Annotated in this window: 47 protein-coding genes and 1 pseudogene (1 of these 48 only partly in view); 24 read left to right on the plus strand and 24 right to left on the minus strand. The window is 69.0% G+C overall.

Features of this window, described 5'->3' with window-relative positions; genetic code table 11:
• The 5 genes and pseudogenes from AC07OQ_RS18770 to AC07OQ_RS18790 form a co-directional block, all read left to right on the plus strand.
• Window positions 1-239 (plus strand): annotated as a pseudogene (locus AC07OQ_RS18770) (transcriptional regulator); the annotation flags it as partial.
• Complete coding sequence (locus tag AC07OQ_RS18775; RefSeq protein WP_495054663.1) at window positions 236-1,045, plus strand: DUF72 domain-containing protein; 810 nt, start codon at window positions 236-238, stop codon at window positions 1,043-1,045. The pseudogene AC07OQ_RS18770 and the gene AC07OQ_RS18775, both read left to right, overlap by 4 nt.
• A 198-nt stretch (window positions 1,046-1,243) precedes the next feature.
• A complete protein-coding gene (locus tag AC07OQ_RS18780; RefSeq protein ID WP_495054664.1) occupies window positions 1,244-2,455 on the plus strand; it encodes a GGDEF domain-containing protein in 1,212 nt (403 codons plus the stop codon).
• A gap of 33 nt (window positions 2,456-2,488) precedes the next feature.
• Window positions 2,489-4,096 carry a hypothetical protein gene (locus AC07OQ_RS18785; protein WP_495054665.1) on the plus strand — a complete coding sequence of 536 codons (1,608 nt, stop codon included), beginning with the start codon at window positions 2,489-2,491 and terminating at the stop codon, window positions 4,094-4,096.
• Between the two features lie 88 nt (window positions 4,097-4,184).
• Entirely contained in the window at window positions 4,185-5,879 is a 1,695-nt protein-coding gene (locus AC07OQ_RS18790; RefSeq protein WP_495054666.1) for a PAS domain-containing hybrid sensor histidine kinase/response regulator, read from the plus strand.
• A gap of 10 nt (window positions 5,880-5,889) precedes the next feature.
• Here the strand turns inward: AC07OQ_RS18790 and AC07OQ_RS18795 are convergent, their stop codons facing one another.
• From AC07OQ_RS18795 to AC07OQ_RS18820, 6 genes are all read right to left on the minus strand, one after another.
• Complete coding sequence (locus AC07OQ_RS18795; protein WP_495054667.1) at window positions 5,890-6,243, minus strand: hypothetical protein; 354 nt, start codon at window positions 6,241-6,243, stop codon at window positions 5,890-5,892.
• A gap of 132 nt (window positions 6,244-6,375) precedes the next feature.
• Window positions 6,376-6,969, minus strand: a complete 594-nt coding sequence (locus tag AC07OQ_RS18800) for a YdeI/OmpD-associated family protein (protein WP_495054668.1) — start codon at window positions 6,967-6,969, stop codon at window positions 6,376-6,378.
• Window positions 6,970-6,978: 9 nt separating this feature from the next.
• Window positions 6,979-7,743, minus strand: coding sequence for an SDR family oxidoreductase (locus AC07OQ_RS18805; RefSeq protein ID WP_495054669.1), 765 nt, complete (start codon window positions 7,741-7,743; stop codon window positions 6,979-6,981).
• 62 nt (window positions 7,744-7,805) lie between these two features.
• Window positions 7,806-8,441, minus strand: coding sequence for a class I SAM-dependent methyltransferase (locus AC07OQ_RS18810; protein ID WP_495054670.1), 636 nt, complete (start codon window positions 8,439-8,441; stop codon window positions 7,806-7,808).
• The gene (locus tag AC07OQ_RS18815; RefSeq protein WP_495054671.1) at window positions 8,438-8,788 is read right to left on the minus strand and encodes a rhodanese-like domain-containing protein; all 351 of its coding nucleotides are present in this window, start codon (window positions 8,786-8,788) and stop codon (window positions 8,438-8,440) included. The genes AC07OQ_RS18810 and AC07OQ_RS18815 overlap by 4 nt, the downstream gene beginning before the upstream one ends.
• 104 nt (window positions 8,789-8,892) lie before the next feature.
• Window positions 8,893-10,434: a methyl-accepting chemotaxis protein gene (locus AC07OQ_RS18820; RefSeq protein ID WP_495054672.1), complete on the minus strand. Its 1,542-nt coding sequence runs from the start codon at window positions 10,432-10,434 to the stop codon at window positions 8,893-8,895.
• 115 nt (window positions 10,435-10,549) lie between these two features.
• Here AC07OQ_RS18820 and AC07OQ_RS18825 point away from each other — a divergent pair, with 115 nt between their 5' ends.
• Window positions 10,550-11,035 carry a hypothetical protein gene (locus AC07OQ_RS18825; RefSeq protein WP_495054673.1) on the plus strand — a complete coding sequence of 162 codons (486 nt, stop codon included), beginning with the start codon at window positions 10,550-10,552 and terminating at the stop codon, window positions 11,033-11,035.
• Here the strand turns inward: AC07OQ_RS18825 and AC07OQ_RS18830 are convergent.
• Together AC07OQ_RS18830 and pdxR are read right to left on the minus strand one after the other, a co-directional pair.
• Window positions 11,032-11,754 (minus strand): glutathione S-transferase family protein, encoded by a 723-nt coding sequence (locus AC07OQ_RS18830; RefSeq protein WP_495054674.1) that lies wholly within the window; start codon window positions 11,752-11,754, stop codon window positions 11,032-11,034. The two genes, AC07OQ_RS18825 and AC07OQ_RS18830, sit on opposite strands and share 4 nt — an antisense overlap.
• Window positions 11,751-13,211: a MocR-like pyridoxine biosynthesis transcription factor PdxR gene (gene pdxR, locus AC07OQ_RS18835; protein WP_495054675.1), complete on the minus strand. Its 1,461-nt coding sequence runs from the start codon at window positions 13,209-13,211 to the stop codon at window positions 11,751-11,753. Before pdxR ends, AC07OQ_RS18830 begins: the two co-directional genes overlap by 4 nt.
• A gap of 98 nt (window positions 13,212-13,309) precedes the next feature.
• On the opposite strand from pdxR, the gene AC07OQ_RS18840 reads away from it, so the two are divergent.
• Both AC07OQ_RS18840 and AC07OQ_RS18845 read left to right on the plus strand, forming a co-directional pair.
• Window positions 13,310-13,786 carry a rhodanese-like domain-containing protein gene (locus tag AC07OQ_RS18840; protein ID WP_495054676.1) on the plus strand — a complete coding sequence of 159 codons (477 nt, stop codon included), beginning with the start codon at window positions 13,310-13,312 and terminating at the stop codon, window positions 13,784-13,786.
• A 22-nt stretch (window positions 13,787-13,808) separates the two neighbouring features.
• Window positions 13,809-14,264 carry a GNAT family N-acetyltransferase gene (locus tag AC07OQ_RS18845; RefSeq protein ID WP_495054677.1) on the plus strand — a complete coding sequence of 152 codons (456 nt, stop codon included), beginning with the start codon at window positions 13,809-13,811 and terminating at the stop codon, window positions 14,262-14,264.
• Here the strand turns inward: AC07OQ_RS18845 and AC07OQ_RS18850 are convergent.
• Window positions 14,253-14,543 (minus strand): hypothetical protein, encoded by a 291-nt coding sequence (locus tag AC07OQ_RS18850; RefSeq protein ID WP_495054678.1) that lies wholly within the window; start codon window positions 14,541-14,543, stop codon window positions 14,253-14,255. The genes AC07OQ_RS18845 and AC07OQ_RS18850 overlap by 12 nt on opposite strands.
• A 240-nt stretch (window positions 14,544-14,783) precedes the next feature.
• On the opposite strand from AC07OQ_RS18850, the gene AC07OQ_RS18855 reads away from it, so the two are divergent.
• Window positions 14,784-18,611, plus strand: a complete 3,828-nt coding sequence (locus AC07OQ_RS18855) for an N-6 DNA methylase (protein ID WP_495054679.1) — start codon at window positions 14,784-14,786, stop codon at window positions 18,609-18,611.
• A gap of 198 nt (window positions 18,612-18,809) precedes the next feature.
• Here AC07OQ_RS18855 and icmF read toward each other — a convergent pair whose 3' ends face one another.
• The gene (gene icmF, locus AC07OQ_RS18860) at window positions 18,810-22,160 is read right to left on the minus strand and encodes a fused isobutyryl-CoA mutase/GTPase IcmF (protein WP_495054680.1); all 3,351 of its coding nucleotides are present in this window, start codon (window positions 22,158-22,160) and stop codon (window positions 18,810-18,812) included.
• Window positions 22,161-22,322: 162 nt separating this feature from the next.
• On the opposite strand from icmF, the gene AC07OQ_RS18865 reads away from it, so the two are divergent.
• The 4 genes from AC07OQ_RS18865 to AC07OQ_RS18880 all read left to right on the plus strand — a co-directional run bounded on the left by AC07OQ_RS18865 (window position 22,323) and on the right by AC07OQ_RS18880 (window position 26,174).
• Entirely contained in the window at window positions 22,323-22,943 is a 621-nt protein-coding gene (locus AC07OQ_RS18865) for an ANTAR domain-containing response regulator (protein WP_495054681.1), read from the plus strand.
• 265 nt (window positions 22,944-23,208) lie between these two features.
• Complete coding sequence (locus tag AC07OQ_RS18870; protein WP_495054682.1) at window positions 23,209-24,429, plus strand: CmpA/NrtA family ABC transporter substrate-binding protein; 1,221 nt, start codon at window positions 23,209-23,211, stop codon at window positions 24,427-24,429.
• A 16-nt stretch (window positions 24,430-24,445) separates the two neighbouring features.
• The gene (gene ntrB / locus AC07OQ_RS18875; protein WP_495054683.1) at window positions 24,446-25,360 is read left to right on the plus strand and encodes a nitrate ABC transporter permease; all 915 of its coding nucleotides are present in this window, start codon (window positions 24,446-24,448) and stop codon (window positions 25,358-25,360) included.
• Window positions 25,361-25,364: 4 nt separating this feature from the next.
• Window positions 25,365-26,174 (plus strand): ABC transporter ATP-binding protein, encoded by an 810-nt coding sequence (locus AC07OQ_RS18880; protein ID WP_495054684.1) that lies wholly within the window; start codon window positions 25,365-25,367, stop codon window positions 26,172-26,174.
• A gap of 12 nt (window positions 26,175-26,186) precedes the next feature.
• Here the strand turns inward: AC07OQ_RS18880 and AC07OQ_RS18885 are convergent, their stop codons facing one another.
• Window positions 26,187-27,431 carry a type IV pili methyl-accepting chemotaxis transducer N-terminal domain-containing protein gene (locus AC07OQ_RS18885; protein ID WP_495054685.1) on the minus strand — a complete coding sequence of 415 codons (1,245 nt, stop codon included), beginning with the start codon at window positions 27,429-27,431 and terminating at the stop codon, window positions 26,187-26,189.
• Window positions 27,432-27,684: 253 nt separating this feature from the next.
• Here AC07OQ_RS18885 and AC07OQ_RS18890 point away from each other — a divergent pair, with 253 nt between their 5' ends.
• A complete protein-coding gene (locus AC07OQ_RS18890; protein ID WP_495054686.1) occupies window positions 27,685-28,956 on the plus strand; it encodes an MFS transporter in 1,272 nt (423 codons plus the stop codon).
• 22 nt (window positions 28,957-28,978) lie between these two features.
• Here the strand turns inward: AC07OQ_RS18890 and AC07OQ_RS18895 are convergent, their stop codons facing one another.
• On the minus strand, window positions 28,979-30,673 hold the full coding sequence (locus AC07OQ_RS18895; protein ID WP_495054687.1) for a bifunctional protein-serine/threonine kinase/phosphatase: 1,695 nt from the start codon (window positions 30,671-30,673) through the stop codon (window positions 28,979-28,981).
• 53 nt (window positions 30,674-30,726) lie between these two features.
• Here AC07OQ_RS18895 and nirB point away from each other — a divergent pair, with 53 nt between their 5' ends.
• From nirB to AC07OQ_RS18920, 5 genes are all read left to right on the plus strand, one after another.
• Entirely contained in the window at window positions 30,727-33,174 is a 2,448-nt protein-coding gene (gene nirB, locus AC07OQ_RS18900; RefSeq protein WP_495054688.1) for a nitrite reductase large subunit NirB, read from the plus strand.
• A gap of 15 nt (window positions 33,175-33,189) precedes the next feature.
• A complete protein-coding gene (gene nirD / locus AC07OQ_RS18905; protein ID WP_495054689.1) occupies window positions 33,190-33,573 on the plus strand; it encodes a nitrite reductase small subunit NirD in 384 nt (127 codons plus the stop codon).
• Between the two features lie 8 nt (window positions 33,574-33,581).
• On the plus strand, window positions 33,582-36,356 hold the full coding sequence (locus tag AC07OQ_RS18910; RefSeq protein ID WP_495054690.1) for a nitrate reductase: 2,775 nt from the start codon (window positions 33,582-33,584) through the stop codon (window positions 36,354-36,356).
• On the plus strand, window positions 36,353-37,234 hold the full coding sequence (gene cobA / locus AC07OQ_RS18915) for a uroporphyrinogen-III C-methyltransferase (protein WP_495054691.1): 882 nt from the start codon (window positions 36,353-36,355) through the stop codon (window positions 37,232-37,234). Before AC07OQ_RS18910 ends, cobA begins: the two co-directional genes overlap by 4 nt.
• A gap of 177 nt (window positions 37,235-37,411) precedes the next feature.
• The gene (locus AC07OQ_RS18920) at window positions 37,412-38,479 is read left to right on the plus strand and encodes a CHASE3 domain-containing protein (RefSeq protein ID WP_495054692.1); all 1,068 of its coding nucleotides are present in this window, start codon (window positions 37,412-37,414) and stop codon (window positions 38,477-38,479) included.
• A gap of 73 nt (window positions 38,480-38,552) precedes the next feature.
• On the opposite strand, the gene AC07OQ_RS18925 is transcribed toward AC07OQ_RS18920, so the two are convergent.
• Window positions 38,553-39,212, minus strand: a complete 660-nt coding sequence (locus tag AC07OQ_RS18925) for an excalibur calcium-binding domain-containing protein (RefSeq protein WP_495054693.1) — start codon at window positions 39,210-39,212, stop codon at window positions 38,553-38,555.
• Window positions 39,213-39,408: 196 nt separating this feature from the next.
• On the opposite strand from AC07OQ_RS18925, the gene AC07OQ_RS18930 reads away from it, so the two are divergent.
• Window positions 39,409-39,810, plus strand: a complete 402-nt coding sequence (locus AC07OQ_RS18930; protein ID WP_495054694.1) for a nuclear transport factor 2 family protein — start codon at window positions 39,409-39,411, stop codon at window positions 39,808-39,810.
• A gap of 62 nt (window positions 39,811-39,872) precedes the next feature.
• On the opposite strand, the gene AC07OQ_RS18935 is transcribed toward AC07OQ_RS18930, so the two are convergent.
• The 3 genes from AC07OQ_RS18935 to AC07OQ_RS18945 form a co-directional block, all read right to left on the minus strand.
• Complete coding sequence (locus AC07OQ_RS18935; protein WP_495054695.1) at window positions 39,873-41,093, minus strand: vanadium-dependent haloperoxidase; 1,221 nt, start codon at window positions 41,091-41,093, stop codon at window positions 39,873-39,875.
• A 116-nt stretch (window positions 41,094-41,209) separates the two neighbouring features.
• Complete coding sequence (locus AC07OQ_RS18940) at window positions 41,210-42,760, minus strand: methyl-accepting chemotaxis protein (RefSeq protein ID WP_495054696.1); 1,551 nt, start codon at window positions 42,758-42,760, stop codon at window positions 41,210-41,212.
• 154 nt (window positions 42,761-42,914) lie between these two features.
• Window positions 42,915-44,453 (minus strand): methyl-accepting chemotaxis protein, encoded by a 1,539-nt coding sequence (locus AC07OQ_RS18945; protein ID WP_495054697.1) that lies wholly within the window; start codon window positions 44,451-44,453, stop codon window positions 42,915-42,917.
• Between the two features lie 131 nt (window positions 44,454-44,584).
• On the opposite strand from AC07OQ_RS18945, the gene AC07OQ_RS18950 reads away from it, so the two are divergent.
• Complete coding sequence (locus AC07OQ_RS18950) at window positions 44,585-45,355, plus strand: type III pantothenate kinase (RefSeq protein WP_495054698.1); 771 nt, start codon at window positions 44,585-44,587, stop codon at window positions 45,353-45,355.
• A 47-nt stretch (window positions 45,356-45,402) separates the two neighbouring features.
• Here AC07OQ_RS18950 and AC07OQ_RS18955 read toward each other — a convergent pair whose 3' ends face one another.
• Window positions 45,403-45,879 carry a hypothetical protein gene (locus AC07OQ_RS18955; RefSeq protein WP_495054699.1) on the minus strand — a complete coding sequence of 159 codons (477 nt, stop codon included), beginning with the start codon at window positions 45,877-45,879 and terminating at the stop codon, window positions 45,403-45,405.
• Between the two features lie 106 nt (window positions 45,880-45,985).
• On the minus strand, window positions 45,986-46,276 hold the full coding sequence (locus AC07OQ_RS18960) for a hypothetical protein (protein ID WP_495054700.1): 291 nt from the start codon (window positions 46,274-46,276) through the stop codon (window positions 45,986-45,988).
• 395 nt (window positions 46,277-46,671) lie between these two features.
• On the opposite strand from AC07OQ_RS18960, the gene AC07OQ_RS18965 reads away from it, so the two are divergent.
• The gene (locus tag AC07OQ_RS18965; protein ID WP_495054701.1) at window positions 46,672-47,274 is read left to right on the plus strand and encodes a helix-turn-helix transcriptional regulator; all 603 of its coding nucleotides are present in this window, start codon (window positions 46,672-46,674) and stop codon (window positions 47,272-47,274) included.
• Between the two features lie 51 nt (window positions 47,275-47,325).
• Here AC07OQ_RS18965 and AC07OQ_RS18970 read toward each other — a convergent pair whose 3' ends face one another.
• The 6 genes from AC07OQ_RS18970 to AC07OQ_RS18995 all read right to left on the minus strand — a co-directional run bounded on the left by AC07OQ_RS18970 (window position 47,326) and on the right by AC07OQ_RS18995 (window position 53,583).
• Window positions 47,326-47,784, minus strand: a complete 459-nt coding sequence (locus AC07OQ_RS18970; protein WP_495054702.1) for a hypothetical protein — start codon at window positions 47,782-47,784, stop codon at window positions 47,326-47,328.
• 138 nt (window positions 47,785-47,922) lie between these two features.
• Entirely contained in the window at window positions 47,923-49,236 is a 1,314-nt protein-coding gene (gene hslU / locus AC07OQ_RS18975; RefSeq protein WP_495054703.1) for an ATP-dependent protease ATPase subunit HslU, read from the minus strand.
• Entirely contained in the window at window positions 49,233-49,796 is a 564-nt protein-coding gene (gene hslV, locus AC07OQ_RS18980; protein ID WP_495054704.1) for an ATP-dependent protease subunit HslV, read from the minus strand. Before hslV ends, hslU begins: the two co-directional genes overlap by 4 nt.
• A gap of 58 nt (window positions 49,797-49,854) precedes the next feature.
• Window positions 49,855-51,642, minus strand: coding sequence for a hypothetical protein (locus AC07OQ_RS18985; protein WP_495054705.1), 1,788 nt, complete (start codon window positions 51,640-51,642; stop codon window positions 49,855-49,857).
• A gap of 40 nt (window positions 51,643-51,682) precedes the next feature.
• A complete protein-coding gene (gene dksA, locus AC07OQ_RS18990; protein WP_495054706.1) occupies window positions 51,683-52,378 on the minus strand; it encodes an RNA polymerase-binding protein DksA in 696 nt (231 codons plus the stop codon).
• A 149-nt stretch (window positions 52,379-52,527) separates the two neighbouring features.
• Complete coding sequence (locus tag AC07OQ_RS18995; protein WP_495054707.1) at window positions 52,528-53,583, minus strand: CobW family GTP-binding protein; 1,056 nt, start codon at window positions 53,581-53,583, stop codon at window positions 52,528-52,530.
• Window positions 53,584-53,719: 136 nt separating this feature from the next.
• On the opposite strand from AC07OQ_RS18995, the gene AC07OQ_RS19000 reads away from it, so the two are divergent.
• On the plus strand, window positions 53,720-54,610 hold the full coding sequence (locus AC07OQ_RS19000) for a CorC family transporter (protein ID WP_495054708.1): 891 nt from the start codon (window positions 53,720-53,722) through the stop codon (window positions 54,608-54,610).
• On the plus strand, window positions 54,610-55,875 hold the 5' portion of the coding sequence (gene lnt / locus AC07OQ_RS19005; protein ID WP_495054709.1) for an apolipoprotein N-acyltransferase. The gene runs 231 nt beyond the window's last position; 1,266 of the gene's 1,497 nt are visible here — the first part of the coding sequence; the start codon lies at window positions 54,610-54,612; the stop codon falls past the right edge of the window. The genes AC07OQ_RS19000 and lnt overlap by 1 nt, the downstream gene beginning before the upstream one ends.

Here is a 55,875-nt window from a genome sequence, read left to right on the forward strand (position 1 = left end):
GCCTGGGCGTCGACGTGGGCGCGGCGCGGGCCGCGCGCCGCCGGCGCCTGGCCTGCGCCTGCATGGACTGGAGCGAGCGCCGCCCGCATCTGGGCGGCGCCATCGGCGCGGCCTGGCTGCAGGCCCTGCTGGCCCAGGATTGGCTCAGGCCCGAACTGGACAGCCGCGCGCTGCGCCCGACCCGGCGCGGCGTGCAGGGCCTGGAAAAACTGTTGGACGCCGAGGAACCCAAGGCATGAGCAGCAGCGCAGAACCCCGCATCTTCGTCGGCATCGGCGGCTGGAATTTCGAGCCCTGGCGCCAGACCTTCTATCCCCAGGGCTGGCCGGCCAGCCGCGAGCTGGAATACGCCAGCCGCAGGCTGACGGCGATCGAGATCAACAGCACCTACTACAGCTCGCAGAAGCCCGCCACCTTCGCGAAATGGCGCGACGCCACGCCCGAGGGCTTCATGTTCTCGCTGAAGGCCAACCGCTTCGCCACCAACCGGCGCGTGCTGGCCGAGGCCGGCGAATCGGTGCAGCGCTTCATCGACAGCGGCATCGCCGAGCTGGGCGCGAAGCTGGGGCCCATCGTCTGGCAGTTCGCCCCGACCAAGCGTTTCGATCCGGCCGACTTCGAGGCCTTCCTGCGCCTGCTGCCCAAGAGCGTCGCGGGGCTCGCGCTGCGCCATGCGCTGGACGTGCGGCATGCCAGCTTCCGGACGCCCGAGTACCTGGCGCTGGCACGGCGCTACGGCGCGGCCACCGTGTTCACCGAGTCGGGCGACTACCCGGCCATCGCCGACGCCACCGGCGACTTCATCTACACCCGCATCATGCGCACCCATGGCGAATTGCCGCAGGGCTGCGCGCCCGAGGTGCTGGACGGCCTGGCCGCCAGCGCGCAGGCCTGGCGCGAGGGCGGCACGCCGCTGGACCTGCCGCTGGTGGAGCCCGAGCTGCGCGAGGGCAGCGCGCCGCGCGATGTGTTCATGTACTTCATCAGCGGCGCCAAGGAGCGCGCGCCGGCCGCGGCCATGGCGGTGATCGGGCGCCTGGCCTGACCGTCATCTTGGCGGCAGCCATGCCGGCCGCCATGCTGGCCGCGCCTACGCGGTGCTCTCCATCGTCGAGACCCTGGAGATCGATGCGGTGATCGATCCCGCCGACACGCGCGCCCGGCTGGCGCAGGCGCTGCGGGCGGGCTGAAACCCTGGCTACACTCGGTCTGGCGTCGCCGGCGCGGCGCCGGGGAGCGCTGCTTGCAGATCCATATCCCGACCCTGCTGTTGGCCCTGCTGATGGGCTTTCTGCTGCTGACCCTGCAGTTGGCGGTGGCGCAGCGGCGCGATCTGCAGCAGCCGGCGCTGCGCACCTGGGCCCGGGGCTCCTGGGCCATGCTGCTGGGCCTGCTGCTGCTGGCCATGCGTCAGCTGATCCCCTACTGGCTGTCGGTGCTGCTGGGCAATGCCCTGATCGCGCTGGGCCTGGTGCTCTACCACCGCGCGCTGTGCCAGCACCTGCAGCTGCGCCGCCCGCCGGCCTGGGTCTGGGCCGCGCTCGCGCTGAGCTGCGGCTGGCTGGGGCTGAGCCTGCTGCTGGCGTGGACACCGGCGGCACGCACCAGCGTCATGTCGCTGCTGCTGGCCGGCTTCGTGCTGCCCAGCGTCGCGCTGCTGTGGCGCCATGGCTGGCGCGCTGAGGCCTCGCTGCGCATCGTCGGCCTGACCCTGGCGCTGGCCGCGGCGGCCCTGCTGGTGCGCGCGCTGGATGCCTGGCTGCGGCCGGCCGAGTATGCGGCCCTGCTGCAGAGCGGCCTGGGCCAGGGGCTGACCTTCCTGGTCGGCTTCATCAGCCTGCTCGGCTCGGGTTTCGGCTTCGTGCTGGCCTGCTTCGAACGGCTGGCGCGGCGCATGGAGGAGATGGCGGCCATGGACGGGCTGACCGGTTGCCTGAACCGCAGCACCACCGACACCCTGCTGGCCCATTCGCTGGAGCGCAGCCGGCGCGAGGGCACGCCGGTGGCCTTCGCCCTGCTGGACCTGGACCACTTCAAGCAGATCAACGACGCGCATGGTCACCGCGCCGGCGATGCCGCGCTGTGCGCCTTTGCCGCCGAGGTGCGCGCGCGCCTGCGCGGCTCGGACGTGCTGGGCCGTGTCGGCGGCGAGGAGTTCGGCATCATCCTGCCGGGCACCGACGGCCCCGGCGCCGAGCGCCTGATCGAGGAGGTGCGACGTGCGGTGGCGGCGCTGCTGTTGCGCGACGGCGAGGGGCGCGCTATCGCGCTGACCGTGTCGGCCGGGGTGGCCGTGGCGCGGCCCGGCGATGCCATCTCGGCCGACCGGCTCTACGCGCTGGCCGATGCGGCCCTGTACCGCGCCAAGGCATGCGGCCGCAACTGCGTGCAGCTGAGCGCGGCCGAGGCGCCGGTCGCGCGGCCGCTGGCGCAGGCCGCGCCGGGCTCGGGTTGAACGGGGACCAGGCATGACGAGGGGACGCAAGGCATGAGCGATATCAGGGCCGAGCCGCAGGTGCGGCGCCTGCACCAGATCCTGCTGTGGCCGCTGCGCCTGCTGCCGGTGGGCGACGAGCCGGGGGCGCCGCGCCGGCCCTGGGAACTGCTGCTGGCCGACCCCGACCAGCCCTGGCGCGAGGTGGTGGACGAGTACACCGGCGACGCGGCGCGCTTTCACGAGCGCCACTATCAGGAGTTCGTCACCTTCCTGCCCTTCGTGCAGCGTTTTCTCTACGGCGAGGGGCGGCGCGGCGAGGCCGGCATGAAGGTGCTGCGCCGCGAGGACATCGCCCGGCTGCGCCTGCGCACCCGGCCCGAGGCGCCACCGCAGACCCTGGAGGTCGTGCATGTCGACCTGTATTTCTTCTTCGACGTCGATGTGGTGCTGCTCAATGTCGAGCTGGCCACCGGCGATCTCGGCCTGGCGCAGGCGCAGGACCTGATGTACCGGCTGGGCCGCGCCTATCCTTCGGGCTGGGACGCCCAGGGCCTGCCGCAGCACACCCTGGCCGAGGCCGAGTGGCTGGACCGCGAGGGCCGCGTGCTGGCGCGCTCGGATGCCGGCGATCGCGAGCGCTTCCTGGCCCATGTCAGCGCGCTGCGCTCGCCGCGTCTGGCGGCGCACTGGGATTTCCTGCTGCGCCCGCTGGCCAGCGAGCATGCTGAAGCGCCGGGGCTGCTGGCCTTCCGCCAGATCGAGTACTACCGCATGCCGATGATGGCCTTCCTGGCGCTGGACGAGCCGCAGCTGCTGACGCGCGCCGACTTCGTGCGCCTGGCCCTGGTGAGCGGCACGCCGGAGAGCGGCCAGCCCTTTGCCGGCGACCAGTTGCACGACTTCGAGCAGCGCTATTGCTACGACCGGCTCTGGCAGGCCGGCGGGGCCGCGCCCTACACGCGCTATCTGTGCGGTGGCCATAGCCTGGTGGTCGTGGGACGCGCCGACGCCGAGTTCTTCTGCTGCCGCGACCGTGGCGTGCTGGCGCAGTTTCGCCATCAGCATTTCCTGGTGTTCCTGATCGCGCATTTCCAGAAGGCGGCGCTGCTGATGTTCTCCGACCGTCTGGTCGAGGCGCTGCGCCGCCTGGATGTCAACGATGCCGACAATGTGCGGCGTTTCAAGCGCGCGATCCGCTCCGTCTTCGAGGGTTTTCTGCGTTTCTCGCACCGCTACTGGTTCCGCGCGGTGGCCGAGCAGTACCAGACGCGGGCGCTCTACCGCATGAGCGTCCAGCATCTGGAGCTGGAGTCGCTGTTCGCCGATGTGAAGGCGCGCGTCTCGGACATGAGCGGCTACCTTGAGACCGACAGCATCCGGCGCCAGGCCAATACCGTGGTGCGCCTGACCGTGGTCACGATCTTCGGCATGGTGGGCACGATCACGACCGGCTTCCTCGGCATGAATCTGCTGGCCGAGGCCGAGGCGCCGCTGTGGCGGCGTCTGTTGCTGTTTGGCATCACGATGGCGGCCACCATCGCGCTGACGGTCTACACCATGGCCAAGTCCAAGCGTCTGTCGGATTTCCTCGATGTGCTGTCGGACGAGCGCATGAGTTGGGGCACCAAGCTGAGGGCCCTGCTGGCGGTCTGGCGCTGAGCCGCACTTGCATCGGCTCCAGATCACGGGCAGCATGAGCACTGGGCCGGGCCGGCGCCTCGCGTCGTTGCGACTCAGGGAGCGAACAATGACTCACATAAGCGTGGGGCTGGCCGCGTTGCGGCGCCTGGGCGGGAGACGCGTTGTTGAACGCCTGCGGGACCCCTCGGGCCGGTCGCTGGCCTGTTTCGACCAGGAGCTGGTCGAGGCCACCGAGGCGCGCACCCATGCCGAGCTGGTGGCCGGGCTGATCGCCGAGCAGTTCCCGGGCCGCGTGGTGTACTGGGATCGCGAGATGCGCTGCCTGTTCGCCAACCAGGCCTATTTCGACTGGTTCGGCCTGAGCCCGCAGCAGGTGCTGGGGCAGCGCGCGCCGGAAGTGCTGGACCATCGCTACTGGCTGAGCAACGAGCAGTATGTGCGTGGCGCGCTGCGCGGCGAGGCCCAGGAGTTCGAGCGCGAATCGGTCAGCATCGAGGGGCAGGTGACCTGGCATTGGGTGCGCTATGTGCCCGATCTGCGCGACGGCCAGGTGCTGGGCTTCCTGGTGCTGGCACTGGACATCTCGGCGCGCAAGCAGGCCGAACTGGCGCTGCAGACCCGCAACGCGGAACTGGCCGAGGCGCGCGACCGCGCCGAGGCCGCGAGCCGCGCCAAGAGTGCCTTTCTGGCGCATATGAGCCATGAGATCCGCACGCCGATGAACGCCATCATGGGGCTGACCCATCTGCTGCAGCGCATGCCGCAGACGGCGCTGAGCGAGCAGCACCTGCGCGACATCGACACCTCGGCCCAGCATCTGCTGCAGATCCTCAACGATGTGCTGGACATGTCCAAGATCGAGGCCGGCAAGCTGGTGCTCGAGCGCGACGAGTTCGAGCCGGGCGCGCTGGTGACGCGCGCGGCACGCCAGCTCCACGAGGCGGCGCGCGCCAAGGGGCTGGCGCTGCAGGTGCGGGCCGATGGCCTGCCGGCCCTGCTGCGCGGCGACGCGATGCGCCTGACCCAGATGATCCTGAACCTGCTCAGCAACGCGGTGAAGTACACCGAGCGGGGCCAGGTCTTGCTGGAGGCCACGGTGTTGCAGCAGGAGGACGAGCGCGTGCTGCTGCAGGTGGCGGTGGAGGATACCGGTATCGGCGTCGATCCGGCCCTGCTGGAGCGGCTGTTCCAGGCCTTCGAACAGGCCGACGCCTCCAGCGCGCGGCGCTTCGGCGGCACCGGGCTGGGCCTGGCCATCACGCGCCATCTGGCCCTGAAGATGGGCGGTGATGCCGGAGCCAGCAGCCGGCCGGGCGTCGGCAGCCGATTCTGGTTCCAGGCCTGGCTGGAACGCGTCGGCGTGCGCGAGAACCTGCCGCCGCTGCCCGCCCTGCATCCGGCCGAGTTGCGCCTGCGTGCCCACCATGCCGGGCAGCGCCTGCTGCTGGCGGAGGACGATGCGGTCAATCAGATGGTGGGCTGGTCGTTGCTGCAGGCGGCCGGGCTGGAGGTGGACCTGGTGGACGATGGCGAGGCCGCGGTGCGGGCCGCCGCCGAGCACGACTATGACGCCATCCTGCTGGACCTGCACATGCCGGTGCTCGACGGCACCGAGGCCTGCAAGCAGATCCGCCAGCTGCCGCGCCATGCCCGCACGCCCATCCTGGCCGTCACCGGCGACGCCTTTGCCGAGGACCGCGCGGCCAGCCTGGCGGCCGGCATGAACGACCATATCTCCAAGCCGGTGGCACCGGAGCTGCTCTACGAGACCCTGCTGCGCTGGTTGCCGCAGAGGGGCTGAGCGCGTCGGCCTACTCGGCCGTGGCCAGCAGCTCGGCGCGCGGGCGCAGCAGCTGCGGCGGTTCGGCGAGCGACGCGGCCGCCTGCGGCAGACCGCGTGGCCGCAGCGGCAGTTCGATCAGGTTGGGCGTGCCCCAGAAGGGTTTGATCGCGCCGTCGACACGGGCCTGGCGTACCTCGCCGTAGAGCCGCTCGCGGGTGGCCAGGGCATTGGAGCGCGTCCACATCTCGCCGGCCTCGCCCTGCGCCATTGCGGGCTTGGGGGCCGCGGCCAGCGCCGCCAGCGCAAGCAGCAGCAGGGCAAAGGCGCGCTGCAGGCGGGAGGGGGCGGCGGCGGCGAGCAGGGGTGAGGCGTTCGGCTTCATGGTGATTCTTCCTTGTGCAACAGCATCTGGCTGCGGTGTTGCAAAGGTAGATCGCCGAAGGCCGCGGAAAAACCGCGTGCGCCTCAACGCAGCATTGCGGTTTTCGGTGCAGTCCTGTCCGAAGGTCCCGGCCTAACGCTCGTATTTCCAGTTGCGGGACTTGCCCTCGGCCAGCCACTGCAGGGCCTGCCGCAGGCGCCGGGCGCGGGTCTCGGGCCTCTTCGCCTCCTCGAGCCAGTCGATGTAGTCGCGCTGCCTGCTGGGCGCGAAGGCCTCGAAATGGCAGCGCGCCGCGGGGTTCGCGATCAGGGCGGCGCGCAGGTCCTCGGGCGGCATGGCCGGCGGCTTGACGGCCTTCGGCGGGCGCGGCGCCGGGCCGCCGGCGCGCACCAGCCGCGCGGCGACGCGGATCTGCGCACGCAGGGTGGGCGGGGGCGGCAGATCGCTCAGCACGGCGATCCGACCGTACTGGCCCATCGCCGCCGCGCTGGCCGCGGCGCCGGCCGCCTCGCGATGCCGGAAGCCGAAGGCGCAATGCGCCTTGAAGGCCGCCATCGACGCCAGGATCCTGCCGTCCAGCGTGAAATGCGGCATGCCCCACTTGATCGTTTCCTCGGCCGCCGGGCAGGCCGCATGCACCTGCGCGCGCAAATGTTCCAGCAGCGGTCGCGCGAAGGCCGCGGACCTGGCGATGTAGGCGTCGATGCGCGGGTCGGTGGGGGTCACGACGCAACTCTAGCGCGCATGCGTGACGCCGCCGTCCACCACCAGGGTGCTGCCCACCACATAGTCGCCGGCCCGCGAGGCCAGGTAGATGGCGGCGCCGGCCATGTCCTCCTCGCTGCCGATGCGGCCGGCCGGCACGCGCGCCGACACCTCGGCGGCATGGTCGCGTGCGGCACGGTTCATCTCGGAGGCGAAGGCGCCCGGCGCGATCGCATTGACGACGATATTGTTCTCGATCAGCCGCAGGGCCATGCGGCGGGTCAGATGGATCAGACCGGCCTTGCTGGCGGCATAGGAATAGGTCTCCAGCGGGTTGACCGACAGGCCGTCGATCGAGGCGATGTGGATCACCTTGGCCGGGCGCGCCTCGGCGGCCTGGGCCAGCGGGCCATGCAGGGCCTGGGTCAGGAAGAAGGGGGTCTTCAGATTCAGGTCCACCACCTTGTCCCAGCCGTCTTCGGGAAACTCGTCGAAGGGGGCGGCCCAGGCGGCACCGGCGTTGTTGACCAGGATGTCGAGCCTGGGTTCGAGCGCGCCGAAGGCGCGGGCCAGCTGCTGCGCCCCGGCCACGCTCGACACATCGGCGGGCAGCGAGAAGCAGGGACCCAGGGTGCTCAGTTCGGCCGCGGCCGCGTCGCAGGCGGCGGCCTTGCGGGCCGAGATGTAGACCTTGGCGCCCTGGCGCAGGAATCCCGCCGCGATCATGCGGCCGATGCCGCGCGAGCCGCCGGTCACCAGGGCCACGCGGCCCTGCAGCGAGAACAAGTCCGTCATGCCCGTCTTCCGGATGTTGTGGTGCGCACAGGCTAGCGGCGCAGCGGCCGACGGGCAGTCGCCTAGGTGCCAGCGGGCGCCGATCCGGCGGCCAGGCGGCCGCTGGCAAGGTAGAGGCCGCCGGGTGCCGGGCAGCGCAGCGTGAAGCTGCTGCAGCGCGCCTGCAGCCGGGCCCAGGGGCGGTCCAGCCCCTGCAGCGATGCCACCGAGTACAGGGCGGCGCTCAGCACGAAGGCATTGCCCAGCGGGTTCCAGGCCGGCGCCCAGGTGAGGCCCGCCGCCGCGAGGCGCGCGCCGGGGGCCAGCCGCGCGCAGACATGCGCCAGCGTCGCCTCGTCCTGCAGGATGTCGTGGGTGAAATGGAACAGCGCGGCGTCGGCCGGCCCGGCCCAGTCCAGCTCGCCCACCGGCGCGCAGATCAGGTCCACATTGCGCCAGTCCTGCCGGGCCACGCGCGCCCGGGCGCGCTCGATCATCTCGGGGCATTGCTCGACGCCGATGACGCGGCCTTGCTCGCCCACCCGCTGGCGCAGCAGCGGCAGGCTGAGCCCGGTGCCGCAGCCCAGGTCCAGCACCGTGTCGCCGGGCCGCAGGGCCAAGGTGTCGATGCAGGCGCGGCGCAGGGGCTCGAAGGGCAGCAGTTCCAGGTCGTAGACCGGGGCACGCCAGCGGTAGCGTTCGACCAGACGCTGCGTCACAGGCCGGGCTGCAGACTCTGGCCCAGGCGCCGTGCCAGGGCCACCGCGCCGCCGCCGTTGTGCGCGCGGGTGTAGCCCATATGCAGCAGGATGCCCAGGGCCTGTTCGGCGCGGGCGCCGGTGGAGCAGTAGACGATCAGCGGCGCATGTCGGTCCGGGGCGCGCTGCAGGACCTCGCGCTCCAGCTGCGGCAAGGGCAGGCTGTGCGCGCCCGGCAGGTGGCCGGCCATGAACTCGGCATAGGAGCGCACGTCCAGCAGCAGGGCGTCGCCGGGCAGCGTGGGTTCCGGATTTTCGGGCGGCGTCTCCCGCATGGGTGCGGGGTCGGCGGGGAGCAGTTGCGACATCCAGGCCATCATGGGCTCCTTGGCTGGGCGGCGGCCGGGTGCGGCCGTCTTTGCAGCTCTTTTACACCCAAAGCGTGACGAAGGCTATCGCGACGCCCGAGGGGCTAGAGCTTGAACACGCTCACCAGCCGCGCCAGCTCGGCCGCCTGGTGCTGCAGGCTTTCGGCCGCCGCCGTGCTTTCCTCCACCAGCGCGGCGTTCTGCTGGGTCACCTGGTCGAGCTGGTTGACCGCGTCGCCGATCTGGGCGATGCCCTTGGACTGCTCCTGGCTGGCGCCGGCGATTTCGCCGATCAGGTCGCTGACCTGGCGCACCTGGCGCACGATGCCCTCCATCGCCGTGCCGGCATCGTCGGCCAGCCTTGCGCCGGATTCGACCCGCGTGACGCTGTCGTTGATCAGGCTCTTGATCTCGCGCGCGGCGCCGGCCGAGCGCTGGGCCAGGGTGCGCACCTCGCCGGCCACCACCGCGAAGCCGCGGCCCTGCTCGCCGGCGCGGGCGGCCTCCACCGCCGCATTCAGCGCCAGGATGTTGGTCTGGAAAGCGATGCCGTCGATCACGCCGATGATGTCGGCGATCTTCTTCGAGGCGGTGGCGATGCCCTGCATCGTGTCCACCACCTGGGTCACGACGCTGCCGCCCTGCACGGCGGCGTTGGCCGCCTGGGCCGCCACGGCATTGGCCTGGCTGGCGGTGTCGGCGTTGTTGCGGACGGTGCTGGAGAGCTGCTCCATCGAGGCCGCGGTCTGCTGCAGATTGCTGGCCTGCTCCTCGGTGCGCTGGGACAGGTCCATGCTGCCGGTGGCGATCTCGCGCGAACCGGTGGCGATGCTCTCGCTGCCGTCGCGCACGCGGCTGACGATGCCGGCCAGCGAATCGTTCATGCGGTTCAGCGCGCCGATCAGCGCGCTGGCCTCGTCCTGGCCGCTCACCTGCACCTGGCTGCGCAGGTCGCCGCCGGCCACGGCCTCGGCCAGGCCGACGGCCTCGCGCATCGGCGCGGTGATGGAGCGGGTGGTCAGCAGGCCGGCGGCCAGCGCCAGCAGGGCGGCGGCGATGCTGAGCGCCACGCTCCAGGCCCAGACGCTGTCGCGCGTGGCCTCGGCCTTGGCATAGGACTGGGCCGCCACCTCGACCTGGAGCTGGATCAGCCGGTCGATCGCGTCCTTGGCCTGGCCGCCCAGGGTCCGGATCTGCTCGCGGTAGAGCTGCTGGGCGCGCTCGTTGTCGCCGGCCTTCACGGCGTCGCGCGCGGCCAGCAGGCCCTGGCGGACATAGGCGCTGCGCACCTCGGCGAAGGCCTCCGCCAGGCGTTTTTCCTCGGGCGTCAGGTAGGTGGCCATATAGGCCTTCCAGGTGCTGCTGACCTCGCCGATATTGGCCTGCAGCTGGCTGTCCAGCTCGGCCAGCCGGGCCGGCTCGCGCAGCATTTCCATCACGAGGATGCGGTTGCGCAGCATCAGCGCGTCGATCGCGCCGATCTGCTTGAGCGGGATGGTGCGGTCCTCGTAGATGGTCTTGAGTTCGGCAAAGACACGGCCGCTGCCCTGGATGCCGAAGAGCGTGAGGCAGGCCAGCAGCAGCAGCATCAGGCCAAAGGCCAGGGCCAGGCGCAGGCCGATCTTCAAACGTCGCAAGCTTTGCATGGCGTAGCTCCTGTCGGGTGCATTATGGTTTTCTGATCCTCGAAATGCACGCAGGATATGTGCCAGATCGGAGCAGGCTATGCTGCGCGTCCGTTCACAAATGCTCGAAATCCCGATGTCCGACCTCGAAGACCGCCCCGTGATCCAGGAAGCCCGGCTGTGGCAGGACGCGCGCTGGACCGCCCAGGTGATCAAGAACGAGGACGACGAGGGCTGGGCCGTGGCGATGACCCTGGCCGGCGAAGCGGAGCCGGCCCTGGTGGGGCCCTGGACCATGGGGCGCGACAAGAAGAACCCCAAGCCGCTGGACGTCAATGCCTTCAACACCCTGGTGAAGACGGCCTCCGAGGTGCTGCGCCGCCACGAGCAGCAGCTGCATGCCCAGCTGCATCAGAGCCTGGTGCTCAATCTGGCCGGCGGCGCGGCGGTCGAGGTGCGGCTTGACATCGTGCCGGACGAGAACGAGCCCTATGCGCTCCTGAGTGCGCAGGAGCCGGGTGGCGGCGCGCAGCTGGCCGAGGTCAAGGTGCGGCCCAACTTCAAGCTGAGCCGGGCCAGCGCTACCGCCTGGGTGGAGGCGGGGTTCGAGCGGCCTGCTTAAACCGCCGAACCGACCGGAAGTTCAGCGAACGGCCGTTCGTCCGGCGTCGCGATCGGCGGCAGGCCCTGGGCGGCGGCGGCCTCGAACTGCAGGGTCTGTGCCCGGCCATAGGCCGCGCGCTGCTGCAGCCGCGCCCAGTAGGCCGCGACGGCCGGGGTGAACTGCGCGTGCAGACCCAGGTGCTGGGCCAGCAGCAGCGCATAGCCGACCGAGATGTCGGCCGCGGTGAAGCGGCCGGCGCTGAGCCATTCGCGTTCGGCCAGGCGCGGCTCCAAGGTGCGCAGCCGGGCCAGGAACCACTTCGCATAGTCCTCGGCCACCTGGGGCTGCTGCCGCTCGGGCGGCTCGAAATGGCGGTAGCGCAGCAGCAGGGTCTGCGGGAAGGTCAGCGTGGCCTCGCCGAAATGCAGGAAGTTCAGGTAGGCGCCGTAGTCGGGCTCGGCCACACCGACATCCAGACCGCCGGGGTCATGCCTTGCCGCCAGGTACTGGCAGGCCGCGGCGGATTCGCTGATGCGGGTCTCTTGCTGACCCTCGCCGTCCACCAGCAGCGGCACCGTGCCCAGCGGGTTGTGCGCGAAATAGCGCTTGTCGTGGGCGCGCGGCGGGAAGGGCAGCAGGCGCAGCTCGTAGCGCAGGCCCAGCTCCTCCAGCGCCCACAGGGGCCGGAAGCTGCGGGCGCTGAGGCAGTGAAACAGGGTGATGGTGGCAGAGTTCATTGGCGGGGCGGCGAATCCTGTGTGCAGGCCAGGGCGCGTGCGGCCTGGCGGATTTCCTCGGGCGTTAGCGCCGCATAGCCTAGCAGCCAGCCGTCCTGGCGCGGCGCCGACAGGTAGAGCCTGCTCAGCGGGGGCGTGGCGATGCCGGCGGCCGCCGCGGCGCGCGTGCGCTGGCCTTCCTCGCCGGGCGGCAGCAGGGCGGCCAGCTGCAGGCCACCGGGGCTCGGCTGGGGCAGCAGCCAGTCCCGCAGCGGCCGCAGCGCTTCCAGCAGGGTCTCGCGACGCTGGCGGTAGAGCTTGCGCATCAGGCGCAGATGGGTGGCGAAATGGCCCTGGGCGATGAAGTCGGCCGTCACCGCCTGCGAGAGCTGGGCGCTGTGGCCATCCTGGATGCTGCGCGCCTGGGCGAAGGGCGCGACCAGGGCCGGCGGCAGCACCAGATAGGCCAGGCGCAGCGAGGGGAACAGCACCTTGGATAAGGTGCCGAGGTAGAGCACGCGGCCGGCATCGTCCAAACCCTGCAACGCCGGCATCGGCCGGCCCTCGTAGTGGAATTCGCTGTCGTAGTCGTCCTCGATGATCCAGCCGCGCGTGCGCCGCGCCAGCGCCAGCAGGGCCAGGCGGCGCTCCAGGCTCAGCGCCATGCCGCAGGGGTACTGGTGCGAAGGCGTCAGGTAGACCAGGCGCGGCGCCGGGCCGGCCTGATCCGGATGCGGCGGCACCAGGCCCTGCGGATCCAGGCGCATCGGCCGCAGCGTCGCGCCGGCGGCGGCGAAGGCGGTGCTCGCGCCGCGGTAGCCGGGCTCCTCCACCCAGACCTCGTCGCCGGCATCCAGCAGCAGCAGCGCGGCCAGCTGCAGGGCCTGCTGCGAGCTGGTCAGCACCAGCACCTGTTCGGCGCCGCAGCGCAGGCCGCGCGACTGGCGCAGATAGGCGGCGACGGCCTCGCGCAGCGGTTCGTAGCCCTGCGGATCGCCGTAGCCCAGCAGGCGCGGCTCGCGGCGCAGGCGCTGGTTCAGCAGGCGGCGCCACAGGTCCAGCGGAAAGGCGCGCAACTCCGGGCTTCCGGCCTCGAAGGCGCGTGGCTGGCGCGGGTCCTCGCAGCCGCCGCCGGCCGCCACCGCCCGGCCGCGGCGCGACAGCTCGGCGGCCGGGGCCAGCGGCACGGCCGCGCGCCGGGCGGGTTCGGTTGCTGCCTCGATCGCCACGAAGCTGCCGCGGCCCTGCTCGCGGCGCAGATAGCCCTCGGCCTCCAGCTGGCCATAGGCGGCCTCGACGGTGACGCGCGACAGGCCCAGGTCGGACGCCAGCACGCGGCTGGCCGGCAGGCGTTCGCCGCGGGCCAGCTCTCCGGCCGTCATGGCCTGGCGCAGGCTGGCGCAGAGCTGCTCGCGCCGCCCCAGGCCCTGGCCGGCCTGGCGTTCGAACAGCTGCAGCCAGAGACGGGGTTTTGACATCGGTTGATTGGTCTTATTTATGTTGATTTATTGGTATCAATGGTAAGTCCAATGTCGGGCACAGTGGACGCATTGCCACCGACCCCAGGAGCCATTTGATGTCCGCCTCGATCGCATCTTCTTCTTCTTCTTCTTCCGTCGTCCTGTCCTATCCCGCGCCGACGCCCGAGCAGAGCCGCGACTTCATGCTGGCCAAGCTGCATTACCACGCCGACGCCTGGGACGTGGCCGAGGACCTGCGCGCCGGCGTCGCGGCCCTGGTGCTGGTCGACACCCGCTCGGCCGAGGCCTATGCCGCCGGCCATGTGCCCGGCGCGATCTCCTTCCCGCACCGTGCGATGGACGCAGCCAGCACCGCGCGCCTGGACCGCAGCAAGACCTATGTGACCTATTGCGACGGCATCGGCTGCAACGGCTCCACCAAGGGCGCCTACAAGCTGGCCGCACTGGGCTTCTCGGTCAAGGAGATGCTGGGCGGGCTGGACTTCTGGAAGCGCGATGGGCATCCGGTCGCCACCGGTGCCGCGCCGGGATCGCTGCAGGCCGAGCTCGGCTCGATCGCCTGTGAGTGCTGAAAAGGAAGAAAAGGAGGAGAAGGTGCTGCGCGTTGCCGGGCCCGGCGATGCCGCCATGCTGGCGACCTTGTGCCGCGAGCATGCACGCTACGAGCGCCTCGCGCCCCCTTGTGGCGATGCCGGTTTCGCGGCGCGCCTGGCCGTGGCGCTGGCCGCCGGGCATCTGCAGGCCTGGCTGGCCTGGCGGGGCGAGCCTGATGGGCAGGCCTTGGGCTATGCCAGCCTGACCGTGGACTTCGCGACCCTGAGCGCGCGGCCCTTCGCGCATCTGGACTGCCTGTATCTGCGGCCGGCGGCGCGCGGCCGGGGCCTGGGTGCCAGGCTGCTGCGCCAGGTGCGGGAGCGGGCCGCGGCGCTCGGCTGCGCCGAGCTGCAGTGGCAGACGCCCCACTGGAACGAGGCGGCGGTGCGCTTTTATCTGCGGGCCGGCGCGACGGTGCGGGACAAGAAGCGCTTTGTGCTGGCCCTAGACGCTTAGCACGTAGATCTCGGCCGCCGCTCGCTCGGCCGCGCTGTGGCCGGCCAGCGCGCGGTCCCATTCGGGGCCGTCCGCGCCCTTGAGTGCGTCAAGCCCGCTGGTCATCGAGCTGGTCTCCTCGGTGCTCGCGTCGAACTCGGCGATCTGCTCGCGCGTCTCGAGGAACAGCCGTGCCAGCGCATAGCCGCCGGACTCGATCAGGACCAGATAGCGGGCCACCTTGCGCGGCGTGGTCTGGTGATGCTTGGACGGTGTTTCGATGCCGAATCCCTGACCCATGTCGCCTCCTCGCGTGCTGCCTGGAGTCCCTAGACTACCACCGCGCTAGCACCGCGCCGCTTTGCCTCACATGCTGCGCCGGTACTGCCCGCCCACCTCGAACAGCGCCGAGGTGATCTGGCCCAGCGAGCAGCAGCGCACGGCCTCCATCAGCACCTCGAACACGTTCTTGTTCTCGATCACGGCCTGCTGGAAGGCGCTGAGTTCACGACGTGTCGGATGCCTTAAAGTCCCGCACCTATGCTCACACCCGACAATCTGCTGAAGTTGCTCACCCTCCTCGGGTTCAAGCATCACCGAGGCATCTACTCTGCGACCTTTGATGCAGCCGTCATTTCTGTGGACATGGGCCGACAAGAGATTGCCTATCCTGAGTCCCAGGGCTTGACGGTCAATGAGCGGCAGACCTGCAATCTCTTGGCCAACGAGAACTTTGTCATGCTTGAGTGTGTGTGCAGGCTGCTGGCCAAGGGTTACAAGCCTGAGCACATCGAGCTGGAGCCTCGCTGGCAACTCGGGCGTGGTAGTAGCGGCGGGCGGGCGGACATCCTGGTCAAGGACAAGCTCGGCAAGCCACTGCTGCTGATCGAGTGCAAGACTGCAGGCGCCGAGTTCAAGCGCGCCTGGGCCAAGACCCTGCAAGACGGTGATCAACTTTTCAGCTATGCCCAGCAGATCAGCGAAACCTCGTTCTTGTGTCTCTATACCGCTGATCTTGATGGCGATGCGCTGCGCTACACCACACATCTGATCGCCCATCGCGACAACGACCGTTACTTGGCCGACAACCCGCTGTTCAAGAGCTTCCGCGGCGCCACCGACGTGAAGGAGCGTTTCGCGGTCTGGCGCGATACCTACAAGCTCGACTACACCACGCGCGGCCTCTTCGAAGAAAACATCCAGCCTTACCAGATCGGCAAGGAAAAATACACACTGGCCGATCTACAGACCATCTCGGCCGACGATCAGCAGAGCAAGTACCACGCGTTTGCCACCATCCTGCGCCAGCACAACGTGTCCGGCCGCGAGAACGCATTCGACAAGCTCGTGAACCTGTTCCTCTGCAAGCTCGTGGACGAGACCGAGAACCCCGACGATCTCAAGTTCTACTGGAAGGGCGTGGCCTATGACACGCACTTTGAACTGCTGGACCGCCTGCAGCAGCTCTACCAGGCTGGCATGGGCCGCTTCCTGGGTGAGAGCATCACCTACATCAACCAGGATGCGGTAAACAACGCGCTGCGTTTCGTCAAGCAGAACCCTGACGCCACGCAGCAGGCAGTCTGGGACTTGTTCAGGAAGCAGAAGTTCTTTACCAACAACGACTTCTCGTTCATCGACGTCCACAACGAGAAGCTGTTCTACCAGAACGCCGAGGTGCTGCTGCGCATCCTGCAGATGTGGCAGGACATCCGCCTGAGCCACCCTGGCAGCCACAACCAGTTTCTGGGCGATATGTTCGAGGGCTTTCTCGACCAGGGCGTGAAGCAGAGCGAGGGTCAATACTTCACGCCCATGCCCATCTGTCGCTTCATCCTGATGAGCCTGCCGCTGGCGGCGCTGGTGAAGCCTGGCGCGCAGCCCATCAAGGCGATCGACTACGCCTGCGGCGCTGGCCATTTCCTGAACGAACTGGCCTTGCAGCTCAAGCCGCTGCTGACCCAGCACGGCATTGCCGACGCCAAGCCCTGGCACCAGGCCATTTACGGCATCGAGAAGGAGTACCGCCTGTCCAAGGTGGCTAAGGTCTCGGCCTTCATGTACGGACAGCAAGACATCAACATCTGCTACGGCGATGCCCTGGTAAAGCAGCACACGGCCTACCCCGGCATCGAGGACGGCAGCTTTGATGTGCTGGTGGCCAATCCGCCGTTCAGCGTGCGTGGATTCCTGGAAACTCTGCCCGAGACCGAGCGCGCCGCCTACACGCTCACCGACACGGTGGACAAGCTCGACACTGCAAACAGCATCGAAACCTTCTTCCTGGAGCGTGCCAAGCAGTTGCTCAAGCCCGGTGGCGTGGCCGGCATCATCCTGCCCTCGTCAGTGCTGTCCAACGCCAATGGCACCTACGTGCGGGCGCGCGAGATCCTGCTGCAATACTTCGACATCGTGGCCATTGCCGAACTGGGCAGCGCTACCTTCGGCAAGACCGGCACCAATACCGTCACGCTCTTCCTGCGCCGCAAGCCCACCGCCCCCGACACCGCCGAGCATCTGCGTGGCCGGGTGGCCGAGTGGTTCGCCGCCGATGAGAACCAGCCCGTCTACCAGGACGCGCACCTGATCGACGCCTACGCTGCCCACATCGGCGTGCCGCCGGCCGACTATCGCACCCTGCTGCAGGGCGTGGCCGGTGGCTCCTGGGCGCAGCACGACCATTTCGAGGTCTACAAGCAGAAGTTCAACGACAGCGCCGAGGTGGACAGGCTGGCCAAGCAAAAAGCCTTCAGAGCCTTGAGCGCGATCGAGCAAGAGGCAGAGCTGAACAAGCGCTACCTGGCCCTGGTGCAGGCCATTGAGCGCGACAAGCTCTACCACTTTGTGATGGCCAGCGACCAGCCCCACCCGGTGCTGGTGATCCGCGCGCCGGCCGACGGCAAGGCGCAGAAGGCCTTTCTGGGCTACGACTGGAGCGCGGCCAAGGGCGACGAAGGCATCAAGCTGATGAAGGATGCGGCGGGGCGGCATCTGACGCGGCTGTACGACGAGGCCGACCGCGCCAACCCGGCCAAGCTCAATGCCTTGATCGCTGCGGCGTTCTCGTCAGGCGCGGTGATGCCGGATGCCGCTCTGGCCGAGTTCGTCAAACCGCTGCGACTGGTGGATATGCTGGATTTCTCGCGGCCGGTGTTCGAGAAGCAATTCAGTCTGGCCACAGCAAAGGTGGTTGAGCTGGTAACTAAATGGCCCAAGCGACCGCTTCGAGAACTGGCAATGCTCAACCCCTCCAAGCGCGAGGTCCGAGAATTGGACGGTGGCACCATGGTGTCTTTCGTAGACATGGCCTCTGTCAGTGAGGAGGGATACATCACTCACAAGGCAGAACGGCCGCTAGCCAGTCTGATCAAGGGCAGTTACACCTATTTTGCGGAGAACGACATCATCCTGGCCAAGATCACACCGTGCATGGAGAACGGGAAATGTGCGCTGGCGCAGGGTTTGAGCAATGGGGTGGCCTTTGGCAGCTCTGAATTCCATGTCGTGCGTGCGCGAGCGAGCGAGTTGCTACCAGAGTTCGCGTTTGCATACTTGAATCGCGCCAGTGTTCGGGAGGCTGCTGCCAGTGCCATGACTGGTTCCAGCGGCCACCGTCGAGTTCCTGAAACTTTTTACGCGGAAATGGCGGTTCCCGTTCCTCCGCTCCCGGTTCAGCAGCAAGCGGTGCAAGCGATGGCGCTGGTTGATGGGGACGTGGCGAAGGCAAAAGCTGCAGCGCTATCGGCGCTGACGATGCTTGATGCCGTGGCCACCGAGGTGCTGGCGGCCGGACTTCCCATGCTTGCTGTGGAGAAGCTTGCACTAGAAGTGCAATACGGCCTGTCCGAGAAGATGAATGAATCCGGCATCGGCTACAAGATCTTCCGCATGAACGAGATCGCGCAGCGGCGCATGGTGGATGGCGGGCAGATGAAGTACGCAGACATCTCGCCTGACGAGTTCGCCAAGCTCAAGTTGAACAAGGGCGACATTCTTTTCAACCGCACCAACAGCATCGAGCATGTGGGCAAGTCGGGCCTGTTCGATCTTGAAGGTGATTACTGCTTCGCCTCGTACCTGGTGCGTGTGGTGCCAGACCCGAAGAAGGTGCTGCCCGAGTTCCTGGTGCTGATGATGAATTCCCCCGCATTTCTGGCGGAGGCGCGCAGCAAGGCCGCCAAAGCGATCAATCAGGCCAACATCAATGCCACGGTCATGCGCAACATGACGGTGCCTGTGCCGCCTCTGCCCGAGCAGAAACGCCTAGTCGCCAAAGTGCGCAAGCTGGAGCAGCAGATCGCCGAGGCACAGGCGGTGATTGCCGCCGCACCGGACCGCAAGCAGGTCATTCTGAAGAAGTACCTGTAGGTCGCCATGACCGATCCGCGCCCTGCCTCACTGAGGCCGCCGCCCGGCAACGCGGAGTGGCGGTTCGAGCTGAAGGCGCATCCACGGCGCATAGCAGCGAAGCCCTGATGCTGTTCCCGCGCCCATGACAAAGGCCTCCCGCGGGAAGCCTTGTGCGTGGTCAGACCTCCTCCTGGCGCAGGGCCGAGCGTTAGGCCTTCACATGCTGCGCCGGTACTGCCCGCCCACCTCGAACAGGGCGCTGGTGATCTGGCCCAGCGAGCAGACGCGCACCGCGTCCATCAGCACCTCGAAGACGTTGCGGTTCTCGATCACGGCCTGCTGCAGGCGCTTGAGCATGGCCGGGCTTTCGGCCGCGTGGCGCTGGTGGAAATCGGCCAGGCGCGTCAGCTGGCTCTGCTTCTCGTCCTCGGTGGAGCGGGCCAGCTCGATGTGTTCCGGCACCGGGTCGCCATGCGGATTGCGGAAGGTGTTGACGCCGATGATCGGGTACTCGCCGGTGTGCTTGAGCATCTCGTAATGCATGCTCTCCTCCTGGATGCGGCCGCGCTGGTAGCCGGTCTCCATCGCGCCCAGCACGCCGCCGCGGTCGGCGATCGCGGAGAACTCTGCCAGCACCGCCTCCTCGACCAGTTCGGTCAGCTCCTCGATGATGAAGGCGCCCTGCGAGGGGTTCTCGTTCTTGGCCAGGCCCCACTCGCGGTTGATGATCAGCTGGATCGCCATCGCGCGGCGCACGCTTTCCTCGGTGGGCGTCGTGATCGCCTCGTCGTAGGCATTGGTGTGCAGCGAGTTGCAGTTGTCGTAGATCGCGATCAGCGCCTGCAGGGTGGTGCGGATGTCGTTGAAGGCGATCTCCTGCGCGTGCAGCGAGCGGCCCGAGGTCTGGATGTGGTACTTGAGCTTTTGCGAGCGCTCGTTGGCGCCGTACTTGTCGCGCATTGCCACGGCCCAGATGCGGCGCGCCACGCGGCCCAGCACCGTGTACTCGGGGTCCATGCCGTTGCTGAAGAAGAAGCTCAGGTTCGGCGCGAAGTCGTCGATATGCATGCCGCGCGCCAGATAGGCTTCGACGAAGGTGAAGCCGTTGGAGAGCGTCAGCGCCAGCTGCGAGATCGGGTTCGCGCCGGCCTCGGCGATGTGATAGCCGCTGATCGAGACCGAGTAGAAGTTGCGCACATTGTGGTGCACGAAGTATTCGGCGATGTCGCCCATCACCTTCAGCGAGAACTCGGTCGAGAAGATGCAGGTGTTCTGGCCCTGGTCCTCCTTCAGGATGTCGGCCTGCACGGTGCCGCGCACATTCGCCAGCACCCAGTCCCTGATCTTGGCGGCCTCGTCCTGCGTCGGCTCGCGGCCGTTGTCGTCCCTGAACTTCGCCAGGTTCTGATCGATCGCGGTGTTCATGAACATCGCCAGGATCGAGGGCGCGGGGCCGTTGATCGTCATCGACACGCTGGTGCTGGGGTTGCACAGGTCGAAGCCGTCGTACAGCACCTTCATGTCGTCCAAGGTCGCGATGCTGACGCCGGAGTTGCCCACCTTGCCGTAGATGTCCGGTCGCGGATCGGGGTCGGCGCCGTAGAGCGTCACCGAGTCGAAGGCGGTCGAGAGGCGCTTGGCCGGCAGGCCCTCGCTGACCAGCTTGAAGCGGCGATTGGTGCGGAAGGCATCGCCCTCGCCGGCGAACATGCGCGTCGGGTCCTCGCCCTCGCGCTTGAAGGCGAACACGCCGGCCGTGTAGGGGAACGAACCCGGCACGTTCTCCAGCAGCAGCCACTTCAAGAGTTCGCCATGGCATTCGTAGGCGGGCAGCACCACCTTGCGGATCTTGGTGCCCGACAGGCTGGTGGAGACCAGCGCGGTGCGGATCTCCTTGTCGCGGATCTTCACGACATACTCGTCGCCGGCATAGGCCTTCTGCATGTCCGGCCATTGCGCGATCAGCTTGGCGGCCACCTTGTCCTGCGCCGATTCGCGCTGCTGGGCCAGCTCGCCCAGGGCGGCGACGGCGCCGTTCTTCTCGGGGTTGGCGGCCTTGAGCATCGCGATCGAGGCACGCAGCTGCTGGGCCTCGCGGGCGATGCGGGCCTGCTCGCGGGCCTGGCGCTTGTAGCCGCGCACCGTGTCGCCGATCTCGGCCAGGTAGCGGCTGCGCGCGGCCGGCACGATCGGGGTCTGGTGGGTGCTGTGGCGGGTGTCGGCCAGCGGCAGGCGGCCTTCCTCGCCGAAGTTCAGGCCCAGCTCGGCCAGGCGCGGCTTCAGCGCCTGATACAGCGCGGTGACGCCGTCGTCGTTGAAGCGGCTGGCCATGGTGCCGAACACCGGCATCTGCTCGGGGCGCTTCGTGAACGCCTCCCTGTTGCGCTGCACCTGCTTGGCCACGTCGCGCAAGGCGTCCAGCGCGCCCTTGCGGTCGAACTTGTTGATCGCGACGAACTCGGCGAAGTCCAGCATGTCGATCTTCTCGAGCTGGCTGGCGGCGCCGAACTCCGGCGTCATCACATACATCGGCACGTCCACATGCGGCACGATGGCGGCGTCACCCTGGCCGATGCCCGAGGTCTCGACGATCACCAGATCGAAACCCGCGACCTTGGCCGCGGCGATCACATCGGGCAGGGCCTGCGAGATCTCGCTGCCGAAGTCGCGGGTTGCGAGGCTGCGCATGAAGACGCGCGGGCCTTGGTTCCAGGGGCCGATCGCGTTCATGCGGATGCGGTCGCCCAGCAGCGCGCCGCCGCTCTTGCGGCGCGAGGGGTCGATCGAGATGACGGCCACGCGCAGGGCATCGCCCTGGTCCAGGCGCAGGCGGCGGATCAGCTCGTCGGTGAGGCTCGATTTGCCCGCGCCGCCGGTGCCGGTGATGCCCAGCACCGGGGTCTGGATGTCCTTCGCGGCGGCCTGCAGCTCGGCGACCAGCGCGGCATCGATGCGCGGTTCCCGCGCACGGCTATCGCCGTCCTTGCCATTCTGGCCTTCGGCCGGAACCTGACGGTTCTCCAGCGCCGTGATCAGCTGGGCCAGTGCGCGCCAGGCGGCCTCGCCATGGCCCTGGATCGCGGCCAGCGAACTCGGCGCCTCGGCCGAGAGGTCGCGGTCGCAGCGCATCACCATCTCGCCGATCATGCCCGCGAGGCCCATGCGCTGGCCGTCCTCGGGGCTGTAGATGCGCACGCCATGCTCGTGCAGGTCGCGGATCTCGGCCGGCACGATCACGCCGCCGCCGCCGCCGAAGACCTGGATGTTCTGGCCGCCGCGCGCGCGCAGCAGTTCCACCATGTACTTGAAGTATTCGACATGGCCGCCCTGGTAGCTGCTGATCGCGATGCCCTGGGCGTCCTCCTGCAGCGCGGCGTTCACCACCTCGTCGACCGAGCGGTTGTGGCCCAGGTGGATCACCTCGGCACCCATGCCCTGCAGGATGCGCCGCATGATGTTGATCGCGGCGTCATGGCCGTCGAACAGGCTGGCGGCGGTCACGAAGCGCACCTTGTGGGTGGGGCGGTACGCGGCCAGGGCCTTGTACTCGGCGGACAGGTCGGTCATGGCTTGTCTCCATCGGCGGCGCGGGGCTCGCCGGCTGTTTGCTGGCTTGTATCAGTTACCTGGCACGGATTCTAGGGGCTGGTTGACGTTTACGTAAACGTCAATTTGCATCGGGATGGCGGCATGAATATTGCATCGCAGCAATGACCAACGGCTCACACTATGTCCCGCTCGCCCGACGCCGCCCCCGCCAATGCCCAAGGCCTGCGCATTCTGCTGATCGACGACGGCGCGCATCGCGTCCAGCTGATCCAGCAGGAACTGTCGCGCCTGGGCTGCGAGGTGGTGGGCGTGATCGATTCGGCGACCCTGATCCACGACTGCGTGCTGCGCCTCAAGCCCGACGTGGTGATCGTCGACAGCGAGTCGCCGACCCGCGACACGATGGAGAACCTGGCGCTGCTGAACAGCCAGATGCCGCGCCCGGTGGTGGTGTTCTCCGAGGACGGCGGCGACTCATCCGTGCGGCGCGCGCTGAAGGCCGGCGTCAGCGCCTATGTGGTGGCCGGCCTGCAGACCCAGCGCCTGGCGCCGGTGCTGCAGGTGGCGATCGCCCGTTTCGAGCAGGACCTGGCGCTGCGCCAGGAACTGGGCCGTGCCCAGGCCCAGCTGAGCGCGCGCAAGACGATCGAGCGCGCCAAGGGCATCCTGATGAGCGAGCAGGGCCTGGACGAGGACGCGGCCTACAAGCGCCTGCGCCGCCTGGCCATGGACCGCGGCGTGCCGCTGGCCGAGGTGGCCGAGCGCGTGATCGAGGCGCAGGACCTGCTGCGCCCTTCCTGAGGCGCGGCCCGGGCGATTGGCACCAAATTGGCGCGGTCGCCGCCAGCAAACAGTGCGAAAACCGACGAGCTCGGGCTGCAGCGGGCTGGCACGCTTTCTGCTGAATGAGGGACGAGGCCCGCAACGGCGTGGGCCTCGCTCTTCAAAGGTTCTAGGACAACGGCGTCCGATCTGCTGCACCCGCGCGCGGGTGGGGTTCGATCGCGGCGCCTTTTTTTTGTGTCTTCCGGAGGTTTTCATGCGTGCTGTGGCAAAGGAGGGGCTCATGAGCGAGGAGCGTCGCAAGCTCTTGGTAGGCGGCGCGGCGGCGGCGGCCGTGGGCGGCCTGAGTCCGCGGGTCTGGGCCGCCGGCTCGGACAAGCCGGAGAAGGAGGAGGTCAGGATCGGCTTCATCCCGCTGACCGACTGCGCCTCGGTCGTGATGGCCTCGGTGCTGGGCTTCGACAGGAAGTACGGCATCAAGATCATCCCCACCAAGGAGGCCTCCTGGGCCGGCGTGCGCGACAAGCTGGTCAATGGCGAGCTGGACATGGCCCATGTGCTCTACGGCCTGATCTACGGCGTGCACCTCGGGGTCGGCGGTCCGAAGAAGGACATGGCCGTGCTGATGACCCTGAACAACAACGGCCAGGCGATCACGCTGTCGAAGAAGCTGGCCGACAAGGGCGCGGTGGACGGCGCCTCGCTGGCCAAGGCGATGGCGGCGGAGAAGCGCGAATACACCTTCGCCCAGACCTTCCCGACCGGCACGCATGCGATGTGGCTGTACTACTGGCTGGCCAGCGTCGGCATCAATCCGATGAAGGACGCCAAGGTCATCACCGTGCCGCCGCCGCAGATGGTGGCGAACATGCGGGTCGGCAATATGGACGGCTACTGCGTCGGCGAGCCCTGGGGCCACCGCGCCATCATGGACGGCATCGGCATCACCGCGGTGACGACCCAGGACATCTGGAAGGACCATCCCGAGAAGGTGCTGGGCAGCACCGGCGAGTTCGTCAAGAAATATCCCAACACCGCGCGCGCCGTGATCATGGCCGTGCTGGAGGCCGGGCGCTGGATCGACGCGGGCCTCGCGAACAAGCTGAAGATGGCCGACACCATCGCCGAGAAGAGCTATGTGAACACCGGCGTCGACGCGATCAACCAGCGCATCCTGGGGCGCTACCAGAACGGCCTGGGCAAGACCTGGGACGACCCCAACCACATGAAGTTCTTCAACGACGGCGCGGTCAGCTACCCCTGGCTGTCCGACGGCATGTGGTTCCTGACCCAGCACAAGCGCTGGGGCCTCTTGAAGGAGCACCCCGACTATCTGGCCGTGGCCAAGCAGGTCAACCAGACCGAGCTCTACAAGGAGGCGGCGAGCCAGCTCAAGGTCAGCGTGCCCAAGGACACCCTGCGCAGTTCCAGGCTGATCGACGGCGTGGTCTGGGACGGCAGGGATCCCGCGAAGTACGCCGATTCTTTCAAAGTGAAGGCTTGAAGAGGAGTTCAGCACCATGGTCAGCGCAGTCTTCCATTCCCCTCGCGAGCACGGCAGCGCGCCGGTCGCCGTCGCCATGCCTGCCGCGATGCCCGCGATGCCCGTCATGGAGCCGGTGACCGAGCCGGCAGCGCCGCCCAAGGTCCGGCGCCGCGTCGACCTCAACGGCTTCTGGATGCGGGTGCTGCCGCCCGTGCTGGGCCTGGCCCTGCTGATCGGCGTCTGGGCCCTGCTGACGCAGAAAGGCGGCGGAGGCTTTCCCACGCCGGCCGCCACCTTCGATGCCGCCGTCAAGCTGTTCGCCGATCCCTTCTACAGCAAGGGGCCGAACGATCAGGGCATCGGCTGGAACATCCTGAACTCGCTGCAGCGCGTGGCCCTGGGCTTCGGGCTGGCCGCGGCGGTGGGCATCCCGCTGGGCTTCGTGATCGGGCGCTTCGAGTTCGTCAGCCGCATGGTCTCGCCGCTGATCAGCCTCTTGAAGCCGGTCTCGCCGCTGGCCTGGCTGCCGATCGGCCTGCTGGTGTTCAAGAGCGCCAACCCGGCCGCGATCTGGACCATCTTCATCTGCTCGATCTGGCCGATGGTGGTGAACACCGCGGTGGGCGTGCAGCGCGTGCCCGAGGACTATCTGAACGTGGCCAAGGTGCTCAAGCTCAGCGAGTGGAAGATCATCAGCAAGATCCTGTTTCCCGCGGTGCTGCCCTATATGCTGACCGGCGTGCGCCTCTCGGTGGGCACGGCCTGGCTGGTGATCGTCGCGGCCGAGATGCTGACCGGCGGCGTCGGCATCGGCTTCTGGGTCTGGGACGAGTGGAACAACCTCAACGTCCAGCACATCATCATCGCGATCTTCGTGATCGGCATCGTCGGCCTGCTGCTCGAGTGGGCGCTGATGAGCATTGCCAAGCATTTTTCGTATGAGGACTGAAGCCATGAGCAGCAACAAGCCATTCATCGAAGTGCAGGGCGCCGAGATGCGGTTCAACACCCGCAAGGGCCAGTTCCATGCGCTGCGCGACATCCATCTTGACGTGCAGCGCGGCGAGTTCGTCACGCTGATCGGCCATTCGGGCTGCGGCAAGAGCACCCTGCTGAACCTGATCGCCGGCCTGCTGCAGCCCAGCAGCGGCGCGCTGATCTGCGATGGCCGCGAGATCCGCGAGCCCGGCCCCGAGCGCGCGGTGGTGTTCCAGAATCACTCGCTGCTGCCCTGGCTGAGCTGCTTCGAGAACGTCTACCTGGGCGTCGAGTCGGTGTTCGGCGGCCGCGAGATGAAGCGCCAACTGGCCGAGCGCACCGATGCGGCGCTGGAACTGGTGGGCATGGGCCATGCGATGCATAAGCGCCCGCACGAGATCTCCGGCGGCATGAAGCAGCGCGTGGGCATCGCGCGCGCGCTGGCCATGGAGCCCAAGGTGCTGCTGATGGACGAGCCCTTCGGCGCGCTGGATGCGCTGACCCGCGCCCATCTGCAGGACGAGCTGCTGAAGATCGTCGCGCGCACCCACAGCACCGTGGTGATGGTCACCCACGACGTGGACGAGGCGGTGCTGCTGTCCGACCGCATCGTGATGATGACCAACGGGCCGGCCGCCACGATCGGCGAGATCTATCCGGTGGCGATCCCGCGCCCGCGCAACCGGGTCGAGCTGGCCGAGGACCCGGTCTATGTGCATGCGCGCAAGGCGGTGATCGACTTCCTCTACAAGCGCCATGCGCATGTGGAGAAGCAGGCGGCCTGAGCCGACGGCGGCTCAGCCAAGTATCAGCTGCAGGCTCTGTTGATACTGGGCGGTCAGCATGTCCAGCCGGCTCAGCAAGACCTCGCTGCTGCGCGCCAGCCCGGCCGCGGCCTCCGGCCCCTGTACATCGCGCAGGCTGCGCAGCAGGCGCAGCCATTCCTCGCGCACCTCGTCCAGCAGCGCGCGGATCGCGGGGCTGGCCAGCGGCGCGGCCTCCAGCTCGGCCAGGCCGCTCTCGAAGCCGCTAAGCAACTGGCTGAGCAGGGCCGGGTCGCGGCCAGGCAGCAGATCAGCCAGCAGGGCCTCCTTGGCCAGGCGCTGGCTCAGCATGCGCTGGCGTCCGCACAGATTTACCAGACGCAGCGGCCTGCCAGCGCCGGCCGCCTCGATGGCATTGGTGAACTGCTCGGACAGCACCAGCAGCGCTTCGGCCGCCGCATCGGCCTGGCCCAGCACCGCGGCCGAGGGCTTGCCCGTCAACAGCGGCCGCAAGGCGGCCCAGGCCTGGTTCAAGCCCGCGATGTCCAGCGCCGCCGGCAGCAGGGCCGGCAGGCGCGCCAGATTGGCATCCACGCGCGCGGCCGATTCGTCCTGCAGCGTCTTGGCGCGCCTGGCCTCCAGGCCGGCGGCGCGCTGGGCCATCAGCTTCACCAGGCGCTGGCTCAGCATGCGCTGCTGGCCGGCCAGGTTGACGGCCTCGGCCAACTGCGCGGCCTGCACCACCGAACGTGCCACCTCGCCCAGGCGCAGCTGCGCATGCATGGCGGTTTCGCGCAGCAGGCGAAAGGCGCTGTCCTCGTCGATCTCGCGGGCGTTCATCAGCAGGCCCTTGGCCCGCTCGGTCCATTTGCGCTCGTCCAGCTGGGCCTGCAGCGCGGCGAGGCGCCGGGCCTGCCGGTCCGCCTGCCATATGGCCCAGCGCAATTGGGCCTGCAGCTCCGGGGCCGCAGGGGCCGACTCCAGCCAGACCTGCAGGCCCAGCGCCAGCCCGCGCTGCTGCTGCGCGGCGCTGGCGCCCGGCGCGATGCAGACGCCCGGCAGTTCGGGCTTCAGGCCATCCAAGGCGTCCAGCCAGGCATCCAGCGCCGCCCCGTCGGGCAGCCACAGCAGCAGCGCGTCGGCGGCCGCTTCCCGTGCATCCTGCACCAAGCTGTGGCGCCCGGCGCGGACCAGAACGGTGCAATCCCAGGCCGGCAGCGGGGTTTCGGAAGGGCCGAGCAGCAGGACGCGCCGGGGTAGATCGGTGGGCTCGGGCATAGCGCGTACAGAGGCGGGACTTGTTTTCCTGGCGGTGCGGCGCAGCATAAAGCAGGAGCCGGGCCGTGCGGCCCGCGCCCGGCTGGCACGTTGCTTGCGAGAAGCAGGGTGTGGCGCAACGACGCGCCGCGATCGGCAGGAGCCCGCGCTCCCGCCACCTCATCTTCACCGCGCTGCGGTGATCCATCCCGTTGTTCTGGCCTCGCCAAGCCCGGTGCTTGACGCGGCCTTTTGTCGTTTGTAGCGCACCGCCATGGCAGTCTTCTCGCAGAGATTCTTGCAGTCGGGTCACAGCCCCACGCTGTTCGCCGCCTTCCTGTACTTCTCCTTCTCCTGCTGCATCTGGGTGCTGAACGGCGCGCTGGCGCCCTTCATCAGCGAGGCCTATGGGCTGACGCCGGCGCAGAAGGGCCTGATGCTGTCGATTCCCATCATGGCCGGCGCGCTGATGCGCTTTCCGCTGGGCCTGCTGTCGCAGTACATCGGCCGCAAGAACGCCACCCTGGTCGAGATGGGCCTGATCGCGGTGGCCATGCTCTACGGCTTCTTCATGGTCAAGAGCTTCGACGACCTGCTGGCCATGGGCGTGCTGCTGGGCATCGCCGGCGCCAGCTTCGGCGTGGCGCTGAGCCTCGGGTCGGGCTGGTATCCGCCGCAGTACAAGGGCCTGGCCATGGGTCTGGTGGGGGCGGGCAATGTCGGCACGGCGGTGTCGGTGCTGGTGGCGCCGCCGCTGGCGCAGGCCTATGGCTGGCAGACGGTCTATGCGCTGGCGGCCGGCGCCATCCTGCTGCCGATGGTGGTGATGATCGTGTTCGCGAAGGAACCGCCCGATGTCGACGCCCATGCCTCGTTGCGCGAGCATGTGGCCTGCCTGTTCGAGAAGGACGGCTGGGCCTTCAGCCTGATCTACGGCGTGACCTTCGGCGGTTTCATCGGCCTGACCACCTTCCTGCCCACCTACTACTACGACCAGTTCGGCGTCTCCAAGGTGCAGGCCGGCCAGCTGACGATGCTCGCTGCCTTCATGGGGGCGGCCGTGCGGGTGATCGGTGGCTGGCTGTCGGACCGCTGGGGCGGCGTCAACACGCTGACCGTGGTGCTGGTGGTGGTGGCCCTGGGCCTGGTACTGGTCGGGCTGGCCGGGAGTTCGCTGGTGCTGACCACGCTGCTGCTGATCGTCTGCTTCGCGGCCCTGGGCGCCGGCAATGGCGCGCTGTTCCAGCTGGTGCCGCTGCGCTGGCCCGCGGCCACCGCGGTGGCCGGTTCGATGATCGGCGAGATCGGTGCCTTGGGCGGCGGCCTGGTGCCCAATCTGATGGGCCTGTCCAAGCAGCATGCCGGCACCTATCTGTGGGGCTTCGTCGCCTTCGCCGTGTTCGCCGTGCTGATGCTGGGCGTGATGCGCGTGATGCAGATCCGCTGGACCCGGACCTGGGCCGAGCGCGGCGGGCGCGCTCGGCCCGTCGGGCCGGACATGGGGCTCCCCCGGACCCCCTCCGGGAGGGGGCTCCAGCATGAATGACAAAGCGGCCTGCGGCCGCCGCCTATTTGGGCAGAAAGAGCAGCCAGTAGATCAGCAGCAGGTTGAGCAGGCCGGACAGCGCCAGGCCCAGCTGCCACAGCACCAGCGGGTTGCGCCGCGCCAGCGGCGTGCTGCCGGGGGCGGGCAGCGGCCGCGAGGCGCCGCGCTCCAGGGCCAGCAGCAGCTCCTCGGCGGTCTCGAAGCGCAGGCCGGCCTCGCGATTGACGGCCTTCAGCAGCAGATGGTCCAGCCAGATCGGCACCTCGGGCCGGGTGCGCGAGGGCGCGGCCGGGTCGCGGCGGAAACGCGCGCGCTGGTAGGGCTCGATCTCGCCGTAGGGCAGGTGGCCGGTGAGCCATTGGTAGAGGGTGACGCCCAGTGCATAGAGGTCGCTGCCGGCATCGGCCGCGAGCTGCTGATGGGGCGGCTCGGCCCATTGCTCGGGGTTGATGTAGCTGGGCGTGCCGGCGTGCAGCTCGCGCAGTGCCTCGGGCTCGCGGCCCGAGAGGGCCACGCCCAGGTCCAGCAGGCGCCACTGGCCGTCGTCGCCGAGGTGCACATTGGCGGGCTTGATGTCGCGATGCACGACGCCGGCGCGGTGCAGGCGGCCCAGGGCTTGGGCCAGGGCCGCGGCGGCCGCCAGGAACTCGGGCAGGGCGGGGCGCTGGTCGAGCAACTGCTCCAGCGTGCGGCCGCCATGCCAGTCGAACAGCAGGTAGAAGGCGCTGGCGCCGACGGGTTCATGCGCGCGCACCAGGCCGCCGGCCTCGGCCAGGCGCTGGCCCAGCCAGCCCTCGTGGGCCAGCATCGCGCGTTCCTGCGGGTCGCCGGCGCGGGCCTCGTGCAAGGTCTTGATCGCCATCAGATGGCCGTCGGCATGGCGGGCCTGGTAGAGCCGATGCACGCCGCTGTCGGCCACCAGCGCGGTGATGGCGAGACCGTCCAGCAACTCGCCCACCCGCAGCTTGGGCGGCACGGGCAGGCGCAGGGACGCCCCCAGCACGTCATCGTACTGGCCCGGAGCCAGCCCGCGCACCTGCAGCAGCAGGGCCGTGGCGTTGTCGGGGCCGCCGGCGTCCAGCGCGGCCTGCACCAGGGCCGCGGCCGCGGCCTGCGGGTCGTCGCCGCCCGCCAGGGCCGCGAGACGCTTCGGCGCCAGCACTCCATGCACGCCGTCGCTGGTCAGCAGCAGGCGGTCGCCGACGCGCAGCTCGCCCTGGGCATAGTCGACGCGCACCACGTCGTCCAGGCCGATGGCGCGGGTCAGGCGCACGAAGTCCCGTTGGTCCAGCGCATGGTCCTGGGTCAGCGCCAGGCAGTCGCCGTCGCGCAGCAGATGGATGCGGCTGTCCCCGACATGGGCCACGGTGTAGCTGTGGCCGCGCAGCACGATGGCGCTCAGCGTGGTCAGCGCCGAGGGCTGCTCGCGGCGCCGGTTGTGGTGGAACAGCCAGGCGTTCTGCGCGGCGATCAGGCGGTCCAGGGCCACCGTGGTGTCCCAGCCCGCGGGCGCGGCGTAGTAGTCCTGCACCACGCTCATCACCGTGGTCTGCGCCGCCATGCGGCCATCGCCGCCCGCCGACACGCCATCGGCCAGCGCGGCGATCCAGCCCTTGGACTGGTCCGCAGCGGCGGGGCGCTGCACCGCGGCGAAATCCTCGTTGCGTTCGCGCGGGCCGCGTGCGCTGGCCAGGCCGATGGCAATGTCGAAACTCATGATGGCGGCGATTCTGCCTTCTTTGCTTTCTCTTCCCGCACGGAGCGTGATGCATGAAAAAGATGAAACTGGTGATGGTGGGCAACGGCATGGCCGGCGTGCGCACGCTGGAAGAGCTGCTGAAGATCGCCCCCGATCTCTACGACATCACGGTGTTCGGGGCCGAGCCGCACCCCAACTACAACCGCATCCTGCTGAGCCCGGTGCTGGCCGGCGAGCAGACGATCGACGAGATCATCCTGAATCCGCTCGACTGGTATGTCGACAACAACATCACCCTGCACCTGGGGACCAAGGTCACGCAGATCGACCGCGTCCGCCGCAAGGTGGTGGCCGAGGACTCGAACGGGCAGATCGTCGAGGCCGACTACGACCGCCTGCTGGTCGCCACCGGCTCCAGCCCCTTCATCCTGCCGGTGCCCGGCAAGGACCTTGAAGGCGTGATCGCCTACCGCGACATCGCCGACACCAACACGATGATCGAGGCGGCGACGAAGTACCGCCACGCGGTCGTGATCGGCGGCGGCCTCTTGGGCCTGGAAGCGGCCAACGGCCTGATGCTGCGCGGCATGCAGGTGACCGTGGTGCATCTCGGCGACTGGCTGATGGAGCGCCAGCTGGACGACCAGGCCGGCGAGCTGCTGCGCAAGTCGCTACAGGGACGCGGCCTGAGGTTCATGCTGGGGGCGCACACCCAGGCGCTGATTCCGGACAAGGACGGAAGGGTGATGGCCGTGCGGTTCAAGGACGGCAGCGAGATCCCGGCCGACCTGGTCGTGATGGCCGCCGGCATCCGCCCCAACACCACGCTGGCCGAAAGCGCCGGCATCCACTGCCAGCGCGGCATCGTGGTCAGCGACACGCTGCAGACCGTCACCGACCCGCGCATCTACGCGGTGGGCGAATGCGCGGCGCACCGCGGCATCGCCTACGGCCTGGTGGCGCCGCTGTTCGAGCAGGGCAAGGTCTGCGCCACCCACCTGGCCCAGTTCGGCATCGGCCGCTATCAGGGCAGCCAGACCAGCACCAAGCTGAAGGTCACCGGCATCGACCTGTTCAGCGCCGGCGACTTCATGGGCGGCGAGGGCACCGAGGAGATCGTGATGAGCGATCCCTTCGCCAGCGGGGGCGGCGTCTACAAGAAGCTGGTGATCAAGGACGACCAACTGGTCGGCGCCTGCCTCTACGGCGACACGGTGGACGGCAGCTGGTACTTCAAGCTGCTGCGCGAGGGCCGCAAGATCGCCGACATCCGCGACAAGCTGATGTTCGGCGAATCGAATATCGGCGATGTCGGCCACCAGGGCCACAACAAGGCCGCCGCGATGGCCGAAACGGATGAGGTCTGCGGCTGCAACGGCGTCAGCAAGGGCAGCATCTGCAAGGCCATCAAGGACAAGGGCCTGTTCACGCTGGAGGAGGTGCGCAAGCACACGAAGGCCAGCGCCAGCTGCGGCTCCTGCACCGGCCTGGTGGAGCAGCTCTTGATGTTCACCGCCGGCGGCGACTACTCGGCCGCACCGAAGAAGAAGGCGATCTGCGGCTGCACCGAGCTGAGCCATCAGGATGTGCGCGACGCGATCTTCAAGGAGCACATCACCAGCCTGGAGCAGCTCTACCGCACGCTGGGCTGGAAGACGCCGAACGGCTGCGCCAGCTGCCGCCCGGCGCTGAACTACTACCTGATCTCCAGCTGGCCCAAGGAGGCGCAGGACGATCCGCAGGCGCGCTTCATCAACGAGCGCAGCCACGCCAATATCCAGAAGGACGGCACTTACTCGGTGATCCCGCGCATGTGGGGCGGGGAGACCACGGCCGACGAGCTGCGGCGCATCGCGGACGCGGTCGACAAATACAAGATCCCGACGGTCAAGGTCACCGGCGGCCAGCGCATCGACCTGCTGGGCGTGAAGAAGGAGGACCTGGTCGATGTCTGGAAGGACATCGGCATGCCCTCGGGCCATGCCTATGCCAAGGCACTGCGCACCGTGAAGACCTGCGTCGGTTCAGAATGGTGCCGCATGGGCACCCAGGACAGCACGCAGATGGGCAAGGACCTGGAGCGCGCGATGTGGCGCATGTATGCGCCGCACAAGGTCAAGTTCGCGGTCAGCGGCTGCCCGCGCAACTGCGCCGAGGCGGGGATCAAGGACGTGGGCATCATCGGCGTCGACTCGGGCTGGGAGATGTACGTCGCCGGCAACGGCGGCATCAAGACCGAGGTGGCGCATTTCTTCACCAAGCTGAAGACCCCGGCCGAGGTGCTGGAGTACACCGGTGCCTTCATGCAGCTCTACCGCAAGGAGGGCTGGTACCTGGAGCGCACCGTGCACTACATCGCGCGCGTGGGCCTGGACCATGTGAAGGCCCGCATCCTCGACGACCACGAGGGCCGCCGCGCCCTGTGGGCCGAGCTGCAGTACGCGCTGGACGGCGAGCCCGATCCCTGGTTCGAGTTCGACAAGGCCAAGGTCGATCTGCGCCAGTTTGAAGCCCTTTGATCCGAGGAGATGGCGATGAGTGACTGGAAGACCATCTGCGCCGTGAGCGATATTCCCGTGCTGGGTTCGCGCCGTGTGCAGCGCGCGAAAGGCCCGCAGGTCGCGCTGTTCCGCACCGCGGACGATCAGGTCTACGCCCTGCTGGACCGCTGCCCGCACAAGGCCGGTCCCTTGAGCCAGGGCATCGTGTTCGGGCGTGCCGTGGCCTGCCCGCTGCACAACTGGACCATAGCCCTGGACAGCGGCTGCGCCCGCGAGCCCGACGAGGGCCGCACGCCCAGCTTCGCGGTCAGGATTGAAGAGGGACAGGTCTTGCTCAATCGGGCCGAGCTGGACAGCGTGGCCATCGAGCTGGAGCCGGTCCAGGCCGGCCCCTGCACCCGCATCGGCAGCTGCTGATCAAGGCCATGCACGAGACACGCTCCACCTGCCCCTACTGCGGCGTCGGCTGCGGCGTGATCATCGAGAGCGAGGATGGCGCGCAGATCACCGGCGTGCGCGGCGACCCCGGGCATCCGGCCAACTTCGGCCGGCTCTGCACCAAGGGCTCGACCCTGCACCTGACGGCCGCGCCGATCACCTTGCAGCGCCGCCTGCTGCAGCCGGCCTGGCGCGCGGCGCGCGGCGAGCCCGCGCAGCCGCTGGGCTGGGACGAGGCCAATGCCCGCATCGCCGCACAACTGGCCGCGGTGCGCGTCAAGCATGGGCCGGACGCGATCGCCTTCTACATCTCGGGCCAGCTGCTGACCGAGGACTATCACGCCTTCAACAAGCTGGCGCGCGCCCTGGTCGGCACCAACAACATCGACTCCAACTCGCGCCTGTGCATGAGCTCGGCCGTGGTCGGCTACAAGCAGAGCCTGGGCGCCGATGCGCCGCCGGCCTGCTACCAGGACATCGAGCTGACGGATTGCCTCTTCATCGCCGGCGCGAATCCGGCCTGGGCGCATCCGATCCTGTTCCGGCGCATCGAGGATGCGCGGGCCAAGCGGCCGGAGCTGAAGATCATCGTCGTCGATCCGCGCCGCACCGAGACGGCGGAGTTCGCCGACCTGCATCTGCAGATCCAGCCCGGCACCGACGTGGCCCTGTTCCAGGGCCTGCTGCACGCCTGCATCTGGGAGGGCTGGATCGACGCCGCCTTCATCGCAGCGCACACCGAGGGCTTCGCCGCGCTGAAGGCCCTGGTGCGCGAGATGACGCCGGCGGCGGCGGCAAGGATCTGCGGCATCGAGGAGGCCGACCTGCTGCAGGCGGCGCGCTGGATTGCGAAGTCGCCGTCCACCCTGTCGCTGTACTGCATGGGTCTGAACCAGAGCAGCAGCGGCACGGCCAAGAACACCGCCCTGATCAATCTGCACCTGGCCACCGGCCAGATCGGCCGGCCCGGCGCCGGCCCCTTCTCGCTGACCGGCCAACCGAATGCGATGGGCGGCCGCGAGACCGGCGGCATGGCCAGCCTGCTGCCCGGCCACCGCGACCCGGCCAATGCGGCGCACCGCGCCGAGATCGCGCGCCTGTGGGGCGTGGAGGCGCTGCCCGAGACGCCCGGCAAGACCGCGGTGGAGCTGTTCGAGGCGGCGGCCCGCGGCGAGATCAAGGCCCTGTGGATCGCCTGCACCAACCCCGCGCAATCGCTGCCCGACCAGGACCTGGTGCGGCGCGCGCTGCAACGCTGCGAGCTGGTGATCCTGCAGGAGGCCTTCGGCGACACCGCCACCGCCGCCTATGCCGACGTGCTGCTGCCGGCCGCCAGCTGGGGCGAGAAGGAGGGCACGGTCACCAACAGCGAGCGCCGCATCACGCGCGTGCGCGCCGCCGTGCCGGCGCCCGGCGGCGCGCGCGCCGACTGGCGCATCGCGCGCGACGTGGCGCGCGAGCTGGAGCGTCTGCTGCGCCCCGGCCTGCCCAGCCTGTTCGGCGCCGAGGGACCCGAGCAGCTGTGGCTGGAGCACCGTGAGGCCACGCGCGGCCGCGACCTGGACATCACCGGCCTCAGCTACGCCCTGCTGGAACAGCGCGGCCCGCAGCAATGGCCCTATCCCGAGGGCGCCAGCCAGGGCCGCGCGCGCCTCTACGAGGACGGCCGCTTTCCCGCCACGCCGGCCGGCCGCGCGCGCTTCATCGCCAGGCCCTATGCGCCGGCGCGCGACGAAACGAATGCGAAGTTCCCCCTCGCGCTGACCACCGGCCGCCTGCGCGACCAATGGCATGGCATGAGCCGCACCGGCCTGCTGGGCCGGCTGTTCGCGCATGAGGGCCGGCCGCTGCTGCGCATGAACCCGAACGACATGCCGCGCCGCGGCCTGCAGGACGGCGACTTCGTGCGCGTCGCCTCGCGCCGCGGTGAGCTGACCCTGATCCTGATGGGCGACGAGGCGATCGCGCCGGCCCAGGCCTATGTGGCCATGCATTGGGGCGAGGAGTTCGTCTCCGGCCGCGACGCCGAGGGCCGTCCGCTGCATGGCGTCAACGCCGTCACCCAGGGCGGCTTCTGTCCCGACTCCAAGCAGCCCGAGCTGAAGTTCGCGGCCGTCGCGGTGCAGCGCCTGGAACTGCCCTGGCGGCTCTCGGCCGCCGCCTGGGGCGAGGCCGGCCATGCGTTGCGCGGCGTGATGGGCGAGCTGGACTATGCGCATTGCCTGCCGGTGCAGGGCCCCGAAGGCCTGCAGGGCTGGGCCTTCGAGGCGGCCAACGCCACGCCGATCGCACCCGAGCTGGTGCAGCGCGTGGCCGCCATCCTCGGTCTGCAGGGCGCGGGCGTGCCGCCAGGCGTCTTGCGTTATGCCGACACGCGCCGCAGCCGACTGCGCCTCTTGCGCCTGGATGAGGCGGGCCAGCGCCTGCTGGGCCTGCTGACCGTGGGCGAGGGCGGTAAGGAGGGGGCCTGGCTGCACCAGCTCTGGCGCGAGGCCGGGGCGGTGGCGCCGCATGGCCGGCGCCTGCTGGCGCCCGATGCCGGAGATGCCGCGCAGGATCTGGCTCCAAAGAGCCCGCAGGTCTGCAACTGCTTCGACATGTCCGAGGCGCGCATCCGCGGCCAGCTGGCGCAATGCGCGGGCGCCCCGGCCGAGCGTCTGAAGGCCCTGCAAGGGGCGCTGAAATGCGGCACCCAATGCGGTTCCTGCCTGCCGGCGCTGCGCCGCCTGATCGATTCCACCCCTTGCGAGGTCACCGCATGAACACCATCCATCCCATCTCCCTCGTCGGCGCCGGCCCCGGCGATCCGGAGCTGCTGACCGTCAAGGCGCTGAAGCGTCTGCAGGCCGCCGATGTGGTGCTGAGCGACGACCTGGTCGACGCCCGCGTGCTGGCCCTGCTGCGCCCCGAGACGCGCGTGCTGAAGGTTGGCAAGCGGGGAGGCTGCCAGATGGCGCCCCCGGGCCAGGAGTACCTGGCCGTGCCCCCAGAGGGGGCGGCGCGCCGCTCTTGGGAGCGGCCCGGCGAGCGGCGCTACTCCACCGAGCAGCGCTTCATCCACGAGCTGATGATCCGCGAGGCCAGGGCGGGCCGGCGCGTCGTGCGCCTGAAGGGCGGCGATCCCTTCGTGTTCGGTCGCGGCGGCGAGGAAATGGATGCGCTGCGCGCCGCCGGGCTGGAGGTCGAGGCCGTCAGCGGCCTGACCTCGGGCATCGCCGGCCCGGCCAGCATCGGCATTCCGGTGACCGACCGGCGCTGCACGCCCGGCGTGGCGCTGGTGACGGGCCACAACGGCGAGGGCGGCCGGGCACCGGACTGGGCCGCGCTGGCGAAGAGCGGGCTGACCCTGGTGATCTATATGGGCGTGGCGCGCAGCGCGGAGATCGTCGCGGCGCTGCGCGCCGGCGGCATGCGCGGCGACATGCCGGCCGCGGTGATCGTGGCGGCGCATACCGAGCGGCAGCGGCAGGCGCTGACGACCTTGGATGGGCTGTGCGCGGCGCTGGCGCGCGAGCCGGGCCTGGGCAGCCCGGCGGTGCTGGTGGTGGGCGAGGTGGCCGGCCTGGCGGCATGCAAGGCCCTGCCCGCGGAGATCGCGCGGAACCTGGCCGCTCAGCCGCCGAGGCTGGCGCTGGGGTAGCGAGGACGGAGCCGGCTCGGCAGCGCGGTCACGGCAGGCGCGTGCGCGGTCAAACAGGCACGGAAAACACGGGCTAACGCGGATATCGCGGGTGCCGGCTTGCCGAACAATGGTCGCGACGAGCCATGACGGCTGAAGCATCGGCACATTCGACCGGGTGCCGTAGAAAGGGGGCGTGTGAAATCGCGCTCCAACTTCGAGACCAAGGTTCTCTTTGCGTTTGGCATGGCCGTGCCGGTCGTCCTGGGGCTGCCCGCCATCATCTGGAACCTGGCCAGCGACGCGGCCGAGGCGGCGCAGCAGGTGGCCCGGATGCAGCGGCTCATGCATACCCTCGCGCAGACCAAGGTAGCCACGCTGCAGATCGAGCTGAACACGCAGAGCTTCCGCGTCACCGGGGACCTCACGCGCCTGGCGGAGCGCGATGCGGCGACCGACAAGCGCGAGCGCCAGCTGGCGGAGATCGGGCAGCAGACCACGAACCATGCCGCGCAGCAGCAGCGCCTGCGTCAATTGCGGGAGGTGATCGCGCAGCGCCTGGCGCTCTCGCGCGAGATCGAGCGCCTGCGCAAGGTTCAGGGGCAGGCAGCGGCCAACGCCTATGTGAACCAGGCGCCGCTGCAGGAGGCACGGGCCCATGCCTACCGCCTGCTGGACGAGATGGATGAGGAAGAGTGCCTGAGTCTGGAGGCGCACAGCGCGGACCATCAGCGCACCGGCCGCCGCCTGGAGGACAGCGAGGAGCGGCAGTCCATCACCCTGCGTTCGATTGCCGATGCCGTGATGACGACCGATGTCGGCGGGCATATCACGCGCATGAATCCAGTCGCGGCGGTACTGGAGTCCGGCCAGGCCAAGAACCGCGAGCGCGACATCGTGCTGCTGGGGCGCGGCGGCGGCGCCCGTCCCATCGCGATGAGCACCTCCCCCAAGTGCGATCTCGGCGGACGGATCCGCGGGGCGGTCCTGGCCTTCCGCGACATGACGAGCAGCAAGGACTCGGCCGTCATCGTGCGCTCGACCCTCGACCTGGTGCGCGATCTCGACCGCCGCATCGTCGCGGAAGACCTTGAGACGCAGGCGCGCTGGGACCAACTGCTGCGCATGGGCTGCGACTCGACCAGGGCTACTTCATCGCCCGGCCGATGCCGGCCGAGGAGTTCCAGGCTTGGTGGCGCAGCTTCGAACCGCGGGTCGCGGTGGGCTGATGAGGCGCGGGCGCCGCGGCGCCGAGGCCCCGAGTGATGGCGCGAATTCCTGCTGTGCCGCCTCGCGAAAGTCGAGACAGTAACGAGCCAGAGCACTGGATCAGCGAACCCTAGCCGCCACCGCAGTGCTGCTGCTCGCAGGGAATTCCATCGTGATCGCCATCCATTTCGGTGCCGGGGCAGTGGTTGATGAACCATTTCGCTTCCGCGCAGGAAGTCATCTGCGAGCAGTGCTTGCGGCCGTCGCAGCGGTAGTTGCCGCTGCCCGGCGACGTCAATGCGGGGAGAGGGCTGCTGCGGCTACCCTCAACCGGCGCCGATGGCTCGGCCGGCACGCGCTCGAGCGCATGCCGCCGTTCGTAGCCGCGGTACTGCTGGTAGCCGAAGGCGCCGAGGCCGATGACGATCGCCAAGGTCAGCAGTCGGGCCAGCCAGTTCGGCGCGTCGCGGCGAGGCCGGTGGAGCGCGGCTGTTCGCGATGATGATGATGCCGGCGCAGGCGGTGTCGTGCGGGAGCCGGTGGGCGATGCGGCCTGCTGCGCCGGCGGCCGGCTGTTGCCGATGGCGCTGCGGACGACCTTGATCGCCTGGGGTTTGCCGTTGTCGCCGCGCCCCGGTTCGTAGCTCAGCATCTCGCCCACCGTGGGGCGCGATCCATCGTTGGGAAAGGCGCTGATGTGAACGAACAGTTCCGGCCCGCCATGCGTCGGTGCGATGAAGCCGAAGCCGCGCTCGTCGTGCCAGGTGCGGAGGGTACCGGTGAGGGGCATGGTGGTGAACGCTCGACATGAGGGTGACCGATTGTGCGGCCAAGCCCGTCCTTCTCGACGGACGGGCTGGGTATCGGTCCGCCGATGCACGAGCGGGCCGGCGTAGGAGTAGCCCTACCCCCGAACAAAATATCGTCCGATGGCGTCGGATTCTCGGCGTAGCAGGATGGGAGACTCCCGACAAAAGGAGTCTCAGATGCCGACATCCAGCAAGACACTCATCGACCTTGAAACGAAGTTCTGGCAATCGATGGTCAATCAGGACACCGAGGCCGCCCTGGCGATGCTGAGCGAACCCGCGCTGATGGTCAGCCCGCATGGTGCGCTCAAGTTCGACCATGCGGGTTACCGCAAGATGGCGGAGCATGGGTCCATGGTGATCACGTCCTTTGAGCTGAGCGACGTGGACGTCGTATTCCCCAACGACGCCACGGCCATCTTGACCTACCGCGTCAAGCAGGCCCTCTCGTCCAGGGAAAAGGGCGAACGCAGCGAGCAGGAAATGAATGACACGTCCACCTGGGTCCAGAAGGGCAAGCGATGGCAATGCGTCATGCATACCGAAACCCCGGTCGAGACCGGGCCGGGGCTGCACTGAGGCAAGACGGGCGGCAGCGGCTGCAAGCGTGTCAGCCGCGCCGCCGCCGGCATTGCGCCACCTCAGCGGATCGGCGTGTAGAGCGCCTGCAGCGCGTGCTCGGCCAGCGCGCGGCCCATGCGCTCGCTGGCGTCGAGCGAACTGCGGAAGTGGATGCCGCCCCAGATGCGCACCGAGCGATGTTCGTCAGCCAGGGTCGTGAGGTTGGCGACGCTGCGCGTGAGCTTTGGGTCGGCGCTGTCGGTCACGACGATGGGGCCGGCGTTGCGATCGCCCAGGGTCTGGCCGAGCAGGGTCGCCGCCGTGCCGGCAATGATGGCCGCCTGCGAGGGGTATTCCGGATGCATGGGCGTTGCATTGAGTGGCGTCCAGCCGGCGTCGCGTTCGGTGGCCGGGTTGTTGTCCTGGTCGCCGTTGCGGATCGCGGTGACGGGGCGCCAGAAGTTGTAGTGGAACTTGGCGTCCCAGTCGACGATGAAGGTATTGGCCACGCCGAGGCTCATCAAGGCGAAGCTGCGCGAGCAATCGGCCAGGTTCATCTGCCGCGCGGCGGTGAGCTGGCGCGCGGCCTGATACCAGGCCAGCAGCAGATTCGGCTGCGACCAGAATTTCACCGCATCGCTCTGCGCCGGCGTGCGCTGTGTGCTGCGCGTGCCGCCCAGATCCTTGGTCTCGTTGTAGTCGAGCGCGTACTGGGCGCTGGCCAGCTCGGGCGGCGGGCCGGGACGGAAACGATCGGCCTTGTCGAAACCCCAGGGCTTGGCGCGCGCGTACTGCGCGGTCAGCGGAGGCGTGGTCGGGATCCAGGTGCCGGGCGTGGTGATGGGGCGGTAGGTATCGGGCGCCGCGCTGTCGTCGTTGGCGCGGTCGGCCAGCACGGCGGCGGCGGCCTCCTCGCCGAGCTTGATCGCGGCGTCCTTGGCGGGGCCGTCGGGAACGCCCGCCGTGGCGGCAGCATAGGCCGCGTCGATCTTGGCGCGCTGCGCCGGGAACAGCGCCAGCAGGGCGCCGCGCGCCGCGCTTGATGCGGCAACCTCGGCCGAGGCATCGGGCCGTGGCGCGCCCTTGTAGGCGTAGCGGTTGTAGCGGGGCTGCACCGTGTTGACCGCATCGGCCATCGCCACATGCATGATCGCCAGGGCCCGCGCGCCCGGAGCGCCGCCGGTGTTGGCGGCGTTCATCACGTCGAAGCCCGCGACATTCCAGTCGGTCACGGTGTCGGCCCGGGCCGGCCCGGCGGCACCGAGCGCCATGCCCAGCGTCAAGATGGCGAGAGATTTCATGACACCCTCCAAGCCCAAGTGGCCGTCGAATCGGCTTCGACGCCGGGCAGCGTATGTCGCAACCCAGGGCCGCTCCACCCCTAGGTTCGCGTCCCCGGCCGGAGGCGGGCGGCCGCTCAGCCGAGCTTGAAGTGCCCCATCAGCTCCGCCAGCTTCAGCGCCTGGTCCTTCAGCGATGCCGCCGCCGCCGCGCCCTGTTCCACCAGCGCCGCGTTCTGCTGCGTCATCTGGTCCAGTTCGACCACCGTACCGTTGACCCGCGCGATGCCGCCGCTCTGCTCGCTGGCGGCGGCGCTGATCTCGCCGATGATGTCGGTCACGCGCTGCACGCTGGCGACGATCTCGTTCATCGTGCTGCCGGCGTCCTGCACCAGGCGGGCACCGGTCTCGACCTTGTCGACCGACGTGCCGATCAGGCCCTTGATCTCGCGCGCAGCCTCGGCACTGCGCTGCGCCAGGCTGCGCACCTCGCCGGCCACCACCGCGAAGCCGCGGCCCTGCTCGCCGGCCCGGGCCGCCTCGACGGCGGCGTTCAGTGCCAGGATATTGGTCTGGAAGGCGATGCCGTCGATCACGCCGATGATGTCGCTGATCTTCTTGGAACTGGCGTTGATCTCGTCCATCGTGGCCACCACCTGGCCGACCACGGTGCCGCCGCGCTGCGCCACCTGGGCGGCGCTGCCGGCCAACTGCTTGGCGGTGCCGGCCGCATCGGCGCTCTGGCTGACGGTGCCGGTCAGCTGGCTCATCGAGCTGGCGGTCTGCTGCAGGTTGGCCGCGGTCTGCTCGGTGCGGTTGGACAGGTCCAGATTGCCGCTGGCCACCTCCGAGCTGGCCACCTGGATGCTCTCGGCCGATTCACGCACCTGGCCGACGATCTGCGCCAGCGCGCCCTGCATCGCGCCCAGCGAATGCAGCATCTCGGCTGCTTCATCCTTGCCCTTGACGGCGCGCGCAGGGCTCAGGTCGCCGGCCGCCATCCGGGAGGCGAAGCCGCGCGCCTCGCCAAGCGGCGTGACGATGGACAGCGAGATGCGCCAGGCCAGTGCCAGCCCCAGCGCGACGCAGACCGCGAAGGCCAGCAGCAGCCCGGTGAAGATGTTCTTGACCAGGCTGTCCACCTGCTCGAACACCGTCGTGCTGGTCTTGGCCAGGGTGGCTTCGATGCCCAGCAGCATCGCGATCGCCGGCGCATAGGAGGCGTCGGCCTGCTTCATGTCGGCAAAGGCTTCCTGGGCATCGGCATAGCCGTTGCCCTGCAGCTTCTGCGCCACCGGCGCCACCGCCTTGCGGTAGCTGGCGATGTGCTGGCGGAACGCGGCCAGGTCCTCGCGCTGCTTGTCGGTCTTGGCGATCGCGCCGAAATCGGCCATCGCCTGGTCCAGCCCCTGCTGGGACCGGTCCCAGGCGGCCTTGGCGCGCGCCATGTCCTCGTTGTTGAAGATCGAGGCCACCAGGGTCGCGGTGGCGGCCTGGCTCTCGATCAGCCGGGTGCGGCCGGCGATCGTGATGCTGTTGGCCGGGATCAGTTCCTGCGTGATGCCGTGCAGCGCCTTCTGCGCCACAGACAGACCGAAGCCGCCGATGCCCACCAGCAGGGCGGTCATCAACAGCATCGCGCCAAAGCCCAGCAGCAGGCGGGGGCGGGTTTTCAGGTTGCGCAGCATCGGTAGTCGGTCCTTCTCGAGTTCACGTCTAAGTCAATCAATCAAACATACAGACAATCGTCGCCCGTTCCCTCCGGACCGGCATTCCGCTCGCGCCCGGCAAGGCCCGAGGAGCCGGCTTCGCCGGCCTGGCGGGCGGGGGGGAGGGCTGATCTCACTGCAGGCGGAAACCGCCCACCACCTGCGAGAGCTTGAGCGCCTGGTCCTTCAGCGACTCGGCCGCCGCCGCGCTCTGCTCCACCAGCGCGGCGTTCTGCTGGGTCATCTGGTCCAGCCGTCCCACCGCAGCATTGACCGTGCCGAGGCCCTGGCTCTGTTCGACCGTGCCGGCGCTGATCTCGGCAATGATGTCGGTCACGCGTTTCACGCTGGCGACGATCTCGTTCATCGTGCTGCCGGCATCCTGCACCAGGCGGGCGCCGGTCTCGACCTTGTCGACCGACGTGCCGATCAGGCCCTTGATCTCGCGCGCAGCCTCGGCACTGCGCTGCGCCAGGCTGCGAACCTCGCCGGCCACCACCGCGAAGCCGCGGCCCTGCTCGCCGGCACGGGCCGCCTCGACGGCGGCGTTCAGCGCCAGGATATTGGTCTGGAAGGCGATGCCGTCGATCACGCCGATGATGTCGCTGATCTTCTTGGAGCTGGCGTTGATCTCGTCCATCGTGGCCACCACCTGGCCGACCACGGTGCCGCCGCGCTGCGCCACCTGGGCGGCGCTGCCGGCCAGTTGCTTGGCGGTGCCGGCCGCATCGGCGCTCTGGCGCACGGTCGCGGTCAGCTGGCTCATCGAGCCGGCGGTCTGCTGCAGGTTCGAGGCGGTCTGCTCGGTGCGCTGCGACAGATCGGTGTTGCCGGTGGCGATCTCGGCGCTGGCGGTCTGGATGCTGTCGGCGCTGTGGCGCACCTCGGCCAGCGCCCGGGCGAGCGCCGCGCGCATGCCGCCGAGCGCACGCTGCACATCGCCGATCTCGTCGGTGCGGCTGCTGGCCTCGCCCTGGCTCAGGTCGCCGCGGCCGATGCGCTCGGCCTGGCCCACCAGCTCGCGCAGCGGGCCGGCGATCGCGCGCACCAGGTAGAAGGTGGCCGCCGCCAGGCCGGCGACGATCAGGCCCATCACGATGGAGACGATCCAGACCGTGCGCATGCGCTCGGCCCCGGCCTGCTCGCGCAGCGCATCGGAACGCTGCTGCTGCAGCTTGACGAACTCGGCCTGCGCGTCCAGATAGCTGGCGATGGCGGGCAGCATCTTGCCCCTCAGCGCCGCCACCGAGGCCTCGGCCTGGCCCTCGGTCTTCAGCTTGCCGGCCTCGTTGCGGGCGGCGATATAGGCCTTGCGGGTGTCGGCGATGCGCGCCATCGCGGCCTTCTCCTCGTCCGAGACGGCCAGCGTTTCCAGCTCCTTCTGCATCTCGGAGATGCTGGCCGTCGTGGCCTCGATCTGCGGCTTGAAGGTCTGTGCCACTACCGCGTCGCCGCTCAGGATGCCGGCGGCGGCGCGTGCCGCATTGGCCTCGGTCTGGCCGCGCCAGCGCAGCGCCAGCTCGAACTTGCGCTGCTGCTCGGCCTGGGCCTGCTGGGCCAGGGCCTGCAGCTTGGCGGTGCGCGTGGCCGAGGCCGCGGTCATCAGCGCCACCGTGGCGGCCAGACAGCCCACGGGCAGCCACAGCTTGGCGGCAATCGAAAGCGACTTCATCTACAAGGTCTCCTGGCGGGTCTCGGTGGTGCGTAGCGCGGCGCAGACCGGCTCTTCCTCGCTATCGACCGTGGCGGGCCGATCTTGAGCCTCTGTTAGGCTGACGCCTGCGACAAACTTCTCGCCCCGCCATGAGCTTCCTGGCCATCGACATCGGCAACACCCGCCTCAAATGGGCTCTTTATGCCTCGCCCCAGCCCGGTGCGGCGCTGCTGGCCCATGGCGCGGTGTTCCTGGAGAACATCGACCGCCTGGCCGAGGAGAACTGGCGCGGCCTGCCGCAGACGCCGCACAGCATGCTGGGCTGCAATGTGGCCGGCGACGCGGTGCGTCGCCGCGTCGAGGAGCAGCTGGAGCTGTGGGACATCGAGCCGCGCTGGGTGGTGTCCAGCACCCAGGGCGGCGGCATCGTCAACGGCTATGACCATCCGGGCCGCCTGGGCGCCGACCGCTATGTCGCGCTGATCGGCGGCCGCCACCATGTGCTGGCGCGCGGTGCGGCGCGGGCCGCCCTGGTCGTGATGGTGGGCACGGCGGTGACGGTGGATGCGCTCGACGCCGACGGCCATTTCCTCGGCGGCCTGATCCTGCCGGGCCACGGCATCATGCTGCGCGCGCTGGAGGGGGGCACGGCCGGCCTGCGCGTGCCCACCGGCGAGGTGCGGGAGTTTCCGACCAACACCTCGGACGCGCTGACCAGCGGCGGCAACTACGCCATCACCGGCGCCATCGAGCGCATGCATCGCCATCTGGCGAAGCGCGCCGGCCATGTGCCGCTGACCCTGATGACCGGCGGCGCCGGCTGGAAGGTGGCGCCGTCGCTGGACATCGAACATGAGCTGCACGAGAGCCTGATCTTCGACGGCATCCTGACCCTGCAGGCGCACCGGCTGGCGCTGTAGGCCCGGCGCCGGCCCATGGCCGGCGCATGCATGCCGCCCTCGGGCGTTCAGTCCAGGCTGGCGACGGTCCGGCCGTCGATCAGGGCCAGCGGCTCGGCCTCGTCGGCGCCGCCGGCCTTGAACACGACCAGGAACATATAGCGCTGGCTGGATTGGATGTCGCCGACGCACTCGACGCCATGGACGGCGCGGCGCAGCAGGTGACGGTACTCGAGGGGGCCGCCCTGCGTCCGCACGGCGGCGATTTCCCTGCCCCGCAACTCGAAGCTCACGCGCGTCTGGCCGTTGCGGGCAATATAGGGCAGCGCGCGGGCAAAGTGCTCCCTGATCGCTTCGCCGTAGCCGGGGCAACTGCGGTACACGTCGAGGCGCGGAGCCTCGCCGCGCTTGCCGTGCAACTCCACCGACGGCAGGGGCGCCTCGCCCTGGGCCTGGGCGGGCAGGGCGGCAAACACCGCGAAGCCGATCACGGCCACGGCCAAGGGGACCGCGGTCAGCAGATGGAGGCAGTCGTTCTTGTCCATGATGCGACTCCTTGGCGTGAGGCGCAGGGCGAGGCCTGCATCGGGCGGCGAGCATTCGGGCGAGGCCCGGCCCTGCCGCCGGGGCCGGCGGCGCGGGCCCTGCCGTTCAGCGCATATAGCCGCTGCTTTCGCGGTCGGACCAGTCCATTTCGCCGGCGGCGCGGGCACGCCGGAGCTCGCGGAGCACCTCGGCGCGGGTCAGCGGGCGCGGGCCCGCGGCAGGCGGCTCGGCCTGCAGCAGCTGCTCGGGCTTGGGGTTCGCCTTCGACGCCGGCGCCTGGGCTACCAGGGGCTGGCCGTCGGCGGCGGGGGCGGGCGTCTGGGCGACGGCCGCCATGGACAGCAGCGAGCCGGAGGCGAGGGCGGCGAGGGAGATGTGACGGAAGAAGCGGTTCATGATGAGTCCTTTACTGCTGGGGACGACATGTCGGCATCAAGGTCCTGAGGCCGGGGTCGCCGTCGGTTTGCGGTCGACGGTGAGTTCAGCTTAGGCCGGGCCTCCCGGCGCGCCATCAGTCGCTTGGCGTAGACGGCAGCAGGCGGCGCCGGTTTCTCCGCAGGATGAGCGAGGCCGGGCTTCCGGCCCCCTAGAACGGCCGCGATATGCGTTGGCGCCGAACCGAGCGGCGGCCTAGAGTCGCCAGCGCAGGCCGCATTGCCGGTCCGGCGATCAGGGAGCAGTGCAGCCGCGGCCGGCCAATACCGGGCTGCGGTGTCGGCGCAGACTGGAGGCAAGTTCATGCCTGAGATCGCGTGCTGCCGCTTGGCCTGGGGCCCCGAGCTGGTGCGCCCATGAATGCCGTGTCCCAGCCCACCCGGCTCGAGCGGCTGCTGGCCAGTCTGCCGCAGGCGCTGCTGATCAGCCTCGCTGATCGTCGCCTGCTGTTTGCCAACCCCGCCGCGCAGCGGCTGCTGCGGGACGGCGAGGCGGTGCAGTCGGCGCAGCATCTGATGCGGCTGGGGCAGCTGCGGGCGGTGATGCTGGAGGGGCTGCTGGGACTGGCCGTCAACGGCCGTGCGGCCGAATCGCACCTCTGGTTCGAGCCCGGGCTGAGCACCGGGGTGCTGTATGTCTCGGCCCTGCCGCCCGACCTGGCGGCGAGCACCGGCTGGCCAGCCGGCTGTCTGCTGCTGCAGGTGCAGCGAGACCGGCCGCAACTGGCCCAGGCCGCCAGGCTGGAGGCGCTGAGCACGCGCTGCGCGCTCAGCACGGCCGAGCAGCATGTACTGGCCTTGCTGGCCGATGGACTGAGCGTCGAAGACTCGGCGCATCAACTGGCATTGCGTGTCAGCACGGTGCGCAGCCATGTCCGCCACCTCCTGCACAAGACGGGCAGCCCCAGCCTGATGCAGCTGTTGCGCTGGGTGGGCAGCGGGCGCGACGCGCCGGCCTGAAAGGCGAGGACTCACCGATCGGCCGGGCCTGTCGACTTGGCGATGCGCGCCTCAGCGCGCGGCCTGCGCCAGCAGGGGCGATTCCCGTACCGCCACGCGATCGGCGGGGCTGTCCATGTCGTCGTCGCTCGGCCGGATCACGACCAGGAAGTTGTATTGCTGGTTGGCCTGCCCGTCATTGCTGCATTCCATCCCGTACATCGCGCGGCGCAGGGGCGCGCGGTAGTCCCAGGTGGCGCCGCGGGTCTGGACCTGGTCGACCTCACGGCCGTTGAGCTGGAAGCGCACATGGATCGTCGCGGCCTGGCCGCTGAGGTAGACGGAGCGGGCGAGGGCGCTGCGCATATGTTCATCGACGCCCGGGCAGGAGCGGCGTACATCGGTGCGAGGCGGGTCGGCGCTGCGCATGCCGCGCAGTTCCACGGGGTTCAGGCTGGTCGGGTCCTGGGCGACGGCCATTGGCGCGAGCGCGCAGCAGACCAAGCCGATGGCGGCGATTCGCAGATGCATGGCGGGCTCCTTGTGCTGGGGCGGCGCAGGCCGGCGCTGCGGCCGACCTGTTGTAACAACTTAGTTACGTCCCGCCGGGCACACCAGCCCGTTCGGCGCCGCGCTACACAGTTTTGTGGAGCCCGCGCGACGCAGCCGTCAGAGGATGAAGCGGCTCAGGTCCTCGTTGCGTGCCAGCTCGCCCAGCTTGGTGTCGACCGCCGCGCCGTCCAGCGTGACGGTCTGGCCGGCATGCTTGTGGGCATCGAAGCTGATCTCGTCGAGCAGGCGCTCCATCACCGTGGCCAGGCGGCGCGCGCCGATGTTCTCGGTGCGCTCGTTGACCTCATAGGCGATCTGCGCCAGGCGGCGGATGCCGTCGTCGCTGAGCTCCAGGGTCAGGCCCTCGGTGGCCAACAGGGCCTGGTACTGCTTGACCAGGCTGGCATGGGTGCTCTTCAGGATGGCCTCGAAGTCGTCGACCGACAGCGAGCCGAGCTCGACGCGGATCGGAAAACGGCCCTGCAACTCGGGGATCAGGTCGCTGGGCTTGCTGAGGTGGAAGGCGCCGGAGGCGATGAAGAGGATGTGGTCGGTCTTGACCATGCCGTATTTGGTGTTGACCGTCGTGCCCTCGACCAGGGGCAGCAGGTCGCGCTGCACGCCCTGGCGCGAGACGTCGGCGCCGCCATGCTCGGCGCGGCTGGCCACCTTGTCGATCTCGTCGATGAAGACGATGCCGTTCTCCTGCGCATTGGCCAGCGCGGCGGTCTTGATCTCGTCCTCGTTCAGCAGCTTGGCGGCTTCCTCCTCGATCAGCAGCTTCATGCCTTCGGCGATCTTGAGCTTGCGGGCCTTGCGCTTGTTGCCGCCCATCTGCGCGAACATGCTCTTGAGCTGCTCGGCCATTTCCTCCATGCCCTGGGGGCCGAGGATCTCCATGCTGGGCTTGGCCTCCAGCACGTCGATCTCGATTTCCTTGTCGTCCAGCTGACCCTCGCGCAGGCGCTTGCGCAGGGTCTGGCGGGCGGCGTTCTCGCCGTCGCTCGATGCTTGGCTGCCGGGCACCAGGATGTCCAGCACGCGCTCCTCGGCGGCATCCTCCGCGCGGGTGCGCTGGCGCCGCATCTGCAGCTCGCGCTCCTGCTTGATCGCCATATCGACCAGGTCGCGCACGATCGAGTCGACATCCTTGCCGACATAACCGACCTCGGTGAACTTGGTGGCCTCGACCTTGATGAAGGGCGCGTCCGCCAGCTTGGCCAGGCGCCGCGCGATCTCGGTCTTGCCGACGCCGGTGGGGCCGATCATCAGGATGTTCTTGGGCGTGATCTCGCCGCGCAGCCTCTCGTCGACGCGCTGGCGGCGCCAGCGGTTGCGCATCGCGATCGCGACGGCGCGCTTGGCGGCCTGTTGGCCGACGATGTGGCGGTCGAGCTCGGAAACGATCTCCTGGGGGGTCATGCTGCTCATTCCAGGGTCTCGATGGTGTGGTTGAGGTTGGTATAGATGCAGATCTCGCCGGCGATGGTGAGCGACTGCTTGACGATGTCGGCGGCCGAGAGCTCGCTATGGTTCAGCAGGGCCTTGGCGGCGGCCTGGGCATAGGCGCCGCCGGAGCCGATCGCGACGATGCCCTGTTCGGGCTCCAGCACGTCGCCGTTGCCGGTGATGATCAGGGAGGCGCTGCGGTCGGCCACGGCCAGCATGGCCTCCAAGCGGCGCAGCACGCGGTCGGTGCGCCAGTCGCGGGTCAGCTCGACGGCGGCGCGCACCAGATGGCCCTGGTGCTTCTCCAGCTTGGCCTCGAAGCGCTCGAACAGCGTGAAGGCGTCGGCGGTGGCGCCGGCGAAGCCGGCCAGCACCTTGTCGTGATAAAGCTTGCGCACCTTGCGGGCGCTGGCTTTGACGACGATATGGCCCAGGGTGACCTGGCCGTCGCCGCCGATCGCGACCTGCACGCCGTTGGGGGTCTCGCGGCGCACGCTGACGATGGTGGTGCCGTGGAAGACGGGGTGTTGTTGTTGGTCCATAAGGACTCCAGATAGGGGCGCCGGGCGGGACTTCAACGCCCGCGCCGGGGCGGCACGCTCAGTTCTGGCGGACCTTGACCCTGGCGTGCTCGTCGATGCCCATGGCACCAAAGAACAGGGCCACCAGCCGGTGCGCCTCGGTGAAGATCACGGTGCGATTTTCGCTGCGGCGCGCCAGCACCCAGTTCAGCAGGTCGCCGGCGGCCATGAAGTCCAGCCGGATCAACGTGGGGCAGGCGATGTTCACCAGGGCGGCGGCACCCAGTTCGGCGCTCATCAGGCGCAGGGTCTCGCTGATGTCGCCGCTGAGCTGGCCCGCCAGCTCCAGCTGCACCGAAGCCGGCAGCGCATTCGGGTCGGTGAGGCTGGTTTCGAGGAAGGTGGTCGAGATCTCGGTGGGCGAGGAGGTCGAGTTGGGCGGCGCGCTGGTCGACAGGCTCAGGCCGCTGACCCGCACGCGGCACTTGGCACGCTCCCAGGAGGGGGGCGAAACCTCGTAGGTGACGCAGTAGTCGATCGCGGCCTCGTCGAACTGGTCCGGCCGGTTCACCAGGCGCAGGGTCTCCATGCGCAGCATCCAGATCGCCGGGTCGACGTCGCGGCTGCCCACCGGCGCCAGCTCCCTGAGCTGCTGCAGGAATTGGTCGCCCGCCAGCCAGCGCATGTCCACCTGCTGGTTGGCCCAGCCGCGGAACAGCTCGCGCAACCGGGCGCAGCCCTCGGTATCCAGGCGGCGCAGGGCGGCCCAGTCCAGCACCCAGGGCATGGGCAGGTTCTGGCTGCGTTTTTGCAGGGCGGCGACGGCCTCGGCGTCCAGGTATTCCGGCGCGGCCCAGCAGACGCCGCCGGCCTGGCCCATCGGGGCGCGCTCCTTCTTGGCGGCCTCGGCCACCAGCTTGGGCAGCGAGAACCATTGCGGCGCCGACAGGCCGAACAGCGGCACGTACTCCAGCGCCAGCGCCTCGAACTTGGCCTGCTGGGCGGTGGCGCGATAGAGGTCGAACAGCGCCAGCCAGGTTTCGGCATGCAGGTGGCGCGCGGCCCCTTTCTGGACCAAGGCGCTGAGGCCCTGCTCGCAGGCGCCGTAGTCGGCGTTCGCGAAGGCGATCACCATTTCGTCCAGCTCGGAGTCATGCACCAGTTCGTTGACCTCGACGGCGGCCTGCTCGGCCACCCGGAAGCTCAGCGGCGCGGCCGCGCTCCTGGGGCCGGAGGGGGCGAAGGAACTGCTCGCACCGAACTCCGACGGTAGATGGGGCAGGCGGCCGGGCCCGGTGTCGGACAGCGGCGGCAGGCCCGTGCCCATCACGGCGGCGGCCGACGGCGGCACCGACTCCAGGCGCTCCGCCTCGGCCGGCGAAGCGAATTGACTGACCCTGGGGGGCGCAGGCTCCAGCGGCGAATTGGCCGAGAAGTGCACCGGCCGCGTGCTGGTCTCGAAGAAGCCCGGCGGGTGATTGGCGGCCTGCTGGGTGGGGGCGAAACTCTCGCCCACCATCTGCTGCTCGATCTGGTCGATCTTGGCCTTGACGCCCAGGTCCAGCTTGGAATTGATCTCGCTGTTGCTGCGCTCGACCTCGTCCATGCGCGAGCTGCTGCTGCCCAGGGTGGCCAGTTGCTCGGGGCTCAGGCCCTCGCGGCGGATGCGCCGCAGCATGTCGAGCTCGCGCTTGCGCACGAAGTCATTGCGGCGCTTGCGCTCAATCATGGCGCGCAACTCCGCCTTGGCGAGATCGCCCTCGGGATCGTCCTGGCGCGAGTTGATTTCGGCCCAGTCGGTGGTCGGGTTGGCCACGAAGCGCGCGACCTTGCGCAGAAAGCTCTCGCCGTCTTTCGGTTCTGCCATGCGCGCTGGACCTGGGCCTGGGGGTGCGGTGACCGGAAGATCAGTCGCCGAACATCTTCTGCTTGAGCTCGCGGCGCTGCTGGGCTTCCAGCGACAGCGTGGCGGTCGGACGGGCGATCAGCCGGCCCAGGCCGATGGGCTCGCCGGTCTCGTCGCAATAGCCGTAGTCGCCGCTGTCCAGGCGCGCCAGCGACTGCATGATCTTTTTCAGCAGCTTGCGCTCGCGGTCGCGCGTGCGCAGTTCCAGCGCATGCTCTTCCTCGATGGTGGCGCGATCGGCCGGGTCGGGCACGATCGAGGTGTCCTCGCGCAGGTGCTCGGTGGTCTCGCCGGCATTCGACAGCACGCCGTCCTTCAGCGCCGTCAGCTTGGCGCGGAAGAACTCGATCTGCTTGTCGTTCATGTACTCGGACTCGGGCATGGCCAGCACTTCGGCATCGGTCAGCTCGTGGCCAAGCTTGGTCTTCCAGGCGTTGGCGAGTTTGGGGTCGGCCTTAGCGGCGCTCTTGGGGCTTTCAATCACGGGCGTACTCATGGATCGCGTCGGCGGCTTAGGGGGAGCAAAACGGTCGGTGAAGCGGCTGCTGCCGGGCGACGGGGCAGCTGCTTCCAGGGTGGCCACGGCAGCGCTGTCGAGCTCCGCTGCTTCGGCCTTGGGCTTGGCTGCGCCCTTGGCCGCCTTGACGGCCGTCTTGGACGCTGCCGGGGCGGGTTTGGGGGCCGGTGTCTTGCTCACGTCGGGGTCTCCTCGCGTTACCTCGAATTAAGGCAGTTATACCTGCTCTGGCGGGCTGGATGCCAAGGCGGTCCAGCCTCGGGGGCGGCTTGGGCGGGGCGGATTGTAGCCATGCTCACCTCTCGTCAATCTGACGCCGCCCCCCGATTTCAGGCGAGGCAGCCTTCCAGGCCTTGTAACAGGATGTCCTTGGGCAGGTCGATGCCGATGAAAACCATTTTGCTCTGCTTTTCCTCGCCCGGCATCCATTTCGGTCCCAGGTCCGAGCCCATCAACTGGTGCACGCCCTGGAAGATCACCTTCTTGTCGGTGCCCTTCATGTTCAGCACGCCCTTGTAGCGCAGCATCTTGGGGCCGTAGACCTGCACGATGGCGCCCAGAAAGTCCTCCAGCTTGGCGGGGTTGAAGGGCTTGTCGGAGCGAAACACGAAGGACTTGACGTCGTCGTCGTGGCGGTGATGGTGCGGGTGGTCGCAATGCTCGTCATGCTCATGATCGTGGTGCGCGTGATCATGGTCATGGGGCTCGTCGGCATTCAGGAAATCGGGGTCGATCTCCAGCTTGGCGTTGAGGTTGAAGCCGCGCAGGTCGAACACCTGGGCCAAGGCCACCTCGCCGAAATGGGCTTGCTGCACCGGCGCGCGCGGGTTCATGTGCTTGATGCGATGCGTCAGCGCCTCGACGGCGGCGGGCTCCACCAGATCGGTCTTGCTGATGAAGATCTGGTCGGCGAAGCCGATCTGGCGGCGCGCTTCCTGGCGGTTGTCGAGCTGGTCCTCGGCATGCTTGGCATCCACCAGGGTCAGGATCGAGTCGAGCAGATAGCTTTCGGCGATCTCGTCGTCCATGAAGAAGGTCTGGGCCACCGGGCCGGGGTCGGCCAGGCCGGTGGTCTCGATGATCACGCGCTCGAAGTCCAGCTCGCCCTTGCGCTTCCTGGCGGCCAGGTCGCTCAGCGTGGTGCGCAGGTCCTCGCGGATGGTGCAGCAGACGCAGCCGTTGCTCATCTGGATGATCTGCTCCTGGGTCTCGGCCACCAGGATGTCGGTGTCGATGTTCTCCTCGCCGAACTCGTTCTCGATCACGGCGATCTTCTGACCATGGGCCTCGGAGAGCACCCGCTTGAGCAGGGTGGTCTTGCCCGAGCCCAGGAAGCCGGTCAGGATGGTGGCGGGGATGAGGCCCTGAGACGTGGTGGATGACATGGTGATGTGGGGCTGTACTGCGCTAGCGGATCTGCCGCCGGCTGAGGGCGAATATGGGGGCGGCTGACTGTGGTGCAAGAGGTTAGCACTGTCAATGGGTTATTCTGTGAGGCCCTGCAACTACGACACCCCAGCCGTGTCCGAACCTCAGCCTAGTCGCCCCTCCAAGGGAGGGGCTCTGAAATCCGCCGCGCAGGCGCGCGGCCAGACACGCAATCTGTTGGACCGGGTACTGGAATTCCTGCACCCCGGCCCCGACTCAACAAGCGAGCTGATCGAGACCCTGGCCGATGCCGAGCAGCGCGAGCTGATCGCGCCCGAGTCGCGCCTGATGCTGGAAGGCGTGCTGCACATGGCCGAGCTGAGCGCCGGCGACGTGATGGTGGCCGCGCCGCGCATGGATCTGCTGGACATCGAGGCGCCCTACGAGGCGCTGCTCGGCCAGGTGATCCGTGCCGGGCACTCGCGCTTCCCGGTCTTCGATGGCCAGCGCGACAACATCATCGGCATCCTGCTGGCCAAGGATCTGCTGAAGATCCAGCGCGCGCCCGAGCTGAACCTGCGCGCGCTGCTGCGGCCCACCATCTTCGTGCCCGAGAGCAAGGGCCTGAACGAGCTGCTGCGCGACTTCCGCTCGAACCGCAACCATCTGGCCATCGTGATCGACGAGTTCGGCAACACCGCCGGCCTGATCACGATCGAGGATGTGCTGGAGGAGATCGTCGGCGAGATCGAGGACGAGTTCGACGACAAGGACGGCGAGACCAGCATCTACACGCTGGCCGACGGCAGCCAGCGCGTCGCCGGCGATGCCGAGATCGAGGCCGTCAACGAGGCCTTCGGCGTCGCGCTGTCGCAGGGCGAGTTCGACACCATCGGCGGCCTGGTGGCGCAAGAGCATGGCCGCGTGCCGCGACGCGGCGAGACGGTCGAGCTCGGCGGACTGAACTTCACCGTGATGCTGGCCCGCGGCGGCGCCGTGCGCTGGTTCAAGGTCACGCGCGCCGCTTCCGCGCAGCCCGGCTGATGCGGGGCCGCTACGCGATCCTGGCGGCACTGGCCGCCGGTGTGCTGCACACCGGCGCGTTCGCGCCGGTTTCGGCCTGGTGGCTGCAGATCATGGCGCTGGCCTGGCTGGCGCACCTGTCCTGGAGCGCCGGCCCGCGCCGCGCGGCCCTGCTGGGCGGCGCCTTCGGCTTTGCCTGGCTGGCCTCGGGCCTGTGGTGGCTGCATATCAGCATGCACCAGTTCGGCCGCCTTCCCTGGCCCCTGGCGGCCCTGGCGGTGGCGCTGCTGGCGCTGTTCCTGAGCCTGTACTACGCCGGCGCGCTGGCGCTGGCCGCCCGGCTGCGCCAGCGCAGCCCGGCCTGGCATGCGCTGACCTGGGCCGGCTGCTGGCTGCTGGCCGAGCTGGCGCGCGCGACCCTGTTCACCGGCTTTCCCTGGCTCGCCAGCGGCTATGCCCATACCACCGGTCTGCTGGCCGCCTGGGCGCCCTGGATCGGGGTCTATGGCATCACGGCCCTGGCCGCCGGCTGCGCCGCCGGCTTTGCCGCTCTGGGGCGCCATGCCTGGCAGCCGGCGGCCGTGGCGATCGCGCTGCTGGCCCTGGGGCAACTGCTGCCGCAGGACTTCACGCAGAGCGCAGGGTCCTTGCGCGTCTCGCTGCTGCAGCCCAATGTGCCGCAGGATCAGAAGTTCGACCGCGAGCGCATCGATGCCAATCTGGACCGCCTGGCGCGCCTGATCGAGGGTTCGCGCGGCCAGGTGGTGGTGACGCCGGAGTCGGTGGCGCCGCTGCCGCTGGCCTATCTGGAGCCCGACTATGTGGCGCGGCTGCAGCGCGCGGCGCAGCAACGGCCGCTGCTGCTGGGCACCTTCCTGGGCAACGACCGGGACGGCTATGTCAATGCGCTGGTGGCGCTGGGCGGCCGCGAGCCGGGCATGGCGGGCTATGCCTATGGCAAGAGGCATCTGCTGCCCTTCGGCGAGTTCATCCCGCCCGGCTTCGGCTGGTTCGTGCGCGCAATGGGCATTCCGATGGACGATCAGGCGCGCGGCCAGCACCAGCAGTCCTTCGCCGTCGGCCGCCAGCTTCTCAGGCCGCTGATCTGCTACGAAGACCTGTTCGGCGAGGATTTCGTCGACAGCGTGGTGGGCGAGGGGGCGGCCACGGTGCTGGTCAACGTCAGCAACCTGGCCTGGTTCGGCACGGTGATGGTGCTGGACCAGCATCTGCAGTTCTCGCAGATGCGGGCGCTGGAGTTCCAGCGGCCCTTCATCCGCAGCACC

The organism is Roseateles sp. GW821-FHT09B06, from assembly GCF_059418245.1.

Excerpts from the sequence above, each read along its gene's own strand:
- AC07OQ_RS18775 (WP_495054663.1), top strand. The coding sequence starts at position 236 with ATGAGCAGCAGCGCAGAACCCCGCATCTTCGTCGGCATCGGCGGCTGG.
- AC07OQ_RS18785 (WP_495054665.1), top strand. The coding sequence starts at position 2,489 with ATGAGCGATATCAGGGCCGAGCCGCAGGTGCGGCGCCTGCACCAGATC.
- AC07OQ_RS18790 (WP_495054666.1), top strand. The coding sequence starts at position 4,185 with ATGACTCACATAAGCGTGGGGCTGGCCGCGTTGCGGCGCCTGGGCGGG.
- AC07OQ_RS18795 (WP_495054667.1), bottom strand. The coding sequence starts at position 6,243 with ATGAAGCCGAACGCCTCACCCCTGCTCGCCGCCGCCGCCCCCTCCCGC.
- AC07OQ_RS18805 (WP_495054669.1), bottom strand. The coding sequence starts at position 7,743 with ATGACGGACTTGTTCTCGCTGCAGGGCCGCGTGGCCCTGGTGACCGGC.
- AC07OQ_RS18815 (WP_495054671.1), bottom strand. The coding sequence starts at position 8,788 with ATGTCGCAACTGCTCCCCGCCGACCCCGCACCCATGCGGGAGACGCCG.
- AC07OQ_RS18820 (WP_495054672.1), bottom strand. The coding sequence starts at position 10,434 with ATGCAAAGCTTGCGACGTTTGAAGATCGGCCTGCGCCTGGCCCTGGCC.
- AC07OQ_RS18825 (WP_495054673.1), top strand. The coding sequence starts at position 10,550 with ATGTCCGACCTCGAAGACCGCCCCGTGATCCAGGAAGCCCGGCTGTGG.
- AC07OQ_RS18830 (WP_495054674.1), bottom strand. The coding sequence starts at position 11,754 with ATGAACTCTGCCACCATCACCCTGTTTCACTGCCTCAGCGCCCGCAGC.
- pdxR (WP_495054675.1), bottom strand. The coding sequence starts at position 13,211 with ATGTCAAAACCCCGTCTCTGGCTGCAGCTGTTCGAACGCCAGGCCGGC.
- AC07OQ_RS18840 (WP_495054676.1), top strand. The coding sequence starts at position 13,310 with ATGTCCGCCTCGATCGCATCTTCTTCTTCTTCTTCTTCCGTCGTCCTG.
- AC07OQ_RS18850 (WP_495054678.1), bottom strand. The coding sequence starts at position 14,543 with ATGGGTCAGGGATTCGGCATCGAAACACCGTCCAAGCATCACCAGACC.
- AC07OQ_RS18855 (WP_495054679.1), top strand. The coding sequence starts at position 14,784 with ATGCTCACACCCGACAATCTGCTGAAGTTGCTCACCCTCCTCGGGTTC.
- icmF (WP_495054680.1), bottom strand. The coding sequence starts at position 22,160 with ATGACCGACCTGTCCGCCGAGTACAAGGCCCTGGCCGCGTACCGCCCC.
- AC07OQ_RS18865 (WP_495054681.1), top strand. The coding sequence starts at position 22,323 with ATGTCCCGCTCGCCCGACGCCGCCCCCGCCAATGCCCAAGGCCTGCGC.
- AC07OQ_RS18870 (WP_495054682.1), top strand. The coding sequence starts at position 23,209 with ATGAGCGAGGAGCGTCGCAAGCTCTTGGTAGGCGGCGCGGCGGCGGCG.
- ntrB (WP_495054683.1), top strand. The coding sequence starts at position 24,446 with ATGGTCAGCGCAGTCTTCCATTCCCCTCGCGAGCACGGCAGCGCGCCG.
- AC07OQ_RS18880 (WP_495054684.1), top strand. The coding sequence starts at position 25,365 with ATGAGCAGCAACAAGCCATTCATCGAAGTGCAGGGCGCCGAGATGCGG.
- AC07OQ_RS18885 (WP_495054685.1), bottom strand. The coding sequence starts at position 27,431 with ATGCCCGAGCCCACCGATCTACCCCGGCGCGTCCTGCTGCTCGGCCCT.
- AC07OQ_RS18890 (WP_495054686.1), top strand. The coding sequence starts at position 27,685 with ATGGCAGTCTTCTCGCAGAGATTCTTGCAGTCGGGTCACAGCCCCACG.
- AC07OQ_RS18895 (WP_495054687.1), bottom strand. The coding sequence starts at position 30,673 with ATGAGTTTCGACATTGCCATCGGCCTGGCCAGCGCACGCGGCCCGCGC.
- nirB (WP_495054688.1), top strand. The coding sequence starts at position 30,727 with ATGAAAAAGATGAAACTGGTGATGGTGGGCAACGGCATGGCCGGCGTG.
- nirD (WP_495054689.1), top strand. The coding sequence starts at position 33,190 with ATGAGTGACTGGAAGACCATCTGCGCCGTGAGCGATATTCCCGTGCTG.
- AC07OQ_RS18910 (WP_495054690.1), top strand. The coding sequence starts at position 33,582 with ATGCACGAGACACGCTCCACCTGCCCCTACTGCGGCGTCGGCTGCGGC.
- cobA (WP_495054691.1), top strand. The coding sequence starts at position 36,353 with ATGAACACCATCCATCCCATCTCCCTCGTCGGCGCCGGCCCCGGCGAT.
- AC07OQ_RS18925 (WP_495054693.1), bottom strand. The coding sequence starts at position 39,212 with ATGCCCCTCACCGGTACCCTCCGCACCTGGCACGACGAGCGCGGCTTC.
- AC07OQ_RS18930 (WP_495054694.1), top strand. The coding sequence starts at position 39,409 with ATGCCGACATCCAGCAAGACACTCATCGACCTTGAAACGAAGTTCTGG.
- AC07OQ_RS18935 (WP_495054695.1), bottom strand. The coding sequence starts at position 41,093 with ATGAAATCTCTCGCCATCTTGACGCTGGGCATGGCGCTCGGTGCCGCC.
- AC07OQ_RS18940 (WP_495054696.1), bottom strand. The coding sequence starts at position 42,760 with ATGCTGCGCAACCTGAAAACCCGCCCCCGCCTGCTGCTGGGCTTTGGC.
- AC07OQ_RS18945 (WP_495054697.1), bottom strand. The coding sequence starts at position 44,453 with ATGAAGTCGCTTTCGATTGCCGCCAAGCTGTGGCTGCCCGTGGGCTGT.
- AC07OQ_RS18950 (WP_495054698.1), top strand. The coding sequence starts at position 44,585 with ATGAGCTTCCTGGCCATCGACATCGGCAACACCCGCCTCAAATGGGCT.
- AC07OQ_RS18955 (WP_495054699.1), bottom strand. The coding sequence starts at position 45,879 with ATGGACAAGAACGACTGCCTCCATCTGCTGACCGCGGTCCCCTTGGCC.
- AC07OQ_RS18960 (WP_495054700.1), bottom strand. The coding sequence starts at position 46,276 with ATGAACCGCTTCTTCCGTCACATCTCCCTCGCCGCCCTCGCCTCCGGC.
- AC07OQ_RS18965 (WP_495054701.1), top strand. The coding sequence starts at position 46,672 with ATGAATGCCGTGTCCCAGCCCACCCGGCTCGAGCGGCTGCTGGCCAGT.
- AC07OQ_RS18970 (WP_495054702.1), bottom strand. The coding sequence starts at position 47,784 with ATGCATCTGCGAATCGCCGCCATCGGCTTGGTCTGCTGCGCGCTCGCG.
- hslU (WP_495054703.1), bottom strand. The coding sequence starts at position 49,236 with ATGAGCAGCATGACCCCCCAGGAGATCGTTTCCGAGCTCGACCGCCAC.
- hslV (WP_495054704.1), bottom strand. The coding sequence starts at position 49,796 with ATGGACCAACAACAACACCCCGTCTTCCACGGCACCACCATCGTCAGC.
- AC07OQ_RS18985 (WP_495054705.1), bottom strand. The coding sequence starts at position 51,642 with ATGGCAGAACCGAAAGACGGCGAGAGCTTTCTGCGCAAGGTCGCGCGC.
- AC07OQ_RS18995 (WP_495054707.1), bottom strand. The coding sequence starts at position 53,583 with ATGTCATCCACCACGTCTCAGGGCCTCATCCCCGCCACCATCCTGACC.